Annotated in this window: 46 protein-coding genes (1 of these 46 running past the window's edge); 22 read left to right on the forward strand and 24 right to left on the reverse strand. The window is 64.3% G+C overall.

Going from position 1 to position 57,671, the window contains the following annotated elements:
* Window positions 1-151 precede the first annotated feature (151 nt).
* From FCU66_RS03190 to FCU66_RS03200, 3 genes are read right to left on the reverse strand one after another with little or no spacing between them, the layout of a single operon-like run.
* Entirely contained in the window at window positions 152-757 is a 606-nt protein-coding gene (locus FCU66_RS03190) for a 4'-phosphopantetheinyl transferase family protein (protein ID WP_136622813.1), read from the reverse strand.
* Window positions 758-804: 47 nt separating this feature from the next.
* Window positions 805-1,308, reverse strand: a complete 504-nt coding sequence (locus tag FCU66_RS03195; protein WP_136622812.1) for a GNAT family N-acetyltransferase — start codon at window positions 1,306-1,308, stop codon at window positions 805-807.
* Window positions 1,286-5,404, reverse strand: coding sequence for a Pls/PosA family non-ribosomal peptide synthetase (locus tag FCU66_RS03200; RefSeq protein ID WP_136622811.1), 4,119 nt, complete (start codon window positions 5,402-5,404; stop codon window positions 1,286-1,288). Before FCU66_RS03200 ends, FCU66_RS03195 begins: the two co-directional genes overlap by 23 nt.
* Before the next feature lie 708 nt (window positions 5,405-6,112).
* On the opposite strand from FCU66_RS03200, the gene FCU66_RS03210 reads away from it, so the two are divergent.
* Together FCU66_RS03210 and FCU66_RS03215 are read left to right on the forward strand one after the other, a co-directional pair.
* On the forward strand, window positions 6,113-6,412 hold the full coding sequence (locus FCU66_RS03210) for a DUF2934 domain-containing protein (protein ID WP_136621689.1): 300 nt from the start codon (window positions 6,113-6,115) through the stop codon (window positions 6,410-6,412).
* Window positions 6,413-6,430: 18 nt separating this feature from the next.
* Window positions 6,431-6,580, forward strand: coding sequence for a hypothetical protein (locus FCU66_RS03215; protein WP_127204769.1), 150 nt, complete (start codon window positions 6,431-6,433; stop codon window positions 6,578-6,580).
* 53 nt (window positions 6,581-6,633) lie between these two features.
* Here the strand turns inward: FCU66_RS03215 and FCU66_RS03220 are convergent, their stop codons facing one another.
* From FCU66_RS03220 to FCU66_RS03230, 3 genes are all read right to left on the reverse strand, one after another.
* On the reverse strand, window positions 6,634-8,493 hold the full coding sequence (locus tag FCU66_RS03220; RefSeq protein WP_136621690.1) for a CHASE2 domain-containing protein: 1,860 nt from the start codon (window positions 8,491-8,493) through the stop codon (window positions 6,634-6,636).
* 6 nt (window positions 8,494-8,499) lie between these two features.
* On the reverse strand, window positions 8,500-9,030 hold the full coding sequence (locus tag FCU66_RS03225) for a FecR domain-containing protein (RefSeq protein ID WP_136621691.1): 531 nt from the start codon (window positions 9,028-9,030) through the stop codon (window positions 8,500-8,502).
* 409 nt (window positions 9,031-9,439) lie between these two features.
* Window positions 9,440-10,591 carry a sulfite oxidase gene (locus FCU66_RS03230; RefSeq protein WP_136621692.1) on the reverse strand — a complete coding sequence of 384 codons (1,152 nt, stop codon included), beginning with the start codon at window positions 10,589-10,591 and terminating at the stop codon, window positions 9,440-9,442.
* 359 nt (window positions 10,592-10,950) lie between these two features.
* On the opposite strand from FCU66_RS03230, the gene FCU66_RS03235 reads away from it, so the two are divergent.
* On the forward strand, window positions 10,951-11,163 hold the full coding sequence (locus tag FCU66_RS03235) for a hypothetical protein (RefSeq protein ID WP_168992147.1): 213 nt from the start codon (window positions 10,951-10,953) through the stop codon (window positions 11,161-11,163).
* Between the two features lie 75 nt (window positions 11,164-11,238).
* Here FCU66_RS03235 and FCU66_RS03240 read toward each other — a convergent pair whose 3' ends face one another.
* The 5 genes from FCU66_RS03240 to FCU66_RS03260 are packed head-to-tail and all read right to left on the reverse strand — an operon-like array spanning window position 11,239 to window position 17,501.
* Window positions 11,239-13,176, reverse strand: coding sequence for a GAP1-N1 domain-containing protein (locus FCU66_RS03240; RefSeq protein WP_136621693.1), 1,938 nt, complete (start codon window positions 13,174-13,176; stop codon window positions 11,239-11,241).
* Window positions 13,173-14,081: a TRAFAC clade GTPase domain-containing protein gene (locus FCU66_RS03245; RefSeq protein ID WP_136621694.1), complete on the reverse strand. Its 909-nt coding sequence runs from the start codon at window positions 14,079-14,081 to the stop codon at window positions 13,173-13,175. Before FCU66_RS03245 ends, FCU66_RS03240 begins: the two co-directional genes overlap by 4 nt.
* Window positions 14,078-15,103, reverse strand: coding sequence for a TRAFAC clade GTPase domain-containing protein (locus FCU66_RS03250; protein WP_136621695.1), 1,026 nt, complete (start codon window positions 15,101-15,103; stop codon window positions 14,078-14,080). The genes FCU66_RS03245 and FCU66_RS03250 overlap by 4 nt, the downstream gene beginning before the upstream one ends.
* Window positions 15,100-16,185 (reverse strand): GTPase-associated system all-helical protein GASH, encoded by a 1,086-nt coding sequence (locus tag FCU66_RS03255; protein ID WP_136621696.1) that lies wholly within the window; start codon window positions 16,183-16,185, stop codon window positions 15,100-15,102. Before FCU66_RS03255 ends, FCU66_RS03250 begins: the two co-directional genes overlap by 4 nt.
* Entirely contained in the window at window positions 16,185-17,501 is a 1,317-nt protein-coding gene (locus tag FCU66_RS03260; protein ID WP_136621697.1) for a metallophosphoesterase, read from the reverse strand. The genes FCU66_RS03255 and FCU66_RS03260 overlap by 1 nt, the downstream gene beginning before the upstream one ends.
* Before the next feature lie 327 nt (window positions 17,502-17,828).
* On the opposite strand from FCU66_RS03260, the gene minC reads away from it, so the two are divergent.
* The 4 genes from minC (at window position 17,829) to FCU66_RS03280 (ending at window position 21,604) form a co-directional block, all read left to right on the forward strand.
* Window positions 17,829-18,635: a septum site-determining protein MinC gene (gene minC, locus FCU66_RS03265; RefSeq protein WP_136621698.1), complete on the forward strand. Its 807-nt coding sequence runs from the start codon at window positions 17,829-17,831 to the stop codon at window positions 18,633-18,635.
* A 68-nt stretch (window positions 18,636-18,703) separates the two neighbouring features.
* On the forward strand, window positions 18,704-19,519 hold the full coding sequence (gene minD, locus FCU66_RS03270) for a septum site-determining protein MinD (protein ID WP_136621761.1): 816 nt from the start codon (window positions 18,704-18,706) through the stop codon (window positions 19,517-19,519).
* A complete protein-coding gene (gene minE / locus FCU66_RS03275; RefSeq protein ID WP_024501686.1) occupies window positions 19,516-19,788 on the forward strand; it encodes a cell division topological specificity factor MinE in 273 nt (90 codons plus the stop codon). Before minD ends, minE begins: the two co-directional genes overlap by 4 nt.
* A 340-nt stretch (window positions 19,789-20,128) precedes the next feature.
* Complete coding sequence (locus FCU66_RS03280; RefSeq protein WP_136621699.1) at window positions 20,129-21,604, forward strand: coiled-coil domain-containing protein; 1,476 nt, start codon at window positions 20,129-20,131, stop codon at window positions 21,602-21,604.
* A 319-nt stretch (window positions 21,605-21,923) separates the two neighbouring features.
* Here the strand turns inward: FCU66_RS03280 and FCU66_RS03285 are convergent, their stop codons facing one another.
* The 6 genes from FCU66_RS03285 to FCU66_RS03310 all read right to left on the reverse strand — a co-directional run bounded on the left by FCU66_RS03285 (window position 21,924) and on the right by FCU66_RS03310 (window position 29,636).
* Window positions 21,924-23,708 (reverse strand): ABC transporter ATP-binding protein, encoded by a 1,785-nt coding sequence (locus tag FCU66_RS03285; protein WP_136621700.1) that lies wholly within the window; start codon window positions 23,706-23,708, stop codon window positions 21,924-21,926.
* 10 nt (window positions 23,709-23,718) lie between these two features.
* Entirely contained in the window at window positions 23,719-24,753 is a 1,035-nt protein-coding gene (locus FCU66_RS03290; protein WP_136621701.1) for a glycosyltransferase family 2 protein, read from the reverse strand.
* Between the two features lie 3 nt (window positions 24,754-24,756).
* A complete protein-coding gene (locus FCU66_RS03295) occupies window positions 24,757-25,863 on the reverse strand; it encodes a glycosyltransferase family 2 protein (protein ID WP_136621702.1) in 1,107 nt (368 codons plus the stop codon).
* Window positions 25,860-27,041, reverse strand: a complete 1,182-nt coding sequence (locus FCU66_RS03300) for an acyltransferase family protein (RefSeq protein ID WP_136621703.1) — start codon at window positions 27,039-27,041, stop codon at window positions 25,860-25,862. Before FCU66_RS03300 ends, FCU66_RS03295 begins: the two co-directional genes overlap by 4 nt.
* Window positions 27,042-27,669: 628 nt before the next feature.
* The gene (locus FCU66_RS03305; protein WP_136621704.1) at window positions 27,670-28,911 is read right to left on the reverse strand and encodes an ATP-binding protein; all 1,242 of its coding nucleotides are present in this window, start codon (window positions 28,909-28,911) and stop codon (window positions 27,670-27,672) included.
* The gene (locus tag FCU66_RS03310; protein ID WP_136621705.1) at window positions 28,908-29,636 is read right to left on the reverse strand and encodes a response regulator; all 729 of its coding nucleotides are present in this window, start codon (window positions 29,634-29,636) and stop codon (window positions 28,908-28,910) included. Before FCU66_RS03310 ends, FCU66_RS03305 begins: the two co-directional genes overlap by 4 nt.
* Before the next feature lie 209 nt (window positions 29,637-29,845).
* Here FCU66_RS03310 and FCU66_RS03315 point away from each other — a divergent pair, with 209 nt between their 5' ends.
* The 13 genes from FCU66_RS03315 to FCU66_RS03375 all read left to right on the forward strand — a co-directional run bounded on the left by FCU66_RS03315 (window position 29,846) and on the right by FCU66_RS03375 (window position 47,309).
* Complete coding sequence (locus FCU66_RS03315; RefSeq protein WP_136621706.1) at window positions 29,846-30,568, forward strand: hypothetical protein; 723 nt, start codon at window positions 29,846-29,848, stop codon at window positions 30,566-30,568.
* A 129-nt stretch (window positions 30,569-30,697) separates the two neighbouring features.
* Window positions 30,698-30,937, forward strand: a complete 240-nt coding sequence (locus FCU66_RS03320) for a hypothetical protein (protein ID WP_136621707.1) — start codon at window positions 30,698-30,700, stop codon at window positions 30,935-30,937.
* Complete coding sequence (locus tag FCU66_RS03325; protein ID WP_168992148.1) at window positions 30,918-32,069, forward strand: efflux RND transporter periplasmic adaptor subunit; 1,152 nt, start codon at window positions 30,918-30,920, stop codon at window positions 32,067-32,069. The genes FCU66_RS03320 and FCU66_RS03325 overlap by 20 nt, the downstream gene beginning before the upstream one ends.
* The gene (locus FCU66_RS03330; protein WP_206077179.1) at window positions 32,066-35,215 is read left to right on the forward strand and encodes an efflux RND transporter permease subunit; all 3,150 of its coding nucleotides are present in this window, start codon (window positions 32,066-32,068) and stop codon (window positions 35,213-35,215) included. Before FCU66_RS03325 ends, FCU66_RS03330 begins: the two co-directional genes overlap by 4 nt.
* Window positions 35,199-36,470 (forward strand): efflux RND transporter periplasmic adaptor subunit, encoded by a 1,272-nt coding sequence (locus tag FCU66_RS03335; RefSeq protein ID WP_136621709.1) that lies wholly within the window; start codon window positions 35,199-35,201, stop codon window positions 36,468-36,470. The genes FCU66_RS03330 and FCU66_RS03335 overlap by 17 nt, the downstream gene beginning before the upstream one ends.
* Window positions 36,471-36,473: 3 nt before the next feature.
* Window positions 36,474-39,641 (forward strand): efflux RND transporter permease subunit, encoded by a 3,168-nt coding sequence (locus tag FCU66_RS03340; protein WP_136621710.1) that lies wholly within the window; start codon window positions 36,474-36,476, stop codon window positions 39,639-39,641.
* 10 nt (window positions 39,642-39,651) lie between these two features.
* Complete coding sequence (locus tag FCU66_RS03345; RefSeq protein WP_136621711.1) at window positions 39,652-41,142, forward strand: efflux transporter outer membrane subunit; 1,491 nt, start codon at window positions 39,652-39,654, stop codon at window positions 41,140-41,142.
* Between the two features lie 120 nt (window positions 41,143-41,262).
* Window positions 41,263-42,144: an EamA family transporter gene (locus FCU66_RS03350; protein WP_136621712.1), complete on the forward strand. Its 882-nt coding sequence runs from the start codon at window positions 41,263-41,265 to the stop codon at window positions 42,142-42,144.
* A gap of 205 nt (window positions 42,145-42,349) precedes the next feature.
* The gene (locus FCU66_RS03355) at window positions 42,350-43,309 is read left to right on the forward strand and encodes an AraC family transcriptional regulator (RefSeq protein ID WP_136621713.1); all 960 of its coding nucleotides are present in this window, start codon (window positions 42,350-42,352) and stop codon (window positions 43,307-43,309) included.
* Window positions 43,310-43,536: 227 nt separating this feature from the next.
* The gene (locus FCU66_RS03360; RefSeq protein ID WP_136621714.1) at window positions 43,537-44,232 is read left to right on the forward strand and encodes an outer membrane protein; all 696 of its coding nucleotides are present in this window, start codon (window positions 43,537-43,539) and stop codon (window positions 44,230-44,232) included.
* Window positions 44,233-44,302: 70 nt separating this feature from the next.
* Entirely contained in the window at window positions 44,303-45,019 is a 717-nt protein-coding gene (locus FCU66_RS03365; RefSeq protein ID WP_136621715.1) for an outer membrane protein, read from the forward strand.
* A gap of 152 nt (window positions 45,020-45,171) precedes the next feature.
* Window positions 45,172-46,554 (forward strand): NfeD family protein, encoded by a 1,383-nt coding sequence (locus tag FCU66_RS03370; RefSeq protein WP_136621716.1) that lies wholly within the window; start codon window positions 45,172-45,174, stop codon window positions 46,552-46,554.
* Window positions 46,551-47,309, forward strand: coding sequence for a slipin family protein (locus FCU66_RS03375; protein ID WP_136621717.1), 759 nt, complete (start codon window positions 46,551-46,553; stop codon window positions 47,307-47,309). The genes FCU66_RS03370 and FCU66_RS03375 overlap by 4 nt, the downstream gene beginning before the upstream one ends.
* 44 nt (window positions 47,310-47,353) lie before the next feature.
* Here FCU66_RS03375 and FCU66_RS03380 read toward each other — a convergent pair whose 3' ends face one another.
* Complete coding sequence (locus tag FCU66_RS03380; RefSeq protein WP_136621718.1) at window positions 47,354-48,283, reverse strand: LysR family transcriptional regulator; 930 nt, start codon at window positions 48,281-48,283, stop codon at window positions 47,354-47,356.
* A gap of 96 nt (window positions 48,284-48,379) precedes the next feature.
* On the opposite strand from FCU66_RS03380, the gene FCU66_RS03385 reads away from it, so the two are divergent.
* Window positions 48,380-49,390, forward strand: coding sequence for a zinc-dependent alcohol dehydrogenase family protein (locus tag FCU66_RS03385; protein WP_136621719.1), 1,011 nt, complete (start codon window positions 48,380-48,382; stop codon window positions 49,388-49,390).
* A 61-nt stretch (window positions 49,391-49,451) separates the two neighbouring features.
* Here the strand turns inward: FCU66_RS03385 and FCU66_RS03390 are convergent, their stop codons facing one another.
* The 6 genes from FCU66_RS03390 to FCU66_RS03415 all read right to left on the reverse strand — a co-directional run bounded on the left by FCU66_RS03390 (window position 49,452) and on the right by FCU66_RS03415 (window position 57,231).
* On the reverse strand, window positions 49,452-51,743 hold the full coding sequence (locus FCU66_RS03390; RefSeq protein ID WP_136621720.1) for a xanthine dehydrogenase family protein molybdopterin-binding subunit: 2,292 nt from the start codon (window positions 51,741-51,743) through the stop codon (window positions 49,452-49,454).
* Window positions 51,740-52,723, reverse strand: coding sequence for an FAD binding domain-containing protein (locus FCU66_RS03395; RefSeq protein ID WP_136621721.1), 984 nt, complete (start codon window positions 52,721-52,723; stop codon window positions 51,740-51,742). The genes FCU66_RS03390 and FCU66_RS03395 overlap by 4 nt, the downstream gene beginning before the upstream one ends.
* Window positions 52,720-53,199, reverse strand: coding sequence for a (2Fe-2S)-binding protein (locus FCU66_RS03400; protein WP_136621722.1), 480 nt, complete (start codon window positions 53,197-53,199; stop codon window positions 52,720-52,722). The genes FCU66_RS03395 and FCU66_RS03400 overlap by 4 nt, the downstream gene beginning before the upstream one ends.
* A 231-nt stretch (window positions 53,200-53,430) precedes the next feature.
* The gene (locus tag FCU66_RS03405) at window positions 53,431-55,689 is read right to left on the reverse strand and encodes a xanthine dehydrogenase family protein molybdopterin-binding subunit (RefSeq protein WP_136621723.1); all 2,259 of its coding nucleotides are present in this window, start codon (window positions 55,687-55,689) and stop codon (window positions 53,431-53,433) included.
* Window positions 55,679-56,737: an FAD binding domain-containing protein gene (locus FCU66_RS03410; protein WP_136621724.1), complete on the reverse strand. Its 1,059-nt coding sequence runs from the start codon at window positions 56,735-56,737 to the stop codon at window positions 55,679-55,681. The genes FCU66_RS03405 and FCU66_RS03410 overlap by 11 nt, the downstream gene beginning before the upstream one ends.
* Complete coding sequence (locus FCU66_RS03415) at window positions 56,734-57,231, reverse strand: (2Fe-2S)-binding protein (protein ID WP_136621725.1); 498 nt, start codon at window positions 57,229-57,231, stop codon at window positions 56,734-56,736. Before FCU66_RS03415 ends, FCU66_RS03410 begins: the two co-directional genes overlap by 4 nt.
* Window positions 57,232-57,608: 377 nt before the next feature.
* On the opposite strand from FCU66_RS03415, the gene FCU66_RS03420 reads away from it, so the two are divergent.
* On the forward strand, window positions 57,609-57,671 hold the beginning of the coding sequence (locus FCU66_RS03420) for a TetR/AcrR family transcriptional regulator (protein ID WP_136621726.1). It continues 558 nt past the right edge of the window; 63 of the gene's 621 nt are visible here — the first part of the coding sequence; the start codon lies at window positions 57,609-57,611; the stop codon falls past the right edge of the window.

The following is a 57,671-nucleotide window of genomic DNA, read 5'->3' on the forward strand; positions in this document are numbered from 1 at the left end:
TATCCGGTTCGGACACCAGCCCCTCTCTCCCCGTCACTAAACGGGGAGAGATGTCCGGCAGGACAGTGAGGGGCAGCGCTAACGCCAAAGATTGCTGCGTTCGGCCGCAAACTCATGACGCCTTGGCGCAGCAGGAGCAATCGCGCCGACCCTAAACCCCATCTCCATCGACAAACGCCAGCACCACCACGCGCGGGGCAAGGCAGTAGGCGAGGCTGATCTTGCGGCCTGTCTTCGTCGTCGCCTGGCCTGCGCTGAGGTCGACGGTGATGTCCTCATAGCCCAGCACCTCGCGATCGAGCGGATAGACGGCCTTGTAGACGGCTTCCTTGGCGGCAAAGAGGATGCGGCCGGCAAGATGCCGGTCCGCCGCGTCCATCCGGTCCGCAGGGGTTGCAACGAGCGTGAAGATGTCGTCGGGGAGAGGCTGCGCGGGCTCGACGTCTATACCCAGCGAGCTGATGTGGCCAACGGGGGCAACCGCCGCCACGGCCATGTCGTCGTCATGGGCGAGTGACCCCGTTATCCCATCGGGCCAGAGCGGCGCGCCCGTTGGCGCGCGCAGGATGGCGACGTCGCTGACGCCAAGCTCCGCCAGCAGCCCGTGCGCGATCCACCGGACCGCGCCGCTGGCCCGCCGCATGGCAGGCTGGCGCGCGGGGATGGAGTGCGCTTCCTCGGGCAAGAGATGGGCCTCGTCGCCGTCGCGTATCACCCGGCATCCGATCCGGACGCCGCCGGGCGCGATGGCGATCATCGCCTGCAGCAGGGATGTCTGCGCAAGCGCGATTTCAGGCGGCTGCGTCACGGATCGTCCGTCCGTGCGGCGAGGGCGAGATCGGCGATCATTTCTCCGTCCTCGTCGAGCCCTTCTTCGACGAAACCGGCGGCGCGATAGAGGCTTCGTGCCGCTTCATTGTCCGGTTCGTAGCAGATTGAAACGTGGCTGACGTGGCCGAGCCCTTTGATTTCGTCCAGCACTTCGCGCAACGCGGCCTTGCCGTAGCCTCTGCCCTGAGAGGCGCGGTCGATCATGAAACGGTAAATGCGCGCCTCGTCGTCATCGCGTGGCGCCTCGTACATCAGGAACCCGACGACACGATCGCCTGCCATCACGACGCGCGGCCGCGCGTCTTCGTCAGTTTCGGCTTCTTCCAGGGAGTCCGCATTGCCGGCGACGAAATCCATCTGGTCTGGAGCGAGCTCCAGGGCCGCGACCAGGGCCCGGTTGGCCTCGGTCACGGCAACGAGACGGATGTCTGCGGTCTTCAAGCCGATGCCTTCTTCAAGCCGACGCCTTGGAACCATCGTCGGTGATCGGCTCGACGAAGCGATGCAGCTTGGCCGGGTTGCCGCGCCAGATCGAATTGGGCTCCAGCTCTTCGCCCTTCATGACGAAGGAGTCGACATCGACCACCGACCCTTCGCCCATCACGACGCCGTAGTGGACGAAGGCTGAGGGTCCGAGCGTGCAGCCCTTGCCGATGCGGATGAAGTCGGACTTGAACGCGCCTTCTTCCAGCGAATGGGCCTGGATGACGCAGCCCTCGTTGAGGGTGGCGTCGTCGCCGATCTCCACCAGCGAGCGTTCGGTCAGATTGCTGCCGCCGTCATAGACACGGCTGCCGACCTTGACGCCCAGCAGGCGCAGGATCATCGGCCGGAACGGTGTGCCGGCGAACAGGCGCACGATCGGCGAATCGGCGAGCTTCCAGTGGCGTTCGTGGCGCCAGAACGCGACGTCGTAGATCGTCGTCATCTGCGGCTTCAGCCTGCCAAAACCAAGGCTTGCCCGCTCGACCAGGATGTAGAACGGAATGGTGATCGCCGAGGTCAAAAGCACGGCGACGAACAGCGCGACCTCCGCCCATTCGGTGTAGTAGTTCAGCGCCCGGTCCCAGATCGCCAGCGTGGCGAACAGCATGACCCATTGCGTTGCCACGAACAGGAGGATCGTCACCATGTTGTGACGGTTCTTCAGCGGGATGCGCCGGCGCCGGTCCGCCTCGTCGATGCCGGCGATAAGCTCCTTGTCGCGGTTCACCATGCGCGGGATTTCAAAGGCAGGCGAACCCAAGAGCCCGACATTCTCGCGCAGCGGCCCGTCGATGGGGATCATCACTTTGGTGCCGAGCAGGACGTTGTCGCCCGTGCGCCCATCCGGCGGATAGTAGATGTTGTTGCCGAGATAGTTGCGCTCGCCTATGCGCGTCGGCTCGAGCCGGAAGGCGGAGGCGGATTTGTGCATGTTGATCATGAACAGTCCGTCCGACACCATGGTCTCGGTGCCGATCTCGCACAGAAGCGGGTTTTCGTGCTGCTGGTTGCTGCCGAAGTTGGAACCGGTCTGCACCACCTTGTTGAGGTTCCAGCCGATGGCCCTGATGTAATGCACGATTGCCGAGCTGTCGCCGAACAGGAGGCCGAGCACGCGGGAATTGCTGGTGAATTCGGCGACGGTCTGCAACCAGTAGCGGAAGCCGTAAAGCGTGTAGGTGCGGCCTGGCTTCAGGATCAGGTTCGTCAAGCGCGGCACCAGCGTCGCCGCCAGAAAAGCCACGGCGATGTAGCCGAACAGCGTGACCGTGGTGCCGATCGCGACAATGCCGATCGTCTCCTGATAGTCGTCGCCGACATTCTCCCAATAGCTGTGGAACAAAAGCGGCAAGGGGGTGACGATGGCAAACAGGCCAATCAACTGGACCGCTTCGAAGAGGAAGCGCCGGATGTTGGAAGGATCGACATTGCGCACCTTGCAATAATCCGCCGTGGTCGGCACGGCCGGCGATCCATGCCAGCGTTCGCCGTCCGGGATGCTTTGCCCGCGGTGCAGCGAGGACGAATGGCCGAGCTGGGCGCCGTCGCCGATCCGCGTGTCGATGTCGAGCGTGGAGCCGACGCCCACGAAGGCATCGCGGCCGATGGTCAGCGGCCCGGTGTGGATATAGCCGGACTGGGCCCTGAAGCCGAGGATCATCGATTCCTTGCGCAGGATGGTGTTGGCGCCGATGGAAATGAGATCCGTGCAGACGGGCACGGATTTCGATTCGATGACGGCGTTCTTGCCGAGCCTGGTGCCCAGGAGCTGGAGGTAGAAGCTGTAGAGCGGGCTGCCGCGGAACAGCACGACGGGTGCGGTGCGGATCAATGTCTTGACCACCCAGAAGCGGAAGTAGCGCAGGCCCCAGATGGGAAACGCCTCGGCCTTCCAGCGGCCGATGAGCACCCATTTGGCGATGACGGCAAAGCCCGACATGCCGAAGAACACGGCAGCCGAAAGCCCCACGCAGCGCAGGTAAAGCTGCAGCGGATCGTCGAGCGCGTCATACATCCAGTTGAGGCCGTCATTGATCGCCCACAGGGCGACATAGCTGTAGAGCCCGTAGAACAGCAGTTGCGCCGCGCCGCAGGTCCAGTAGGCAAAATTCGATGCCCGGCGGGTGAGGACGGGCTCGTTGGTGGCCGTCGTCATCTCGTCCACTACGCCCAGATGCCGCGCCAGGCGCGCCACGGTCGGATGGAGATAGATGTCGCGCATCGACGCCGTCGCCCATTCCTTCCTGGTGCGCACGCGCGCGCAGAAATGCGCCATCAGCAGCGAGTTGGCGCCGAGATCGTCGAAGAAATTGTCCTCGACGGACACCGCGTCGAATTTCAGCACCGTGGCCAGTGCCTCGGCCAGGAAACGCTGGTCGTCATTGCCGGGCGCCACCATGGTGCGATCGGCCGAAAGCCGGATGCTTGTCGGTTTCGGCAGCTGGCGCAGGTCCACCTTGTTGGAGACCGTCATCGGGATCGCAGGCAGTTCCTCCAGATAGGAGGGCACCATGTAATCGGGCAGCCGCCGCTTCATCGTCTGGGCGAGATCGGCGCGGGAAATCGCCGCTACGCCGGCTTTAAGCGCATAGTAGGCGACGAGTTCGACGCGGCCGGGCTCGATCTCCCAGGTGGTGACGGCAGCCTGCGCGATCTCCGGCTGGTCGAGCAGCACCGCTTCGATCTCGCCGAGCTCGATGCGGTAGCCGCGGATCTTCACCTGGGTGTCGATGCGGCCGGCGTATTCGATCTCGCCACTGTCGTTGATCCGGCCAAGGTCGCCCGTCCGGTAGATGCGCTTCGACGGGTTGTTCGGCAGGCCGACGAAATCGGCGACGAATTTCTGCTCGGTCAGGTCCGGCCTGTTGAGATAGCCGACCGCGAGCCCGATGCCGGCGATGCCGATCTCGCCCAGTTCGCCCGGCTCGGCAAGTTGCGGCAGCGAAGCGTCGAGAATGACGATCGAATAGGTCGGCAGCGGCGCGCCGATGGTGACGGGACTGTCCGGCGTCAGCGCGCCCATGGTTGCGGTGACGGTCGCCTCGGTGGGGCCATAGGTGTTGAGGATCTGGCGCCCCGGCTTCGACCAGCGCACCACCAGATTGTGCGGGCAAGCCTCGCCGCCGACCAGAAGCGTGCGCAGGCTGGGCACATCTGATGTCATCGACGACAGCAGCGTCGGGCTGCAGGCCATGCAGGTGATGTCGTGGTGGCGCAGGAAGTCGGCCAGTTCCTCGCCCACCAAAGGCATCTGGCCGGGTGCGGGCACCACCGTCGCGCCGGCGACAAACGGCACCCAGATTTCTTCGGAGGAAAAGTCGAAGGCGATGGTCATGCCCTGATAGACACGATCGCCCGGCCGGTAGCCGTAGGAGGCGGCGGCGACGCGGATGAAGTTGACGAAGCTCTGGTGCCTGATGACGACGCCCTTGGGCTTGCCTGTCGTGCCGGAGGTGTAGAGGATGTAGCAGGTGTCGTCCGAAGTCTTCGCATGCGGCTTTAGCGGCGCGTCGGACTGTTTGGAGATCTCGGCAGCCGCGCTGTCGATCAGCAGATGCGGAACCGGCAGTTGACCGGCGCGCGACGCATAGGCGGCGATGGTGACGATCAGGCTCACGCCGGCGTCTTCGATGATGAGCGTCATCCGCTCCTCGGGAAACGCCGTGGCCAGCGGCACGAAGGCGGCACCCGCCTTCATCACCGCGAGCAGCGCGACATAGGTCTCCGCCGAGCGGTCGAGAATGAGCCCGACGCGGTCGCCCGGCCGCACGCCGCGCTTGACCAGCAGGCGGGCGAACTGGTTGGCGCGGCTGTCCAGCTCCTGATAGGTCCAGACGCGCCCGTCGGAGATCACCGCCGGCAAGGCGGCGAATGTCTGTGCGAGCTGTTCGAAGACCGTATCGAGCCGCTCACCGGGCTGACCCTGCCGGGCAAAGTCGGCGCCCGTCAGGATTTGCCCGCGCGCGGCTGTTGCGGAGTCGCGAGCGATCCTTGCGATCGCATCGACGTTTGCCAGGCCGCTTTCCAGCTCACTGCCCGATCGATCCCTGTCCAGTCCGGCGATATCGAGACCGTGATCCATTTCCATACTTTCCCGTCCTGGCCGGGAATCGCCCGGCGCGGCCATTTTCCCGGCCGTTGCGGGGCGGTTATGCCATCCGATCTTTTCGCCAGTTTTTCCGAACTGTTGAATATTGTTTCTGGAGTGTGTCTGGGCGCGGTTCCCAGCTTCCGCCTGAGGGCTGCGAACTCAGGTCAACACAAGGCCTGACGCCGGCCAGTCCGGCGGTGTCGGCAGCTTTGTTCCGCCGGCTTTTCGATAGGAATTTATTCTTTACATGGTGAGGGCAACTATGCTACACATTTGTCCACGGTGCTGATTTGCGCCAGCGACCCGCCGTGCAGGCGGGTTTTTCAACCAACATGCTGGCGAAGCTCCGAAGGAACCCGCTAACCCGGATTCGTTGCGCTGCTCCCCCCTTGTTGGCCCTTGGGAGGAGGGCGAAGCCTCCGCCGTCGAGCTCCACGGCGCCCCCCTCTGCCCTGCCGGGCATCTCCCCCACAAGGAGGGAGATTGGCCGATACATCCGCTTTCGCCAATTTTTCAACGTTGCAAGAAAAACGCCGGCGCCGAAGCTGCCAATCTCCCCACAAGTGGGGGAGATGGCCGGCAGGCCAGAGGGGGGCGCCGTAGGGCGCCAACCTTCGTGCGGGCCTTCGCCCGACGATCACGCAAATTTTTTGGATCGTTCGGATCGGCGCGGCGTTCTTCCCTGACGCAACCGGAGGAATTGATATGGGCGACGAACGGCACGAAAAGATCCAGCAGCGCGCATACGAGATCTGGCAACGCGAAGGCGGCCTTCACGGCGACCCGGAGCGGCACTGGCACCAGGCCGAGGCCGACATCGACAGGGAAGCCGCGCTGCCGGAAACCGGCGAGATCGCCAGCACCGACGTGCTGGCGGTCGAGGCGCTGGCGGTGCGCACCGGCCTATCGGGCGACGAGGCGCAAGCGCTGATCGACCGCCTGGGCAAGGACCGCGCGGCGGTCGAGCAAGCCGCCCGCAGCCTCAAGGCCAAGCGGAAATCCTGATCAGCCTGGGAGAGCGAGATGATCCGGAAACTGAAAGACGGAAAATACCGGCTGTATTCACGCAAGAAGGACGAAAAGACTGGGAAACGGCGGAACCTGGGGACGTTCGACAGCCGCGAGGCGGCGGAGAAGCACGAGCGGGAGGTGCAGTATTTCAAGCGGCATTGAGGGCGCCGCTGTTCGCAGCGCAGGCAAGCCGCAGGCGTGGTGGCAACCCTCTACTACAGCGTCCGTGCACTCTGCCAAAGCCAGATTGCGAGCGAGCCGGATCGCCCACGGATCTGTGTTTCCACGGGCCCTTTCAGGGTACCGGATTGGAACAACGCGCACTCGCGGCCGGCGGCATCAAGCATTATGTCACTCACCGCGACTTCGGCGTTCTGGTCGGCCGCGATCTCCATCAAGCGACTGGCAACGTTGACTGTGTCACCTATGGCTGCGATGTGCTGACGGCCTTCGCTGCCGAGCCGAGAGGCTACGATTGTTCCGTGGTGGGCTCCAATCTTGAAGCCGAGCCGGGAAGCGGTCGATGCAGGCAACGAGGCGAGCCAATCGTTGGTGCGGCTGGAGAGCCCCACACAACAGCGGGCGGCATTGAAGGCGTCATTTGTCGCTGGTTCCGGCAGACCGAACAGGATCATGGCTCCGTCACCCATGAAATTCGTGACGACGCCACCGCAACTCGTCACTTCTTCGCCGACCAACGCATGAAAACCGTTCAGGAGCTCGCGTGTGGCGACCGGTCCCAATGTTTCACTCAGTCCGGTGAAGCCGGACAGATCAATGAACAGGATGGCGGCGTCTACCCGGACGGGGTCCGAGAGGAAGTCGCCATGCTTGGCCAGCCACTCCCCCATGCCTGGGGCTTCAACGCGTTGAAGCAATTGGCTCTGCGTTGCGAAAAATTGGGCCCGGCTCCTGCCCAGCCAAAGCTGCATGGCCCCGTACAAGATAGCCGGCGGAACGGCGGCGGTCATCGGCAACGCGGCGCTCAGCCAGATGTGGTGCGAGAAAGCGGTCATGTTGACCACGAACCAGATCAGGACCACGCCGGCGATCGCCGCGAGGCCGGCGGCGTTTCGCCGCCATGCCAACAGCCCGACAAGGATCATTGGCAGCACCACTGCAAAGCCGGCATCCGCAAGCCGAACATGCTGGTCTCGCACAATTGCGTCGCCGGCCATCAGATGGGCAATCGCCGTCGATATGACTTCGACGCCCGGCAGTATGGGATCGAACGGTGTCGGGAAAACATCGCCGGTGCCGGTTGCCGTTGCTCCGATCACAACAATTCGATCTCGGATCGTGCCGGGATCGAATTGGCCGTCCAGAACGGTCGCCGCGCTGATCGTGCGGATCGTGCCGCGGGGACCATAGAATGTCAGGGGCAGGATGTGACCAATGTCCGTCCGAATAGACCGTCCGCCCAGGGATAGATGATCGGCTGCGATTTCCGGATCCTCTCCCGCTGCCATGGCGGCAACACGCAAGGGGAAAGACGCTTCCAGCCGATCTCCGGCCCGAAACAGCAACGGCACGAACCGGGGCGTTCCCGTCTTGTCGGTGGCCACGTTCACGACGCCGACAGCCGCAACATCCGAGAACGCTTTCAGGGGCCACAGGAACCGCTCGGCATTCGGCACGCCGGCGATGGGTCCTTCGCCCACCGTCCATTGTTTGCCTCCGGGGTAGACCGCCGCGGCAGCGATTACGCTTGCCCCCCCGCTCAGCGAACGCGCGAGCGCCTCATCATTGTCTTTTGCCCCGGGATCGACCAGCAGCAGGTCGAGCGCAATGGCTTTTGGTCCAAGCCGCGCTATCGTATCGACAAGCCGGGCAAGCGTGGCGCGGCTGAGGGGATATGCGCCCTCCTGCCGCACCGCGTCGTCGTCTATCGCGACAATGGTCATCAGCGCCGGTGGCTTTGCCGTTCCTCGAACAAGCGTTCGAAGATCGGTCATCGTTGCTTCGACGCGATCGAGAAACCACAGATGACCGCGCCAGTGCGCGAAGCCCAGGCCGGCGCCCCAAAGACCCGCCAGGATGAGCGCGATCAGTGTCGGAAGCGCTCGCCTGCTCACGGCGGCTCACTGGCCGAAACGGGCCAGCAATGCGGAAACACGCTTGGCGGGCCAGCGCTTGACGGTCAGTGGTCCTGTGCCGGCCCCGACGTCGACGCCTTGGCCCGGCGCCAGCACCACGCCGGCACTGGACGCCGGCCGGTTAACGGCGACGCGACCTCTGAGGACAAGAACGGACGTCTTGCCCTGGCCAACGTCGACTGCCCATTTGGTGCCTCGCGCCGCGGCGATCGCCTGCGGGGTGACAACCGCGAAGCCACCCGGGACCGAGCCGGCCGGAGCATCGAGCAGCAGCGCCTTGCGCCGCAACCTGACCGTATCGACCTTGCCGTTTCGATCACGGTCCAACAGCGTAAAACGAGCCCCACCTTCCGCAGTGATGGTAATGCCTCCGCGACATCTGAGAATCTGTCGGGACGTGCCGGCCAACGGCTTGAACGTACACCCTGCGTCCTGCGCCAGGGCGGCATCCACCCAGAAGACACCGGCAAACAGGCCAGCCACAAGGCCACGGAAAAATCGACCTCTCGCGCTCATCAACGCCTCCTTGCTCTTGCGAAAATAGGCGGCAGGAAAATCCGCCAGCCTGGCAGCATGCTTGCGAACCGGCATTTGCAGCCGCGATGCGCTGAGGGATGCCGACCGGCGATCCTAGCACGACAAACCCGCTCCGACACCAAGCAAGGCCCCGGCCGCGATGCGAATATCGAGGAATATCAGGCGGCGATGTTTGCGGCCAATGACACGGTCGAGGCGCTGGGGACCGGCAATGGCGGAATCTGGGGACGTTCGATACGCGCGAGGCGGCGGAGAAGCATGAGCGGGAGGTGCAGTATTTCAAGCGGCATTGAACGATGCACCGTTGACCAATTGCCATGCCGCGCGGCTGCGTCGGCATGACAATTGTCGCCACTTCGCTGGCCTCCTGCGGGTTTCCCGGCTCTTCTCAAACGATCTTGACGTGCCGCGTCACCTGGCCATTGCTCTCCCAGTATGTGTGCTTCTTGGCAATCAAGGGATCGTCCATTGCTGGCTGAACCTGTCCCGTGGTGCTGACCGCGCGCGAGGTCACCGTGTGTTCTCCCGGCGAGGGGTTTGCCCAGGGCAGGGACCAGATTTTCCAGGCGTGTTCGGCCTCCTCGCTGTGGTCGATGGTCGCCGGCGCCCAGGGCGCTTGATCGATTTGCACTTCGACCCGCTCGATCGGTGCCCCCCAGGCTGCCCCGACGATAGCGTAGTCCGAGCCTTTCTTGGTGACCTTCGCGGGTGCCGACTTCAGCAGCGCCCGGCCCACCGAGGTCTCGGCCCATACGGTCTCGCCATTGTGGTCCTCCTCCCGGATGGTGACATAGTCGCGGGCCATCAGAAGGCTCATGAAGCGGGTGTCGCGAACCTCGATGCGCTTCAGCCACTTGACGTTGGCGATCCCGTACCAGCCCGGAGCAATGAGCCGCAGCGGGGAACCGTTGGCCGCCGGCAAGGCGGCGCCGTTCATTTCATAGCAGAGAAGATTGTCGGGATTCATCGCGTCGGCGAGCGACATGCTGCGCGCGAAATTCTGCTTCATCTTCACGTCGCGTATTGCGACCTCGCTTTCGTCAGTGCCGAAAAAGACGACCTCGATGCCCTCTTTCAGAACGCCGGCTTCCTCGAGGATCGGCGCCAGCGGCGTCCCTGCCCATTTGGCATTGCCGATGCCGCCGGTGAAAAAGGGAAAACCGTGGTTGCCCGAGCATTCCACCGTGAAAACGACCTCCTGGCGCGGCCGCGCCCTGATGTCGGCGAGCGTCAGCTTCAGGGGCTTCTTGACCAGGCCCTCGATCTCCATGGACCATGTCTTCTCGTCGATCGTCGGTCGATTGAAATGCGAGATGCTGAAGAACTTGTCGTTTGGCGTTATCCAGCTGTCCAGATCCTCCCAGACAAGCTGCGTCTTGATGCCTTCCGGATTGGGGTTTTCGGTCGGCTGATCCAGCCACGGAACAACTTCCTCGCCCGCCTGTGTTGGAAAAGCGTAAGCGCGACGCGAAAGAGCAGCGATTGCGACAAGAGCCGCGCTTCCTTGAACAAGAAGTTCTCTGCGTTGAATGCTGTGCATGTTGTTTACCTCCCAGTTGATCCGGAACAGGCTGCAACGTGCGTTAGGCCGTAGCCTGATCACGGATAGGCGACACAATGAAAGCTATGCCCAGCCGGAAGTATCCGGATAGGTCAGACAATCACCGACGCACCTCAAGCATGTGAAGTGTTGGGCGAAACTCTGGCATGCGTTTCGCAACCCAAGAGTGCGCCTTTGAAAAGGACGTGTCCACAACTTGGACGGGACATGACAATTTTGTGGCGTACCAAGAGCGATTTCCTGTCGTGCCATTGCTGCTCAAATCGCGACAGGTCGGCCGGCTTCGGTGGGGCGCACAAGGGCGGAGGCGCCGAGCCGGTCGAAGCCGGGATCGTCGGGTGTGGGCAGCGACCGCACTGCCACCAAGCGGAAATCCTGATCGGGGCCAAGCCAGGGAGCGAGATGATCCGGAAACTGAAAGGCGGAAATACCGCCTCTATTCACGCAAGAAGGACGAAAAAACCGGCAAGCGGCGCAACCTCGGCACGTTCGATACCCGCGAGGCGGCGGAGAAGCATGAGCGCGAGGTGCAGTATTTTAAACGGCATTGAGGGGGTGGTGTGCTGGCTAGGCAGCCGCGCTTTGCGACGGCGATTCCCAGCGGAGACTTTGCGATTTGGTCGCAATCACCACCACCAGAAACCGGGACGCTTTGAGTCGTCCTCATCGGCCGCACCATCGAAAAGGATCAGACGATCATGATCCGACAAACCGAGCTTGCCTTCAGCGTCGGGATCCGAGATTTTTCTGCGCAAATATGAGAGACAGATCAAAACGCGCCGGTTAATATCCCAGTATCCTGCTGTGTTGAACCTTGGCAGATCGGATGACAACATTCGATATACATCATCCGGGAGCGCACCCCTCAGAATTACTGGTCGCAATTCAGGAAGCACCGTCGCGCACAACTTCCAGGTACCCTCGGAGTCTTCGTCTAACGCTGTCCGTAATAGATACCCCTGGAGACGTACGCGATCATCGCCGTGGAGGTCATCGGGTAGGGAAGCGAAAATAATAGCCCATTCCTCCGCACGAGGACCAACGCGGCGAGGATACTCCATGTATGCAATACCCAACGCGACGCGAGACCATGAGCGTTCCGTTCGGGGCCATCCGGCAGCAAAGATGGCTTCCGCATGCGAAGGCCAGAGGCTTTTCCATGCGGAAGCGATTTCGCTGTGAGCGCCAGAGTTTAGTGCAGCCTTGAAGAATCGCTCCGGATCCCGCCGGACAAGCTTACTGTTCTTGGCGGCTCCCAAATCTCGGCGCACTGCTTCCGATGCCAGTGCGTCCTCCGCTGAAGTCGCCGGATAAATATCGAGTAGCTCGGTGAGTTGGTCGTTTGACAGGAGGGTTGCCGCGTCCAGATTGACCAGATCAGGTCGAGCGCGAAGGACTGGCATCAGGAACCGTTGAGGGAACGAGTGCGATAGCGTTGATGCATCGGCACCAGTCACTATAGCGTTTTCGAGATCGTTCTTCCAAGGAGCCAGCGCGTCATAGTGTAGGTCGAGAAAGTGTGCAACCGCTCCGATTGCGACGCGATCCAGATCTTGAAATCGCTGAGCCACAACGCCAGCAGGAACGATTTGGTGCGCGTTCTCGTCTGCAAGCACCTCCAGCAGACCAATCGGCGAGATTGGTGGCGAGAGCGACGGGGAGGCGGCGGGGATTCCAAGGATGTCCCTTTTGAGAATCTGGCCGTCGTCAGGATCGGCCAGAGATCGAAAAACTCGTAGAGCATGTTCGGTGGGGATATTTTGATGTCCGCGCCCGAGCAGAAACAACTCCACCAGCATCCGATAGCTGGTTCGCGCCGCTGCAATATCCCGACCATATCGCCATAAGAAGCGACGGAGATCCGTGACGTGGCACGTTGCTGCATCACGGGCGGCAATAAGCGCCCAATCAGATGAGGTGCCGCCGGGTTTTTCGGTCTCACTGGGCGAACTTAGCTGAACATCGTAATGGACCAAGTCGCTTTTCCGACGCTCTGTGCGGGCGGTGCGAAATGCGAACGCCGCGCGTAGTCTTGGCCATTGTTGGGACCACATCGCCGTCACGATCCCTTCCGCCGCCTTCTGATCCAAGGTCGCGGACAATAGTGCGGGCCGCCCCGAATAGTAGTCCTGAATTGCTTGTTGCAATTCGGCCTCGTCGATCGCGACGGGCTCAGTTGCTTTAGATCGCAGTGTTGCAGCTGAGCTATATACTTTGAAGTCGCCTTGGGGACGTCTGAAGTGTTGGAGCAAATCCTGCAGATTAGTTCGTGAACCAAGTATACGAGTGTCGAGCAACAGAACGTGACTCCACACGCAACCCGGCCTAGGCAACTCTGGCGCCAACCACGTCCTTATCAGGGCATAGCGTTTGGATTCCTCTAGAGGAACGCCGGTGATGTAGCTTTCATCCGGCCCCAGCTTCGTTCCCGTAGCAAGATCACTTGCTGCCGATAACCTATAAAGATCCGCTGCAGGAAGTCGAATGGAGGCTGCGATTTGCCTGTGTCCTTCCGAATAGCCAAAAAGGGCTTGGTCGACCCTATCGTAATCAGTGGGATTCATGATGTCGCCACCCAACCACCCAACCATAGCAGCGGGCATGTGAGATCGTGCTCGGTGACATCGGGACCAACGATTTTGATGCGGCGGCTGGGCGGCAGCACCTTTAAAAGTCGGTCTCGGTCGGGTCCGGGCCCATCCTCCTTCTTCGACAGACGACCGCCTTGAGCAGATACTCCATAGACACGTGCCGCGGTCGCGCCTTGACCACTCCGCAGATACTGATCAAGCAACGGCATCCGCTTCGCCAACCAAGCGTCGGCCGAAATTTCATCAGTTAGATCCCACGCGGAAACAATAACCGCCACGCGGGGGAGTTTGGCTTCGAACGGCGGTCTCTGCATTGCCTCCAGCAAGTCGACTATTCGAATCTGAAGTGGGGTATCTCTCGGATTCCATGGCGTATCTTCGACAGGGGCAGCACTCGCGTTCGAATTGTCTGCGGCTGACAACGATTCCTCTGCAGGTTCTTCGTCGAAATCTTGTGACCCAAGAGCATCTAGGATCGTCACGCCATCGATGTTTCGGTCGGCGCTCACGAATAGCAAAATGCCGGACGAATCCTTCACCAACGCGACAAGCTCGGGGGAACAAAGGCGACTGGCGAATGCGGTTTCGAATTGTTCTCCCGGTAGGTCGGTAAACTCTAGGGTCAGGTCCATTCCAGACGGCGGATGGTGCAAGTTGATCGAGACATCTTCCAATTGATCGCTTTTTGTCCGCTCGACTTCCCAACCTTCGGACCACGCCTGTGCGATCTCTTCGAGATATCTGAAGTCTCCGGAATGGTTTCCCTTCTCCAGCGCTACATTTAGCTCTCTGCTATCAAGCAAATGCCACAGTGCCGCCGCGAATGTGGATTTTCCGGAACGATGGAAGCCAAAGACCATATAACGGTGCGGGTTCACAGTTGCTCCAGTAGTTCAGTTTTGGCTAGAAGACGATCAATTTGCCGTGGTGTATTGGCCAGGCCATCAGGCAGAACGACTGGCAACGACAATGGGGCGGTCCACCGCCTCAACGCGTCGTCAAGCCCGACAAACCCCACGGTATGGTCTCTTTTAGGCAGTGCGCAGACCGGAAAGCACGCGACCTCTAGGTTCCTGCGCCCGAACTCCTCGACAATCTGATTTTCATATTCTGCTAAGTACTGAAGTTGGTCTTCGGCGTCGATCCGCGTCTTTGTGATGTCGAATTTCGTGGAAAGAACCTCCACAACAGGCTTATGAGCCAGCGCGCCATTATCGTTAAGAGCGTGGATCATCTGCTTGAATTTGCGTGTATAGGAGGCCCGCTGCTCGATCGACGCAATTCTTGCGCCGTCCAAGATAAAACAGATGCGCTCGGCAAGCGCGAGTTCGGACAAACTGGGAATCAGATCCGTCGCGGTACGTGCGAAGCTATAAGCTTCCCCCGATCGGTCAGACATCACAAGATCGACTACGCCGCCCGGCCTAGCCAACGCCAAATGAAAGAACGCCGTAGGGTCGTTCCGGCTTGTTCGGGGAACGGTTGGACTCGTTCTTTGCGAGTTCAAAAGGGCCAGATGATGGCGCTTTGCAAAGCCAACCAAAGTCCGGCTGCCAGCGAAGGTCATCCCTGCGAATGGGCCCTTGCAATACATCTCGTAGATGGATGCTAAAAGAGTGGTCTTGCCTGCTTTGTGCTCACCCACCAAAGCGACCGTGCGAATCTGCCGCTGGCGGGCGAATACGGCGACGTCGTCCATATGCATGACATCGCCAGAAACAATGCGGACCGGAGCGCTTCTCTCTAGTTGCGCTTCTGCTTCGTCGTCGGGAATTACGGCCTCGGTCTCATGCTGCGCGTAGTTGGGGCAGCTCTCAACCGGATCGTTGCCAAGCTTACATTTGCCAGTTGATTGAACCGGACAATCTGGGATCGAACACAGGCTAGTAACAGTGTTCATTGCCCGAGGCCGCCATATCCGATCAAGAGACGTTCGCGGAATGCCTGAACGGCCAGTTCGTAGTGGGAGACTTCGATCGTGGGAATTGTTCCGAGCAAACTACCGAGAACTTCGGTCCAATCCTTAGTCCCTCGTTCCGCTGCGAGATTGATTGCAGCCTGAACCGGAAAGAGCGGCCTTGCTCCTGCCGGTAGAGGTTTGACCAGACGCGACAGGTTTTTGGCGTCTACTCCTTCAACGGACAACTTCAAAGACGTCTTCGTGTTGCCGTTCTTACCCAATGCTCTGCGGAGCAGCCCATATGCGCCGTATGGCCCAGGGATCGAGCGGACAAGACCACCAAGTTCTGCGGCCGAAGCCAAGGCGATCGCAGGCACGCTCAAGCCAGTGCGAGGCACGTCGAGGAGTTCGCTCCAGTCGCCGATATACCACCATAGCATATCGACCTCTTCGGCGAGCCTCGTCGAATCGCCCCTTAGCGACGCGATGGCCTCGTTCGCCGCATTGGCCATTTTGGCTGACCCTTCTCGCAGGTCGGCCGATAGCGCATCCAGCGCAGTTCGAACTATAGGCCCTTGGAAGTTGTTTTGGGCGGCGTCGAGTTCCGCGTTAATGTCCTTTGCCGGCGGCATAGCGACCTTCTTGTCCATGAAAGCTATCCGGCGCTCGCCGGCGGATGCGCTTATCGCGTCGTGCGCTTCTTCCAGAAGATTGCTTCCGCCAGCGGGTTCGCGCTTGCCGCAGTAGGATGCGACCAAGCTTGCGAGCGAACATTGGATGCCGCTACGCCACACCAGATCACGGAGCAATAGCGTGGCGAGACGCGCCGCCTCCGCCTTGTCAATATCGAGGGAGAAGTGGATATCCGCTGCCTTGATAGTCTTCTCGAACCACTCTGCGGTAGCTTCCCTGTCAAAGGGTAGACCGAGCGCTATGCGGCAAAGGTCGTAGACCTTGTCCATGTTTTTTAGTAGAAGATAGAGCTTCTCGTGAGCTTTTTGCCGAGCTTCAACGACTTCGCGTGTCGATGTAGGCGACGCGATCCTGTATGCTTCCAGAAACTTGAATTCCTTCTTGCCCATCAGGCTTCCCCCTGCCCAGCCAAAATTTTGTCGACTAGATCGTTTAGCTGCCCCAGTTTCCCGTCTTCTTGACTTCGGCGGACAGCATTAATCGCCAGTTCGTAATCTTTTAGGTCCCTGTCGCCCGACCTGTCGAGTTGCAGTCTCGAAATGACGCGCCGCTGTTCATGCTCCCTGAGCTTAAAAAGCTTGATCGTCACGCTCCGGACCGTGACGGGCTGCGCGCCTTCGGTGGTCATCGGTCTCTCCAGTATTTGCACAGCCTCGGTTCCCGTCTCCGCGGGCGCTGCTGGGGGAGTCCAGGCTGGCAACTCGAAGCGGTTTTCCCAAATCTCCTTGTCATCTGGGTCGTGGATGGCTTGGAATTGCGAAACCTCATGCATCCTGACCCAAAGTCTCACCCTGAGGAGTCGCTTTTCCCCTTTTTCGATTGAGACATCGATCCAGTTATAACCAGGTTTCCACTCAGTGTCGTCACGGTCAGGCTGTAGCGCCCCGGCCCGTATCCGCAGATACCTTTTGTTCTCATCCACACGGCGCGTGTGTTCGTGTCCAAAGAGTTGGATTTTTGCGACAGCGTTTACACGATCCTCGAACGCTTGCCTGTTTTTCAACCATCCGAAAGGATGATGGCACATCACAAGATGCGTCACGCCGTCCTCAACTTGGATTTGAGACGCGGCCGGGTCGATCAGCATTCGACCCTCCTTGTCGTTCGCATCAGATATCAATACCGTGTTGAAGCCCCACAATCTAAGCTTCGAGCCATCGTCGAGCGACAGATCTCGAGTGGCGAACGGTCGGCCCGGCATATCCTCAACTTGTGACCTCTTCTTCGTCTCGATGTAAGACCTCAGTGAGCAAAGAAACCGTGCCGCGAACCGGTTGTAGTTTTCGATCGGTCCAAAGATTACACCGGCTGAAATGCGATCCCGAAACCACCTTCTGATCTCGCCGTCGGCTTCCTTGGCGCCGATCTCTCGCAGCTGTTTCCTGGCGGCGATGAAAGCCGGTCCCACCTCTACGCTTCGGTCCACATCGTGATTGCCAGGCACAATGAAGACGCTGTCCATTGTGCAGCCGGCTGCAGGGCAGAGTTCGTTTTCTAACCACCTGTACGCGAAATCGTATTCAACCGCCTTACCCGCATAGGCGATATCCCCCGACAGCAACACGCCGTCAGCAGGACGCTCTATGCGTTGCCGCATGGCTTTGACATCGCGTATCATGTCGTTCCGGAGAGCCAGATTGGGATCGTCCGGTTGACCTACTTCGACCTGTTTGAAGTGTATGTCAGAGATGTGGATAAAGAGCATTTAGCAGCCATCAATTGCGAGTAAAAAGATTCGTCAGAATTCCTATATTTGAACAAATATTGGCTCGCCAGGCTACCAGTTTTTCTTTCAGACACAGTTTTCGCATGCCGATTGATGCCGTGAGAGATTTTGCTCGGCACCTCGCCAAGCAAACTCCACAATCTCGTCCTCACCTCGCGCTAAGCAATTGATGACGGGCATGGCGCATCAAGGCTACGCAGGGTTGTCAGGAACCACCATTCCGGTGCCCCCATCCACTCACCCCTATTAACCATTCGTTAACCATTCCCTCGCTAGCGTTTACCTCTCAGTAAGGATTCGCCAGCCGTGACTTTTGCCGCTCCCCTCGAGGCCAAATCCATTCGCTTTCGCGCCCGCTCCTTCGTCGCGTTCACGCTGACGCCGGAAGCGCCCTTGGGGGCCTGGCTGGAGGGGTTGGATCACTGGATCGGCAACTCGCCGGGCTATTTTTCCGGGCGGCCGGTGCTGCTCGATCTGAACACGCTGAAGCCTGAGCCGAGCGAGATCGCGGCGCTGGTGGCGGAGCTGGGTACGCGCGGCATCCGCATCTATGCCATCGAGCTCGACGGGGCGGCGCTTGGCCCCGAATTGCCGCCGGTGCTGGTCGGCGCCAAGGAGGCGACAACCGATGGCCTGCTGCCCGGCCGCAAGGCGCGGGATTCCGGCACATCAGAGGGCAAGGCCGAGGGCAGGGCGCCTGAAGGCAGCGCGGCCAAGATGGGCGAGGGCAAGGCTGGCGCAAGCAAGGTGGACGAAAGCGAGCCGCAGGTTGCGCCCGAAGCATCCGGCACGTTGATGATCAAGGCGCCGATCCGCTCCGGCCAGGCGATCGTGCATCCGCATGGCGATGTCATCGTGCTCGGCTCGGTTGCGTCCGGTTCGGAGATCATCGCGGCGGGCTCCATCCATGTCTACGGCACGCTGCGCGGGCGCGCTTCGGCGGGTGCGCTGGGCAACAAGGGTGCGCGCATCTTCTGCCGCAAGAACGAGGCCGAGCTTTTGGCGGTCGACGGCTGGTACGTCACCGCCGAGGAGATGGAAGGTGTTTCGCGCGGCAAGCCGGTGCAGGCGTTTCTCGATGGCGAGAGCCTGCGCGTTTCGACGCTGAGCTGACATTCGATATTGGGGCGGCCGGGCCGGCCGGCCAAGAACAACAAATGAACAACAACGGAGGCTTTTCAATGGGCAAGGTAGTGGTGGTCACCTCGGGCAAGGGGGGCGTCGGCAAGACGACCTCGACGGCGGCCCTTGGGGCTGCGGTCGCCAAGACCGGCAAGAAGGTGGCGCTTGTCGATTTCGACGTCGGCCTGCGCAACCTCGACCTGATCATGGGCGCCGAGCGCCGCGTGGTGTTCGATCTCGTCAACGTCATCCAGGGCTCGGCCAAACTCTCGCAGGCGCTGATCCGCGACAAGCGGGTGGAGACGCTGTTCCTGCTGCCGGCCTCGCAGACGCGCGACAAGGATGCGCTGACCGAGGAGGGCGTCGGCGAAGTCATCGACAAGCTGCGCTCGGTGTTCGACTATGTGTTCTGCGACAGCCCGGCCGGCATCGAGCGCGGCGCGCAGCTCGCCATGCGCTTTGCCGACGAGGCGGTCATCGTCACCAATCCGGAAGTGAGCTCGGTGCGCGATTCCGATCGCATCATCGGCCTGCTCGACGCCCGCACCATGAAGGCCGAGCAGGGCGAGCATATCGCCAAGCATGTGCTGGTCACGCGCTATGACGCGGCGCGCGCTTCGCGCGGCGAAATGCTGTCCATCGACGATGTGCTGGAAATCCTGTCGGTGCCGCTGCTCGGCATCATTCCCGAGAGCCAGGATGTGCTGCGCGCCTCCAATCTCGGTTCGCCGGTGACGCTGTCGGAGCCGCTCAACGCCGCCGCGCGCGCCTATCTCGACGCCGCCAGGCGGCTGGAGGGCGAGGACCTGCCGGTCGTCGTGCCGTTCGAGCGCAAGGGTTTCCTCGATCGTCTTTTGGGAAGGAGGGCGGCATGAACCTGCTCGACATCTTCAAGCGGCGCTCCAGCGCGCCGGTGGCGCGCGAGCGGCTGCAAGTGCTGCTTGCCTATGAGCGCCGCAACCGCAGCCAGCCCGACCTCGTCTCCATCCTGCGCGAGGAGATCATGGCCGTCATCGCCAAGCATGTGCAGATCGACCAGGACTACCTCCAGGTCTCGATGGACCGCGGCGAGACCATGTCGACGCTGGAGATCGATATCCAGATCCCCAACAAGAGCGCCGTGCCGCTGGCCATGGCGGGGTGACTTAGCAAGACTTGGGTTCCTCGCCCCCGCGAAGCGGGGGAGAGGTGGCCGCGAAGCGGTCGGAGAGGGGGCCTGCCACGCTGGCGGGTTTCCTCTGAATTCATTTGAGGCCGAGCCATTCCCCCGCTCCGTCTCGGGCTTCGCCCGAGCCACCTCTCCCCCGCTTTGCGGGGGTGAGGAACCCAGGCCGTGCAGGTCGCTCGCAGCATCCAACCCCCCAAATGTCCCAAATTTACGTTCCCGCCAACGGGGGCTTCCCCTGCGTGGTCAGCGGATGTAAGGTTATGTTAGCAATTCGTTAAGTACTGAATTCGGGGGTATGCGTAAAAGGAGTTCGGGCATGAACTTCAAGGGCTTGATCAAGCGTGCTGAAGACGTAGACAAGGCATTCCAGGAACTGCAGATCGATCTGGCGGATGCGCTGGAATCGGATCTCAGCGCAGAGGACCAGGCGCCGCTAGAGAGCGACACTGTCGCGGATGCCCCGGATCAGGCGGCAGGACCGGACGACGCGCCGCCCGAGGCGAATGCGGCAAATTCGGACAGTGCGGACAATAATGATGATGCCGACGATACGGGCAGTCCCGAAACCGCGCCACGACTGACACCCCATACCCAGACCCGGCTGGCTGCGTTGAGTGCCTTCGAAGGGCTCTTCCATGACGCCAGGGATTATCTGGAGGAGATCAACGACAAGCTGTCGGAGATCGGGACCTCACACCACCTGACGCGCGAATTCCTCAACATCCTGCACAGCGACATTCTGCGCGCCAACGAGCTGGAGCTTGTAAATGCCGGCCTGGCCGCCGAACAAAGAACGCTGTCGGAAAAGCTGCACGACGCGGTGAGAAAGCTGCGCGAGCGTGAAGGCGCTTTCGAAGCGCTGCAACAGCATGAGACAAGCCTGGTTCAGGACAGGGAGGCGCTTCGTGCGGCGCTTGCCGCGGTCAGGCTGGAACTCGTGGAGACAGCCAATGCGAGCGCAAAACGCGACGCGGAGTTCGGCGACATCGCCAAGCGGCTGACCGCCAGAACGGTCGAGGCCAACAGGCGCTTGCGCGAGAGCAAGATGCTGCGGGAAAAGCGTGTCAGCCTGTCGATCGAGCTCGACAAGGCGCTGAAGCGGGAATCCCAGGCGCGCCACAGGCTCGACGAGCTGTCGACGATCCATGCCAGCGAAGCAGCGCGGCTTGCCGAACTGCTGGCCGCGCTCGGCAAGAGCGAGAAAGAGGAGATGCGGCTGCAGAAGTCGCTCGAGGCCGCACAGGCGAAGCTGTCGGAAACAACCGAAGCGGCGCGCATGATGGAAGGCGACAGGGAAGCCGAGCTGGCTCGCAGCCAGGCGGAAATGCGCGGGTTGCGTTCGGAGATCCAGAATCTGCAATCGCGACTGGAGCAAACCTCGAACGAGAACAACGACGCCGCCAGCGAGATCGCCAGGCTCAAGAGTGAATTGAACGACGCCCTGGCCGAAAAGAAAATCGCCGATGAAAGATTGTCCGCTCTCACCCAGGAGAACGACAACGACAAGATGAACCTTTCGAAAGTGAACGCCGATCTCTCACAGCTCACGCTGCAACAGGCATCGGAACAGATACAGCTCGATGTCCAGAGGCAGGAATGCGACGACCTCAGGGCCGAAATCGAGTCACTCAATGCCCGGGTCAAGGAATTGCTGCCCTACGAGCGGCTCCACAAGGCCACCAGCGGCAGATCGAGCGAGAGCGGCGTGGTCGAGATTGCCGGTGTGGTGGCGGAGAAGGCGCGGGCAACGGGCAGGCGGCGCATCCGCAGGAACCTCCGCGCGGCGACGTAGCTCACGTCGCGGGCTCTCCGCGTCGTCGCGGAGAACCCGCGAGGGAGGCCGGCACCTCACCCGGAGAGTAAGCCCAATGGAGCACCGGCCAAGGCGGATCGACAGGTCCGCCGCACAGGCAAGGTAACGAGCCTGAGCACTGCATGGCATTGGTGCGATCACGGAAGGTGCCAGCGGCAATTCCCTGGCCTCCTGATTCGAACCATGCGGCGGCCCGCCAGCCGGCAAGCCACGAACGCCTACGGGCAGCGATCGCGTGGCTCTTGTTTTTATGCATGTCGTTGACCCAAAACCGCTGCGCACTTTTGGGCGACATGAATCAGTCGAGCGGTTCGTGCTGGTAAAGCTCGTCCATGGAGAGCGAGGCCAGGGCGCCGAACGGCGCCTGCTTTTTCACGCGGCCGGCGCTCAGGATCACCACGTCGTCGCAGAACGAGACGGTGCTGTGATGGTGACTGATGACGATTGTCGTGCGGCGGCCGGCTCTCGACTTCAGGGTCTCGACGATTGCCGCTTCCGACAGCCCGTCCACCGCATTGGTGGCTTCGTCCAGGATGAGGAGATCGGGATCGCGCACCAGGGCCCTGGCCAATGCGATCCGCTGCCTCTGTCCCGCCGACAAATTGACACCCCTGTAGCCAACCAGCGTCTCGTAACCCTGAGGCAGCCGTTCGATGAATTCATGCGCTTCGGCCAGTCTTGCGGCGCCCTCGGCGTCGCCGACTGTCGCCGCGTCCTGGCCGTAGGTTATGTTTTCAAAAATGGTGCCGTCGACCAGTTCCAGCTCCTGGCTGGCCAGGGCGATGTGCCGTCGCCACTGGCTGGCATCGATCCCGTCGAGCGGTGATCCATCGACGAGAATCCTGCCGGTGTCCGGTTCCACAAAGCGGCACAGGAGATTGACGATCGTCGTCTTGCCGGCGCCCGAGCGGCCGATCAGCGCCGTCGAGCGGCCACTGCTGATGTCGAACGTCGCCGCATGCAGCACCACCTCACGCCGGTCCGTGCCGGAATAGGTGAACGTCACATCGTCGAACTTGATGCCCTGGCGCAGACCATGGAACGGCCCGTCGCCTCGCGGCGGTTGCGGCTTGCCCGTGGGATCCAGCAGCCAGGTCACCTCTTCGAGCGATCCGCTCAGGCCTTGCAGCTGGCTCCACGACCCTTGCAGGGCCCGCATATGCGGCTGTAGCCTGTAGAGCAGTATGACGAACGCGATGATCAGCGGGAAACTCACCTGCGCCAGCCAGGCGCCGATCACCACCGCCAGGAACAGCATGGCGTGGAGAACCTCCGTCAGCGGCGGCAGCGCTCCCTGGCGCACGAGCAGGACGAAAGAGGCATGGCGAACCGCGTCGGACGCCGTATCGAATATCGCCTTCTCCCGGGTCTCCTGTCCGAAGATGCGGATCAGCCGTCCGGCATGCACAAGGTGGAGCATCTGGGAGGCGAGGTGGCCGTTGCGCGAGGCGACGCTGCGGCTGGGCTCCTTCAGATTGGCCGAGAGGACGGCGTGGGCGATCTGGACGAGCGCCAGTCCGAGCGTGACCAGCAGCGTCATGCGCCACGAAAGCAGCAGCAGGAAAGCCAAGAGGATGATGGCGGCCGATGCGCTGACGATGGCCGACAGCATGATCTGGATCGCATCGGATGCCCGCCAGGATTCGTTGGAGATGATGTTGAGCAGGCGTCCCGGACTCTGCCGCAGGAAGAACGGGTAGCCGACCCGCAAGAGCTGCTCCGACAAGGCGCTGCGGATCGAATGGCTTGCCTTGCCGGAGATGAAGGTCGTCAGCAGCGTGTTGGCGAAGGCGAAGACGTTCTTCAGGACGATCGAGCCGAGGATGGCGACCGAAATGGCGACAAGCCGGTCGCGTTCGCTCAAGCCCGATCCGACATGCTGGAGGACAGCGGAGAAACCGGCCATTCCCGCCGCATCGCCGTGTCCCATGATGATGCCCAGCAACGGGATGATCAGGCCAATGCCGAACCCTTCGAGGACGGCGCTGACCAGACCGAGAACCACCACGGCCGGAAGCAGGCGCAGTTGCCGCTTTCCGAACGCCCGGAACAGCATCGGCAGGCTTGGCGGCAGCAATGGCATTATAGCGTTTTCACCTCGCCTGGGCATTGGCTTGTTGATCTTGCCGCACCGGCTCAGCCTGCGGCCGTCTCGCCAGCAGGAGAACCGCGAACTTGGCCGCGCCGCGCAAATTCATGGCCACGATCGGCCAGTGCGACAGGTTGAGTTCACGATCGAACGCGGGCCCGCGCGCCAGTTCCCGGAAAGCTCCTCGTGCGGCCCAGTAGAAATGGCGAAGCAGCCAGGGCGCATGGCGAACATGTTTCAGGCAGAGCCCGCCATTGCCCAGGCTGTAGTCGCGGTGGAGCTTTTCGATGGCTTTGCGATCCCGCCGGCCGTGATGATGGAATATCGTCATATCAGGCACATACTCGACCGGGATACCGAGCAGCATCGCCCGCACGAGGTAATCGGTATCTTCGGCCGACCGCAAGGGTCCGCCGGCGCCGAAGCGTTCGTCGAAATAGCCGATGCGAGCCGCGACATCGCGGTGCATCGTCATGTTGCAGCCCAGCACAAAACCGCCGGGATGGACATCGGGTGTCAGCCGCTCGCGCACCCGCGAGCGCTTGATGGTGAACGGCAAATCCCTGGGATCGCCAAGCTCGACACAGCCTCCCCGGATGAGCCATCGTTCCCCGGACGCATAGTGTCGCTCCAGATCGCGCAAATAGTCGCAATGGACCGCGCAATCGTCATCGACGAAGACCAGCACTTGGCCGCGCGCGCGCCTCAGCCCGGCGTTGCGGGCAGCCGCCAATCCGGGGCGCGGCTCACAAACGGGCGTGAATGGAATGTCCGACATAGCGGCGATGCTGGCCAGGCGTTCGGCCGTGCGGTCGCTCGAACCGTTGTCGACGACCACGAGTTCGGCCGCGAAGCCGGCATGTGCGCGGCACGCGGCCTGCACTGACTTGATGCAGGCATCGAGCACGGCGACGCGGTTGCGCGTGCAGATGATGAAGCTGACTTCCGGCGCCGATCGTTCCGGGCGGGGACCGGCCGGGGCAGGGCCAAGCGCCGTCGAACGATCGCGCTGCAGGGGTTGGTTGGCTTTGACGATCATCCCTCAGCCCGCCTGATAAGGTGCCAGAACCGCCGCTGCGGGCGCGGATTTGAAGAAGTATGCCATGGCGTCCGCTTGCCTGCTGGCCGACAGCGAGGCGAGGCTGAGCCAGGGCGCCCAGGCGCCGGGCCGCAGCGCATATTGCTCGCGGCGCCGGATGACGTTCCACTTCGCGGTCCGCGTCAGCAATTCATGCGTCAGCGAGGGCTGCTTTTCGTCGGCGACGAGCTGGTAGAGAAAATAGAACAGGTTCAGCGCACCGGCCTCGAAGCTCGGCCGCATCGCGGCCGGCAGCGAGCAAATCTCCTGCTCCAGCGCGACGATGAAGTTAGCCGCACGGGCAACCGTGTCGTGGCTGACCGCATCGCCAATATCGCGCAGGTCCCGCGTGGCTTGCGCCAGGCCCTCGCGCTCGAGGTTCTCGGCCACGATCCGCAAATGCGTCCTGCGCATCTCCTTGACGTGCCGGCTGGTCACGCTTGCCTGATGGACGCGGTAGACGACCAGGTTTTCGGGCATCATGGCTGCCGGGTAACGGCTGGCCAGCCGCCTGAAAAGATCGAAATCCTCGGCGTGCCTGTAGGTCTGGTCGTAGTGGAGAACGCCGTCGTTGATCACCTTCCTGTTGTAGACGACCGTCGGGTGCATGAAGATCGTGAAGAACATCGCCAATATAGGGATGCGGCCGAACTGGAACACCGGATCGGGCTTGCCCCTGGCGATGCGGCCGCGGATCAGCATGTCGACGCCGGCGCCGCAGAAGCCGAGCTCGGGCCGCCGCTCAAACAGCGCCACCTGGCGCGACAAGCGCCAGGGATAGGCGACGTCGTCGGCGTCCATCCGCGCGACCAACTCGCCCCGGGCGACCGCCAGCCCTTCGTTGAGCGTCGCGACGAGGCCACGGTTTTCGCGCGAGATGATCGAGATGCGGCTGTCGGCCTCCCGGTGTCGCTCGAGGATCTCGAGCGAATTGTCGGTCGACCCGTCATCGATCGCGATGATCTCCAGGCGGCCGTAATCCTGCCGCAGGATGCTTCCCAGTGCGGCGGCGAGATAGGGCCCGGCATTGTAGACCGGCAGCAGGACGGAGACGAGCGGTGCGGCGGTCATCGTCTTGCATCCGTTCGCTGGAGGTCGAGCGATGGCGTGCGGCCATCGGCCGATCCGCCGGGATAGGCGTCCGCTGGCCTCGCGAGCCAGCCGCCATGGCCGGCCTGCGCGGCACGGGCGCGCGCGACATAGGGGAAGTGACGCTTCAGGCTGCTGAGCGGCCTTTCGAAAACCACCCAGGAAATCGAGGCCACGACAATCGTGGCGGCGCCCGCAACCAGGAACCGCCCCGGCCCTTGCTCCGAGACATTGAGCGGAATCCAGGGCTGCGACTTGACGGCGAGCGACAGCAATATCGGATGATAGAGATAGACGCCGTAGCTGATGCGGCCGAGACCAAGCAGCGGCGGCAGGTCAAGAAGCTTGCCGAGGGCGCCGCCAAGGCCGCGCGAACAGGCGGCGACGATGACCATCAGCGGCACCAGGGGCAGGACTTGCCGCACCAGCCAATGGGCCCATTCCAGCATCGGATCGGCAGGTGCCGGGACAAACCACTCGATGACAAGGAATGCGGCCGCGAAGGCAGGCCAGCTGAGCCGCATCCAGTGCGGCAGGGCCGCGCCCCTGGACCGCCAGCAGGCAAGCAGCGCGCCCGACGCCAGCGCATCCATGGATGCCGGTGGCAGCAGGTCGCGCGCCAGCGCCGGGGTGGCGGTGAGCGGCCAGTAAAAGCGATAGGCCAGCGACAGCGCGATGACGCCTATGCAGATCTGTTCGAAGCGGCGGCGAGGGGCCAAAAGGACGACCAGCGGCCAGGCAAGATAGAACTGCTCTTCGATGCTCAGGCTCCAGAAATGGCATAGCACCCAAGGGTTCCAGTCATTGCGCAGCGCATACCAAAAATTCGACAGATAAAGCGCATGCCAGAGCAGCGATCCCCTGGACTGCTCCAGGTCGACCAGCCAGACGAAACCCAGGACGGCAAAATAGGGCGGGAATATCCGCAGCGCCCGCCTGATGTAGAAGGATCGCAGCGCGGGGCCGGTTTCAAATTCGGCGGCCGAACGCGCTTCCAGCAGCAGGCGCGTGATCAGGAAGCCGCTCAGCACGAAGAACAGCCGCACGCCGATATGACCCCAGAATGAAGATCCTCCCGCCGCGAAGAAATGGGAGTACATCACCATCGTCACGGCGATGGCCCTCAGTGCATCCAGCTGGATGTCGCGGGCGTTTCCCATCAGCGGCTTCCGCCGGCGTTACGCCAGCCGGCCGTTTCGGGCGGCGGGCCAAGGCGGACGAGACCCGCCAGGGCGCCGGCGTCGTCAAACCCGCGCTTCGCGCGTCCGATCGGGGCGAGTCCGATCGGGCCGGGCTCGAAATCGACGGACGGACAGCTCAAGTTGGTCAACCTGACGGAATCCTCCACGGCGTATGTCCAGTCGCAAACGAGTCCCCCAGGAGATCGTTCGGCTACGGCATTGTGCAGCGCAACACAAAAAATCTACCCGACTGAAATACTTGTGTGAGCAAGCGCTGAAAATTGACAAAGCCGGTCGGTTCTCGCCATTTTTGGCGATTTTTCGCAGAATTTAAACCCTATGGTTTAAGTTTTATCGATATTCCCGCTTCGGTTGATTGGGAAGAGATCTTGAATCGAGGGGCCAAGAGCGGCCTAGTTCTTTGTTAAATCACCTGAAATTTCGGAATCTATATTTTGGCTATATGGATTCGACCCTGGTTCAGCGGAGAAATGAGTTGGAATCATTGGCTTTGCGCGGTGCAGCATCGTCGCCGGTTTTTCGTCGGTTGCCGCGCGCAACGCCCGTCACTCGGCCGAGCGGGCCTCTGCTGTGGGCCGCCAACCCATCACACCGCCTCGAACACCACCGTCTGTTCAAGCCCGCCGCCCCGGCGGTTTTCCAGCGTCACGGTGCCGCCGTAGCGCTCGATGATTTCCTTGGCGATGGCGAGGCCGAGGCCAGCGCCCGGGATGGATTGCAGGCGGCCGGGGTCGACGCGGAAGAAGGGCTCGAACGCCTTGTTCAGCAGCTCCGTCGGAATGCCCGGCCCATGGTCTGATATGGTCAGCACGGCGCGGTTGTCGGCCAGGGCAAGGTCGATGGTGCACGCCTTGCCATGGGTGGCGGCGTTGACGATCAGGTTGCGCAAGGCGCGGCGCAGGCCGAGCGCGCCGGCGCGCACGCAAACCTTGTCCAGATGCCCGATGGAGATGGGATGGCCGAGCAACACCATCTCGGCTTCGATATCGCGCACCGTCTTTTCCAGGTCGACCGGTTCGACGGCGTCCTGGTTCACCTCTTCGCGCACCAGGCGGATGGCGCTGTCGGCGATGCGGTCGAGCTCGTCGAGGTCGTGAAGCCATTTGTCGCGCTCGTCATCGAGGAATTCCGCGCGCAGCCGCATGCGCGTCATCGGCGTGCGCAGATCGTGGCCGGCGGCGGCGACCAGCCGCATGCGGCTTTCCATGGCGGTTCTCAGCCGCGACGAGAGCTGGTTCAGTGCGTGCGCGGTGGCCTTGACCTCGGCCGACCCCACTTCCGGCACCGCCGCCAGCACGCCATCCGATCCGATCTTGGAGACGGCGGCCTCCAGCATCTCGAGCGGCCGGATCAGCACCGAGGTGAAATAGACCGACACCGCCGTGGCGCCGGCGACGATCAGCGAGATCCAGCCGGCCAGAACCAGCCACTCGCGTCGTGGCGGCTTGACATGCGGCACCTCCATGATCGCCCAGCGACTGTCGGGCAGTTGCACCGATGCGATCTGGCCGGGTTCGTCCGCCTTCTCGCTGACGACAGCCAGCAAGTCGAGGTCCCGGCGGTGCAGGATGTCGTTGAGCATCGTCGTTTCCGCACGAGCCACCTTGCCGCCCGCCGGGTGGTCGGCGAATTGCACCCGCAGGACGTCCGGGATCGGCCCCGGCAACAGCCGCACCACCAGTTCCATCTGCTGGGCAATCCAGGGCACGGTCAGTTCCGGCGGCGGCCCGCCGCCGCGCACGCTGATGACGGCGGCCGTCGCCAGGCCAACGACGCCGACGATCGAGGCGACCAGCAAGAGGATGAGGCGGCGGCGCAGCGAGTTCACGCGTGGCTCTCCACTGTCTCGACGCGCGCGGTGAGCTGGTAGCCGCCATTGCGCACCGTCTTGAACAGCGGGCCGTCGCCGGTGTCGCTGAATTTGCGGCGCAGCCGGCTCACGAGCACATCGACCGAACGTTCGAGCGGGTCGCGCTCGCGGCCTTGCGTCAGGTCGAGAAGCTGGTCGCGCGACAAAAGCCTGCCGGGACGGTCGAGAAACACCTGCAAAAGATCGAACTCGGCGCCGGTGAGGTCGACGGCGACGCCTTGCGCGTCCGTCACTTTGCGGGTGTCCGGTTCCAGCCTGTAGCTGGCGAAGCGGTAGATGCGGGCGTGCGGCGGCGCAGGCGCCTCCTCGGGCGTCGAGCGCCTGAGCACGGCGCGGATGCGGGCGATGAGCTCGCGCGGGTTGAACGGCTTGCCGAGATAGTCGTCGGCGCCGAGTTCGAGGCCGATGATGCGGTCGACATCCTCCTTCAGCGCCGTCAGCAGGATGACCGGGATGTGCGGCTTGCGGTCACGCAAGGCCCGGCAGATATCGAGGCCCGAGCCGTCCGGCAGCATGACGTCGAGCACGATCAGGTCGAACTGGCCCGCGCCCAGCCGCTGCTCGCAATCGCGCCGGTCCGCCGCCGCCGTGACGCGAAAGCCCTGGCTGTCGAGATAGCGCTGGAGAAGCGTCCTGATCTCGCGGTCGTCGTCGACGACGAGGATATGAGGTTGTGACTGCATGACCGAGCCCTTGCCTGGCCGCGATTATAGGGAGAGCCGCGCCCAAGCGGCATGGAAAATTGCAACTGAATGTTTCCGGTGGCCTGAGGGAAACATTCGGAAACAAATTGCCCTTTTGCAGAAACCTTCGGCAACACGCCGACGCGAAGCGGACAAACACGCTTCCTATCCTCTCATTTGTCCGAAGCATGAGAGAAAGGAACACCGTCATGCGAAGCAGACTTCTTGCGCTCGGCCTGTTTTCCGTCGCCGCAATTCACCCCGTGCTTGCGGCACAGCCCGATCCGGGTGCTGCCCCCGGCGAGCCCCCGGTCATGGCAATGCAGGATGGACCAGACCATGGCCCGATGGCTGGACCCGGCCTGCATGGACCGATGCGGCATGGTCCGCAGGGTTTTGGCCCACAGGGTTTTGGCCCGCAGGGTTTTGGACCCGAAGGCTTTGGCCCACGCCGCTTGGGTCCGCCGCCGGAGTTCATGCTGGCAGCCCGGCTGGCCGCGCTCGAGACCCGCGTCGGCATCCGCACAGAACAGCTCGATGCCTGGCGCGACTACACAAGCGCGCTGCAGGCCGTGCTTTCGCCGCCGCGGCGTGATCACGGCCCTGGCGGGACCGGCGAGGGCGGTCGCGGTCCCGATGCCGGCGCTCCCGAGGGTCCTGGCGCCAAGCCAGATCCCTTCGCCTTCCAGGAAAAGCTGGCCGACGACGTCACGGCCCGCGCGGTATCAGCCGGCAGACTGAAGGACGCGATCGCTGAACTGCGCGCCAAGCTGACGCCCGAACAACTCGAACTCCTCGCTTCGGCGGAACGCCCCCATGGACCACCCCCCGGTCCATGGGGCGGTCCGCCGAACGATGCAGCCGGCCCCAGGGGCTTGCCCAACGATGGCAGGCAGCTCCCACCCCAGCCCGGGAACGACGAGCAACTCTGACCGACTGCGCCGGCCGGCCCGGTACCCAACCCGTTCTCGGGCCGGCCGGTTTAGGGATGGCGGGCGTATCTCCGCCATCCCTGATTTTCAAATCATGCCCAGTTCAAATCAGGCAATGAAAGCAAGACAATGTGGGAAGCCATGATCATGCTGCGGCTGTTCGCATCCGCCAGCCCGAGATTGTCGCTCGGCCATGCCGGACGCGGTCTTCCGCTGTCCGGACGCGGCCTGCCGCTGGCCTTGCCGGCCGACACGCTGAAGGGCGCGATCCGCCTGAGCTTCGCCGCCTGGCGGCTGTCGCTTCCGCTCTCGCCAAGTCGTCATGCAGATCATGGCAACCACGCAGATCATGACCGCCAGATCGCGTAAGACCTATCTTGTCCTGGCGGGCGTGCTGATCGTCTTGGTCGCCATGGCGGCGCTGAGCGCCTATGGCCGCGCGACCGTCGAGCCCGCCGCGCAGGCCGTGGCGCCGTCGCCTGCCGCCAGCTTGACGGTTTCGGTCGAAAAGGTGCGCTCCGAGCCAATCGCTTCGTCGATCAGCGCCACCGGCACCGTTGCCGCCTGGCAGGAAGCGACCGTCGGCGCCGAGGCATCGGGCCTGAAATTGACCGAGGTGCTGGTTGCCGAAGGCGACCATGTGCGAGCCGGCGACGTCGTCGCGCGGCTCGACGCCTCGGTGCTCAAGGCGCAACTGGCGGAGCAGAAAGCCGCGGTCGACCAGGCCCAGGCGACGCTGGACACGGCCGTTTCCGCTGCCGCCCGCGCCGACAGGCTGCTGGCAAGCAAGGCGATCAGCGCGGAGGCCGCCGAGGAAAAGGCGACCGCCGTCAAGACCGGCCGGGCACAGGTCGAGCAGGCCGAGGCCGCCGCCGACAGGTTGCAGGCCGAACTCGACCAGGCGACCATCCGTGCGCCCTTCGACGGCATCGTCTCCAGCCGGCCGGCGGTGGCCGGCTCGATCGTCCAGGCCGGCACCGAGCTGATGAAGATCATCCGTGACGGCAGGCTGGAAGTCGGCGTCCTCGTGCCCGAAAAGCAGCTTCCGTCGGTTTCGGTCGGGCAGGCGGCAAGCGTCGTCGACGCTTCGGGCCGGACCTTTTCCGGCAGCGTGTCCTCGATCGCGCAGACGGTGAGTTCGACGACGCGGCTTGCCACCGTCTATGTCGCGCTCGGCGAGGGGTCGGGGCTGCGGCCCGGCATGTTCGCCCGCGTCTCGATCGCGTCCCCCGCCGCGCAACGGTTGAGCGTCGCTGAGACCGCTCTTGTCTGGCAGGACGGCAAGCCCATGGTCTTCGTGGTCGACGCCGCCGGCAAGGCCGGCGCGCGCCTGGTCACCGTCGGGGCGCGCCAGAACGGCCGGGTCGCAATCGAAAGCGGGCTGTCGGAAGGTGACAGCGTCGTCATTGCCGGCGCCGGCTTCCTCGGCGACGGCAATCTGGTGCGCGTTGCCGAGGCGGGCGTCGGTACCGAAGCGGGCGCGACGGAGGCGGCGCGATGAACGCCATCTCCTCCTGGTCGATCCGCAACCCGGTGCCGACCATCGTGCTGTTCCTGTCGCTGACGATCGCCGGCCTCTACGGCTTCACCCAGCTGCGCACCAACAACATGCCCGACATCGACCTGCCGACGGTCACCGTCACCGTCTCGCAGCCGGGTGCGGCACCGAGCGAGATGGAGGTGCAGGTCGCGCGGGTTGTGGAGAACGCGGTGGCGACGCTCGAAGGGGTCGACGACGTCTCGACCTCGATCAGCGAGGGATCCTCCGTCACCATGGTCGAGTTCACGCTGGGCACCGATCCCGAGACTGCCACCAACGACGTCCGCAACGCCGTGTCCGAGGTGCAGTCCAGCCTGCCGGCCGCGGCCCAGACACCTGTTGTGGCCAAGGTCAGCGCGACCGGCAATTCGGTGCTGACCTACGTCGTCGAGGCGCCCGCAATGTCGCCGGACGCGCTGAGCTGGTACATCGACAATGATGTCGCCAAGGCGCTGCTCGGCGTCGACGGGGTCTCCAAGATCACCCGTTCCGGCGGTGTCGACCGGGTCATCCGCGTCGAGCTCGACCCGGACCGTCTCGCCGCACTCGGCATCAGCGCCGGCGACGTCAGCCAGACGCTCGCCTCCAACAACGTCAACCAGCCGGGCGGCCGGGCGACCGTCGGCGGCCAGGAGCAGTCGGTGCGCACGCTGGCCAGCGCGTCAAGCGTCGAGGCGCTGGCCGATACGCGCATCGCGCTGTCGGGCGCCGGCGACGTCAAGCTCGCCGATCTCGGCACGGTGGTCGACAGCTGGGAAAAGCCGCGCCAGGCCGCCTATCTCGACGGCCGGCAGGTCGTTGCCTTCAACGTCTACCGGTCGGTCGGATCGAGCGAGATCGACGTGGTCAAGGCTGCGCGCGCCGCAATCGCCGGGATTGCGTCGAAGACCGACGCGGCAAAGTTCACCGAGGTCACTTCGTCCTCCGGTTTCGTGCAGGAAAGCTACGATGCCGCGTTCGAAGCGCTCTGGCTCGGCGCGCTGCTCGCCATCGGCGTCGTCTGGCTGTTCCTGCGCGACATCAGGGCGACGCTGGTGTCGGCAGTCGCCATGCCGCTGTCGTTGATCCCGACCTTCGCGGTGATGGCGGCGTTCGACATCTCGCTCAACAACATCACCTTGCTGGCGCTGTCGCTGGTGGTCGGCATCCTCGTCGACGACGCCATCGTCGAGATCGAGAACATCGTGCGCCATATGCGCCAGACCGGCGCCAGCGCCTATCAGGCGGCGATCGAGGCCGCCGACGAGATCGGGCTTGCCGTGGTGGCAACCACCGCGACCATTGTCGCCGTCTTCCTGCCGGTCGCCTTCATGCCCGGCATTCCGGGAAAATTCTTCTTCTCCTTCGCCGTCGCGGTCTGCGTGTCGGTGCTGTTCTCGCTGCTGGTGGCGCGCATGCTCACGCCGCTGATGGGCGCCTATCTGGTGCGCGCCGGCGGCCATAGCGAGGACGACATGCCGGCCTGGGTGCCGACCTATCTGTGGCTGCTGCGCAAGGCGCTCCATCACCGCTGGATCACGCTTTTCGCCGGTATCGCCTTCTTCGCCGGCTCGCTGGTGCTGGCGACCAAACTGCCGACCGAATTCATGGCGGCGACCGATCGCGGCCGCTCGATGATCTCCGTCGAGCTGCAGCCGGGATCGACGATCGAGCAGACGACCGCAGTCGTGCAGCAGATCACCGGCCGCCTGAAGGGCGAGCCGGCGGTCGACAGCATCTTCGCCACCATCGGCACCGCCGCGGCCTCGGGCGGCGGACCGAACCGGGGTTCGACGTCAGCCGAGGTGCGCAGCGCCAACGTCACAGTCAATCTGAAGCCGCGCGGCGAGCGGACTGTCAGCCAGCAGCAGTTCGAGGCCGAGGCTTCGCCGAAGCTCAACGACATTCCCGGCGCGCGCATCCAGTTCGGCGCCGACGGCTTTGCCGGCGCCAAGGTGGCGATCACGCTGGTCGGCGACGATGGCGAGGCGCTGCGGAAGGCGAGCGATGCGCTGATCGACGGGATGAAGTCGGTGCCGGGGCTTATCAATCCGACCTCGACGGCGGCGACGACCAAGCCCGAACTGATCGTACGCCCAGACAGTGCCAGGGCGGCCGAGCTCGGCGTCACGCCGACCGAGATCGCGGCGACTGTGAAGATCGCCACCATAGGCGATACCGACACCAGCCTGGCCAAGTTCAATCTCGGCGACCGCCAAGTGGCCATCGTCGTGACCTTGCCTGACGGCGCCATCGACGATCCGTCGAGACTGGCCCTGTTGCCGCTGACCGGCAGCAAGGGCACCGTGCCGCTCGGCGCCGTCGCCGATATCGGCTTCAATGCCGGGCCGAACAGCATCACACGGGTGGAGCGCAGCCGCAGCGCCACCGTCGAGGCGGATCTTTCCGGGCTGACGCTCGGCGAGGCGACAACAGCCATACGCGCCTTGCCGGCGATGCGGAACCTGCCGGCGGGCATCCGCGAACTGGCGCGCGGCGACGCCGCCCGCATGCAGGAACTGTTCTCGGGCTTCGCCACGGCGATCGCGGCCGGCATCCTCCTGATGTACCTGACGCTGGTTCTGCTTTTCCGCAGTTTCGTGCAGCCTGTCACCATTCTGGTTGCGCTGCCGCTTTCGGTCGGCGGCGCGCTCGGCTTCATGCTGGTCACGGGCAAGGCGCTTGGCATATCGCCGCTGATCGGGATACTGATGCTGATGGGCATCGCGGCCAAGAACTCGATCCTGCTTGTCGAGTACGCTCTGGTCGCAGAGAAGGAGCGCGACATGAGCCGCTTCGAAGCATTGCTCGACGCCGCCCGCAAGCGGGCACGGCCGATCGTCATGACATCGATCGCCATGGGCGCGGGCATGCTGCCGATCGCGCTCGGCATCGGCGCCGATGCCGAGACCCGCGCGCCGATGGCGATCGCCGTGATCGGCGGCCTCATTTCCTCGACAGTGCTCAGCCTCGTCTATGTTCCGGTCGTCTACACCTTCATGGACGACATCCAGCGCTTCCTCGGCCGGCATCTCGGCCGGCTCCTGGTCGAACGATCCGATCCCGACAGCCAGACGGCGACCGCAACTCCAGCGAAAGATCCTCCAGGCCATGCCTATCCAGTCTAGCCCATCAACCCTGCCGGCACGCCGTCTCGCACCCTGGGCGGGGCTGCTCGCCGCCACCGTTCTGCTGGCCGCCTGCTCGCAGGAGAGCAGCGCTCCCGCCGGCATGGGCGCGGCCGGCAAACCGGAAGTCGGCATCGTCACCGTGCATCCGCAGTCGGTCGCGATCACAGCCGAATTGTCGGGGCGCACGGCGGCCTCGCTGATTGCCGAGGTGCGCCCGCAGGTGAACGGTATCATCCAGCAGCGCCTGTTCAAGGAGGGCAGCGAGGTGGCGGCGGGACAGCCGCTCTACCTCATCGATCCGGCAAGCTACAAGGCGTCCTATGACAGCGCGGTCGCGGCCCAGCAGAAGGCTGAAGCGGCGGTGCCTACGGCGCAGGCCAAGTTCGACCGTTATGCCGGCCTGTTGAAGCAGAACGTTGTTTCCAAACAGGATTATGACGATGCCGCCGCTACGCTGGCGCAGGCCCAGGCGGATGTCGCCTCGGCCAAGGCCAGCGTCGAGACCGCGCGCATCAGTCTCGACCGCACCTCGATCACCGCCCCGATCGCCGGCCGCATCGACAAGTCCACGCTGACGCCCGGCGCGCTGGTGACCGCCAACCAGGACACGGTGCTGACCACCATCCGTGCGCTCGATCCGATCAATGTCGATGTCACGCAGTCGAGCACCAATCTGCTCAATCTGCGCCAGGCGATCTCGGAAGGGCGGCTGAAGTTCAGCGGCCCCAATGTCAGCGTCAAGCTGAAGCTCGAGAACGGCAGCATCTATGCGCAGACCGGCAAGATGGAGTTCGCCGGCGCCAATGTCGACCAGACGACCGGCACCTTCGCGCTGCGGGCCGAGTTCCCCAATCCCGACCGCCTGCTTTTGCCCGGCATGTATGTGCGGGCGCTGGTCGAGGAGGGCGTCGCCCAGAACAGCTTCCTGGTGCCGCAGCGCGCCGTCAGCCGCAACACCAAGGGTGAGGCGACCGCCATGGTCATCAATGCGCAGGGCAAGGTCGAGACGCGCGTGCTCGCCGTGCGCAACAGCGTTGGCAACAACTGGCTGGTGGATTCGGGTGTCGGCGACGGCGACCGCGTCATCGTCGAGGGCATGCAGCTGGTGCGCCCCGGCGGCGATGCGACGGGCGTCGAGGTGACGATCGACGAGACGACCGGCGAGGTCAAGGACCGCGGGCAGGGCGCGTCGGCCGCACCGGCCGCGTCCAACGCCGCCAAACCGGCGCCTGCCGCCGCGACCGGGAACTGAGCGATGTCCGTATTCTTCATCAACCGGCCGATCTTCGCCTGGGTGATCGCCATCGTGATCATGCTGGGCGGCCTGCTCGCGCTCACCTCGCTGCCGATCTCGCAATATCCGCAGATCGCGCCGACCACGGTCAACATCAGCGCCACCTATCCGGGCGCCGATGCGCAGACGGTCGAGAATTCGGTGACCAAGGTCATCGAGCAAGGCATGACCGGCATCGACAATCTCGACTACATGACGGCGACGTCGACCTCGACCGGTTCGGCCTCGATCACGCTGACCTTCACCACATCAGCCGATCCCGACACCGCCCAGGTGCAGACGCAAAACAAGCTGCAACTGGTGCAGTCGCAGCTGCCGCAGGTGGTGCAGAGCAACGGCATCACCGTCTCCAAATCCTCGACCGGCTTCCTGATGGTCATCGGTTTCGTCTCGACCGACGGCAAGATGAACTCGACCGATCTCGCCGACTATGTCGACGCCGCCGTCAACGACACGCTGAAACGCGTCGAGGGTGTCGGCTCGACGCAGCTGTTCGGTTCCGGCTATGCCATGCGCATCTGGCTCGACCCCGACAAGCTCGCCAAATATGCCTTGATGCCGAGCGACGTGGCCACCGCGATCGAGGCGCAGAACACGCAGGTTTCGGCCGGCCAGCTCGGCGGCCTGCCGGCGCGCAAGGGCCAGCAGCTCAACGCGACAGTGACGGCCAAGAGCCGGCTGCAGACCGCCGAACAGTTCCGCAACATCATCCTGAAGAGCCAGACGGATGGCTCGCTGGTACGCCTCAACGATGTCGCCACCGTCGACCTCGGCGCCGAAAGCTATACGACGCAAGCCAACTACAACGGCAAGCCGGCGGCCGGCGTCGCCGTCAATCTGGCGACCGGCGCCAACGCCATCAACACCGCCGAGGCGGTGCGCTCGACGATCGCCCGCCTGAGCTCGACCTTCCCGCAAGGCGTCGAGGTCGTCTATCCCTACGACACCTCGCCCTTTGTGCGGCTGTCGATCGAGGAGGTGGTCAAGACGCTGGCCGAGGCGATCGTGCTGGTGTTCCTGGTGATGTTCATCTTCCTGCAGAATTTGCGCGCCACCATCATCCCGACGATCGCCGTGCCGGTGGTGCTGCTCGGCACGTTCGGCGTGCTGTCGCTGTTCGGTTATTCCGTCAACACGCTGACCATGTTCGCCATGGTGCTGGCCATCGGCCTTTTGGTCGACGACGCCATCGTCGTCGTCGAGAATGTCGAGCGCGTGATGCAGGAGGAGGGCCTGTCGCCGAAGGAGGCGACGCGCAAGTCGATGCACGAAATCACCGGCGCGCTGATCGGCATCGCCACCGTGCTTTCGGCCGTGTTCGTGCCGATGGCTTTCTTCGGCGGCTCGACCGGCATCATCTACCGGCAATTCTCGGTGACGATCGTCTCGGCGATGGTGCTGTCCGTGCTGGTCGCACTTGTGCTGACGCCCGCACTTTGCGCCACCATCCTGCGGCCGCCCAAGGACCATGCGACGCAGACCGGTCCGTTCGGCTGGTTCAACCGGGTCTTCGATCGCGGTACGCTTGCCTATCGCGACGGCTCGCACGGCATCATCAACCGGTCCTGGCGCTTCCTCGTCGTGTTCCTCGCCATCGTCGTTGCCGTGGGCTGGATGTTTGCCCGGCTGCCGAGTTCGTTCCTGCCGGAAGAGGACCAGGGCATCCTGATCACCAGCGTGCAGCTGCCGGTCGGCGCGACGCAGGACCGCACCGAGCGCGTGCTGGCCCAGGTGACCGACCACTATCTCAAAGAGGAAAAGGACGCCGTCGACGGAGTGTTCACCGCTTCCGGCTTCGGCTTCGGCGGCGCCGGGCAGAATGTCGGCATCGCTTTCGTGCGGCTGAAGGATTTCGACCTGCGCAAATCGCCAGCCATGGCCGCACAGGCGATCGCCGGCCGCGCCATGGGAGCGTTTTCAAAGATCAGGGATGCGCAGGTCTTCGCGCTTGCGCCGCCCGCCATCCAGGGCTTCGGCAACACCAACGGCTTCGACTTCTACCTGCAGGACGTCAATGGCGCCGGGCATGGCGCGCTGATCCAGACGCGCAACCAGCTTCTGGCCCTGGCCGGGCAGAGCAAGGTGCTCGCCAACACAAGGCCTAACGGCCAGGAGGACCAGCCGCAATTCTCGGTCGACATCGACCAGGAAAAAGCCAGCGCGCTCGGCGTCAGCCTGGCCGACATCAACAACACGCTCTCGACCGCCTGGGGCAGCGACTACGTCAATGACTTCATCGACCGCGGGCGGGTGAAGCCGGTCTATCTGCAGTCGGACCCGAACTTCCGCATGCAGCCGGAAGACCTGGACAAATGGCAAGTCCGCAATGCCAGCGGCGCCATGGTGCCGTTCTCGGCCTTCGCCTCCAGCCACTGGACATTCGGTTCGCCCAGGCTCGAACGCTACAATGGTTCGGCGGCGGTCGAGATCCAGGGCGCGGCGGCCACGGGCGTCAGTTCGGGTGCCGCCATGGACGAGATCGACAAGCTTGTCGCGCAACTGCCCGCCGGTTATTCCCACGAATGGACCGGCCTGTCGCACCAGGAGAAGCTTTCCGGCAACCAGGCGCTGTCGCTCTATGCGATCTCGGCACTTGTCGTGTTCCTGTGCCTGGCCGCGCTCTATGAGAGCTGGTCGATCCCGTTCGCGGTCATGCTCTCGGTGCCGATCGGCATCTTCGGCGCGCTGCTGGCGGCGAGCCTGTTCGGCCAATCCAACGACGTCTATTTCAAGGTCGGCCTGCTGACCACGATCGGTCTCGCCGCCAAGAACGCCATTCTCATCGTCGAGTTCGCCATCGAGCGGCAGACCGCCGGGATGGGGCTCGTCGAGGCCACGCTGGAGGCGGCGCGACAAAGGCTGCGACCGATCCTGATGACGTCGCTGGCCTTCATCCTCGGCGTGTTGCCGCTTGCGATTGCCAGCGGTGCGGGCTCCGGCGCGCAGAATTCCGTCGGCATCGGCGTCATGGGCGGCATGATCGCGGCGACCGTGATCGGTGTGTTCCTGGTGCCGCTGCTGTTCGTCACGGTGCGCCGCATCTTCAAGGGCAGGGTGGTGAAGCAGGATACCGGGCCGAATACCGGGCAGGATACGGGCGAGACGCCAGCAACAGCCAACCAGCAATAAGGGTTCTTCCATGACAGGTTTCGAACGTGGCTCGGTGGCCGCGAGGCGGCTCATTGTGCCTATGCTTACCGCTGTCCTGCTTGCAGGATGCGTCGTCGGTCCGGACTATCAGACACCCATCCTGCCGATGCCGGCAAGCTGGAGCGGCCAGAAGCAGGCGAAGCCGGCCCAGCCGGCGCAATTGTCGAGATGGTGGCAGCGGCTGCGCGATCCCGCGCTGAACACGCTTGTCGACGAAGCGGTCGCCGGCAATCTCGACGTCGCCACCGCCAAGGCCAGGATCCGCGAGGCGCGCGCCAGCTATCGCCAGAGTGCGGGCACCTTGCTGCCGTCGGCCGACGGATCCGGCTCTGCCACCCGCAACAAGTCGTCCGTAACCACGTCGGGCTCCGATGCCACCTACAGCGAATACCAGGCCGGCTTCGACGCCAGTTGGGAGCTCGATCTGTTCGGCGCCAACCGCAGGGGCGTCGAGGCTGCGCGTTACGGGCTGGCCGCCTCGCAGGAGGAGCTGCGCTCGACGCTTCTGACCCTGGTCGGCGATGTCGCATCCTACTACACCCAGGCGCGCGGCTATCAGGCCCGCATCGCGCTCGCCCGGCGCTCGGCCGTATCGCAAAGGCAGACCGACGAACTCACCCGCACCATGGCGCAGGCGGGCACGGCAACCGCCGCCGACGTCGCCAAGGCGATGGGCCAGGCGGCGAGCACCGAAGCCGCGGTGCCGACACTGGAAGCAAGCTATGCGCAAGCCGTGCATCGTCTCTCGGTGCTGACCGGCCGTCCGCCGGCTGCGCTCAGCGAGCGGCTGAAGCGCGGCGCGCCGATCCCGACGCCGCGCCTGCCGATCCCGACCGGCATTCCCGCCGACATCCTTTTGGCGCGCCCCGATGTGCGCATGGCGGAACGGCAATACGCGCAATACACCGCCAAGATCGGCCAGGCCGAGGCGGCCCGCTATCCCTCGGTCAGCCTGACGGGAGACATCAGCACGGCGGCGCTGAAGCTCGGCGACCTCGGCAAGAATTCGTCGATCGGCTGGTCGTTCGGGCCGACGCTCAGCGTGCCGCTGTTCAATGCCGGGCAATTGCAGGCGGCCGTCGAGGTCGCCAAGGCGCAGCGCGATCAATATTTCATTGCCTACCGGTCGTCGGTGCTGACGGCGCTGGAGGATGTGGAGAATGCGCTCGTGCTGTTGTCGCAGGAGCGCATCAGGATCGGCAAGCTCGCCTCTTCAGCGAAATCCTATGGCGATGCGGCACGTCTCGAAGGCACGCTCTACAAGGCGGGCGAGACCAGCCTTCTCGATGTGCTCGACGCCCAGCGCTCGCTCTACTCGGCCGAGGACTCGCTGCTGCAAAGCCGCGTCCTGCTGGCGACGAATTACATTGCCCTCAACAAGGCGCTCGGCGGCGGCTGGGACGGCGCGGTCAACAGCGCGAAGCCGGAAATCGTCGATGTCAAGACCGGTCCAAGGCTGGCGTCGAAGCCGGCCTTCTGAGGCAGCGGCGCCGTGCCCCATCAAGCCGCCGCCGCTGCCTCACGACAGGCCCGCCGGTTCGCCCTATCTCCATGCCGCCGGGCGGGTTTTGGCCCTGCAGCAGGGAAGGACAAAACCAAAGTGACATCGATGCCCGTTGCCACGCGCGAAGCGGCGCCCTTGCCCGTCGCGGCGCTGATGGGCGCCATGGTGTCGATCCAGATCGGCGCCACCTTCGCCAAGGGTCTGTTCCCGCTGATCGGCGCGCAAGGCACGACGACGCTGCGGCTGGTCATCGGCGCGCTGATGCTGATCGCGGTGCTGCGGCCCTGGCAGATGCGGCCCTCGCGCGCCACTCTGCCGTGGCTGGTCGCCTATGGGGTGACGCTTTGCGCGCTCAACCTTCTGTTCTACGCAGCGCTCGCCAGAATTCCGCTGGGCATCGCGGTGGCGCTGGAGTTTTCCGGCCCGCTTCTGGTGGCGACGCTGACCTCGCGGCGCGCCAGCGACTTTGCCTGGATCGCGCTGGCGGTGGCCGGCATCCTGCTGTTGTCGCCCTTCGTCCATTCCCTCGCGCCGCTTGACCCGATCGGGGTGATGCTGGCGCTGGCGGCCGGCGGCTTCTGGGCGCTCTATATCGTGCTGGCCCAGAAGGCCGGCGCGGAGCTTGGCACCCGCACCACTGCCTACGGCATGGCCATCGCCGCCGTGCTGGTGCTGCCCTTCGGCGTGGCGCAGGCGGGAACCGCGCTACTCGCGCCCTCGATCCTGGTCAGCGCGCTGCTCGTCGGCCTGTTCTCCAGCGCGTTGCCGTTCTTTCTGGAGATGGTGGCGCTGACCCGGATGCCGGCCCGCATCTACGGCACGCTGACCTGCCTGGAGCCGGGGCTGGGCGCACTGGCCGGCTTCCTGTTCCTGCACGAGAGCCTGACCGCCACGCAATGCGTCGGGATCGCCGCCGTTATTGCCGCGGCTTTCGGTACTGCGGTCACCTCGAAGCCACCGGTGCCGTCGCCGGAGTAGGGGCGGGCGGGCGGCTCCTGGATATTTCCGAGTATTTCTGGAATTTTGCCGGCCAAACGACGAAGCTTGGGCGCATTCTTGTCCAAAACAGCATTGAAATTGTCGCCTTCGGCATCAGTATTTCTGGCTCTGGACAGACCGTGATCTGGTCCAATACGGTGCGCGTCGAAGTGAAGACGTGTGTTTGGAAAAGGCCGGTAGCTGCTTGCAAAAGAATGTCTTCTCATCGGTCGATTTGCCTTCGCATCTGGACCACCGCGCGCGGTTCGCGCTCTGGCAGGACATCCATGTCGCTGAGATATGGTCGGTCGAATATACGATTTCCGAGAAGCTGTCGTTCCAGGCCGCGATCGAAGCGACAGCCGTCGGGTCGCTGGTGCTTGGGCAGATGGCCGGGACGATCCGGCATGCCAGCCGCAAGGCGAGCAACATCGCCGCCGATGGCCGGGACGGCTATCTGCTGCTGGTCAACAATGGCGATACGGTGCTCAGCGGCACCCAGATTGGCCGCGACTATCGCGTCGGCAAAGGTGAGGCAGCACTCGTCTCGGCTTCGGAAGCGTTGCAGATGACCGGCGGCGACAACAATGTCTGGGCCAATGTGGTGCTGCCGCGCATCGTTCTGGAGAATGCCTTCACGCATGTCGAGGACCGGTTGGCGTTGACCATCGGCGCCGACAACGAGGCGCTCGACATGCTCAAGCGCTATTGCAGCTTCCTGGAAGCGGGTCCCGCCTTGCTGTCGCCCGATCTCATCGGCCATGCCACCGAAACGATCGTCGATCTGATCGGCCTGGCGACCGGCGCCAAGGGCGAGGCGGCCGAACTGGCGGGCCTACGCGGCCTGCGCGCGGCAAGGCTGCAGGCCATCCTGCAAAAGATGCGCGACAATTTCGCCGATCCCGCCATTTCGGCTCAGAGCGTTGCCGGGCAATTGCGGCTGTCCGTGCGCTATGTCCATGACCTGCTCCAGGAAACCGGGGTGAGCTTCGCCGAGCGCATTCTCGAACTGCGCTTGCAGAGGGCGCATCGCATACTCCGCGACAGGCACAACGACCGCATGCGGATCAGCGAGATCGCGCTGCTCAGTGGCTTCTCCGACGTCTCCTATTTCAACCGTTGCTTCCGCCGTCGCTTCGGTTCGACGCCGGGCAGTGCCAGGTAGTCTCGCCGACAGCGAAACCTGCCGAATGCACGGCGCATCAATCGACTGAGGCCGAATGGCCACACCGACCGGGAAAGTGCTGCGGTGCTTTCCCGGACAATTCGGGTGCAGCCCAGCCCAAGACGCGGCCGGCGGACAATGCAACACCGGATTTCTCGACAACAGCTGGATCTCCGCGGGCATCCGCGCGGCGGCGACCACGACAATTTTGGGGCGGCAGACAAACCATGAAAACTCTTCTTCTCGCGACAGCCATCATTCTCGCGCCGGCCGGCATGGCATGCGCGGCTGACATCAGCGAGGCTTCGCCCGTCGCCTCCTCCTACGACTGGTCCGGCCTCTATGCCGGCGTTCACTTCGGCTATGCATCCGGAAAGTCCAATCTGTTCATCGGCGGCGCTGGCCTCGGCGGCACCGACATCAACGCTCCCCTCGATCCGAGCGGTTTTGTTGGCGGCGTGCATATCGGCCTCAACCAGGAATTGGCGAACAGCTTCGTGCTCGGTGCCGAGGCTGACATTGCGTACAGCAATGTAGATGCGGTGGGCACCTTCGCCGGTGCCGGCGCGCTGTTCAAGAGCGAAGTCAAGTGGTCGGGTTCGGCGCGGCTGCGGGCTGGTTATGCTTTCGATCGCACTTTGCCTTACATCACAGCAGGCGTGGCCGCTGCCAAGTATGAAGTGAGCGTGATGACCACCGGCCCCGGCGGTACAATACCGGTCCATGACGAAACCCATCTTGGCTGGACGGCTGGGGCTGGCGTTGAGCACGCCTTCACCGACAGGTGGATCGCGCGGGTCGAATATCGCTACTCCGACTTCGGCAAAAAGGACGTTTCGGTACCGCTTTTTGGTCCTGGAACGGTTGCGAACTTCGATCTCAAGACTCACGATGTCAGGGTCGGGCTCAGCTACAAGTTCTGACCTGGCGTCGCTGAACAAACCCCCGCGCTTTTTTTGCGCGGGGGAGGCAATAGTTTCGGGATAGCAAACGATGAAAACCATTCTTCTCGCCACGGCCTTCATCCTCACGCCTTTCGGTATGGCGTCCGCGGCGGACACCGGCGAGGTCTTGCCGGTTGCCGCCACCTACGGCTGGTCCGGCGTCTATGTCGGCGCGCAGGCCGGGTATGCCTGGGGGGACGCGAGGGTCGGGCAAACCTTTGCCCCGGACAGCTTCGACAATTACGGCTGGGGCTATAGTCCGTCCGGTGGTTTCGGCGGTCTTTATGCCGGCTACAACAAGCAGTTCGACGGCGGGCTGGTTCTTGGTATCGAGGGCGACTACAGCTTCGCCAGCGTGAAGGGCACGACGCTATACCGGGCGCTCGGCGTCGATGACCCTGCCTTTGGCGGCGAGCTTGAGCTGGAGTCGGTTGGCACCGTGCGCCTGAGAGCCGGCTATGCGATGGATCGCTGGCTTCCCTTTGTCACCGGCGGCCTGGCTGTGGCAAGCTATAAGCACACTACCACCGACATTCCGGGCGGTCCCTATGCCGACGCCAAAGACACCATCACCGGCTACACGCTGGGCGCCGGTGCGGAATACGCCGTCACCGACAATTGGGTGGTCCGCGGCGAGTACCGGTTCGCCGATTTCGGCCGCCACACGTCACGGCGGCACTTCATCTCCGATGGAGCCCCGCTCGGCCCCGACGAGATCGAGTTGACGACGCACGATGTCCGGATCGGTGTTGCCTACAAGTTCTGATCGGCATTCCCGGATCGAACAAAATCGCTGAAGCTGCCAAATCTCCCCCAGGTGGGGGAGAAAGCGCTCAGCCGCGTTCGCCGATGACCGCCATCACTCCCCCATGGACTTCGCCAAAATACAACCCATATTGAATCCATGGAGCTTTGAGCGTGACCTTCGCGCGGGTGGCCCTTCTTGCCGTGGCCTTCGTTGTCGCGGCTGTCTTTTCTCCCCTCTCTTCGGCCGGGAGCGAGAAGGTCGCGCTGAGCGTCGCGATCGACGGCGCCATCGGGCCGGCAAGCACAAGGCAGCTCGAGGAAGCGCTCGATATCGCCGCCAAGCGGGACGCCGAAGTCCTCATCCTTCAACTCGATACGCCCGGCGGGCTGGTCACCTCGATGCGCGAGATGATTGCCGATATCCTCGCTTCGCCGGTGCCTGTCATCGGCTATGTCGCGCCGGCCGGCGGCCATGCGGCGAGTGCCGGCACCTACATCCTCTACGCTACCCATGTCGCAGCGATGGCGCCGGGAACCAATCTGGGCGCCGCGACGCCGGTCGAGATAGGCGGGCTGCCGTCGCTTCCGGGCGGCGACAAGGACAACGGCCCGGCCAAGGACGAGAAGGACGCCACCGGGCGGCCGGCGGGCGACGCGATGATGGCCAAGGTGACCAACGACGCGGTTGCCTTGATCCGCTCGCTTGCCGAACTGCGCGGTCGCAATGGCGACTGGGGCGAGAAGGCCGTGCGCGAGGCGGCGAGCCTGTCGGCCAATGCGGCGCTGCAGGAACATGTCATCGACTTCGTCGCCCACGACACCACCGAGCTCCTGCAACTGGCCGATGGGCGCACGGTGGATGTGGCCGGCAGGAAAGTGGTTCTGGCGACGAAAGGGCTGCCGGTCGAGACGCTGGAGCCCGGCTGGTTCATCCGGCTTCTGGCCGTCATCACCGATCCGAACATCGCCATCATCCTGATGCTGGTCGGCGTCTATGCCATCATCTTCGAGTTCACCAGCCCCGGCGCGGTGGCGCCCGGCGTCATCGGCACGATTTGCCTCGTGCTTGGGCTCTATGCACTCAATCTCCTGCCGATCAATTATACCGGCCTCGCCCTGATGCTGCTCGGCGTCGGCTTCCTCGTCGTCGAGGCCTTCAACCCCACCGTGGTGCTTGGACTCGGCGGCGTGGCCGCCTTTCTGCTCGGCGCCGCCATGCTGCTCAAGACCCAAGGACCGGGCTTCGCCGTGTCATGGGCCGTCATCGGTCCCGCCGCAGCGCTGACGATGGGGCTCGCGCTCCTCACCGGCACGTATGTCTGGGCGGCGCGCAAGAACCTGCCGCGCGTTGGCGGCGAGGCGATGCGCGGATTGCCGGCCGAGATCCTCGACTGGCAGGGCGGCGAGGGCCATGTGCTGGCCCAGGGCGAGCGCTGGCGGGCGAAGGCCGACGAACCCATCGCACCTGGCGACAGCGTCGAGGTGACCGATATCAGAGACCTCGTGCTGACCGTGCGGCGCCGCGATGCGGCAAAGAATGGAGCAAGACAATGAGCATCGGTTACGTGGCCTATCTGTTGCTTGCGCTGGTCGTGGTCATGTTCCTGTCCGCGGCCATTCGCATCCTGAGGGAATATCAGCGCGGCGTGGTCTTCACGCTCGGCCGCTTCACCGGGGTCAAGGGTCCCGGTCTCATCATCCTCGTCCCCTTCGTCCAGCAGATGGTGAAGGTCGATCTGCGAGTGGTGGTGCAGGACGTGCCGCCGCAGGACGTCATTTCGCGCGACAACGTCTCGGTGAAGGTCAACGCGGTGCTCTATTTCCGCATCGTCGACGCCGAGCGGGCGATCATCCAGGTCGAGGACTTCATGGCCGCGACCAACCAACTGGCGCAGACCACGCTGCGCTCGGTGCTCGGCAAGCACGAGCTCGACGAGATGCTGGCCGAGCGCGACAAGCTCAACAGCGATATCCAGGAGATCCTCGACCAGCGCACCGACGCCTGGGGCATCAAGGTGTCCAATGTCGAGATCAAGCACGTCGACCTGAACGAAAGCATGATCCGCGCCATCGCCAAGCAGGCCGAAGCCGAGCGGCTGCGGCGCGCCAAGGTGATCAATGCCGATGGCGAGCAGCAGGCGGCGGCGAAACTGGTCGAGGCGGGCCGGATGCTGGCAGCCGAGCCGCAGGCCATGCAGCTGCGCTATTTCGAGGCGCTGCACGACATCGCCGGCGAGCGCTCGTCCACGGTGGTGTTCCCGCTGCCGGTGGATCTGCTCAGCCAGTTCATGAAGGGGCAGGGGAAGTAAGAAGGGAGGAGTGCGTACTCTCCCCTACGCGGACATCAGCGGCTTCACCGCCGCCAGGGCGGCTCCGGCGCGAAGCGCTTGCCGATCCAGTCGGCGAAGGCGCGGGTCTTGGCGGCTTGGCCCCTGGCTGAGGGCGTGACGACATAGACCGCGCCTTCGTCGGCCAGCGTCCAGTCCTCCAGGACCGGCACCAGCCGTCCGTCGGCGAGTTCGCGGCCGACCAGCCAGTCGGTGCTCATCATCAGGCCGACGCCTTGCACGGCGGCTTCGACCAGCACCTCGGCATCGTCGGTGACCAACGGCCCGGAAACCTCGACGCGCGCGCGCCGGCCCTCGCCGTCGGTCATCTCCCAGGCCGGAAAGGTCTGGAAGCCGCTGAAGCCCAGGCAGGAATGTTCGAGCAGCGCCTGCGGCGTCTCCGGCCTGCCCCTTTGGGCGAGATAGGAGGGGGCGGCGCAGAGCAGCCGGCGCCGCGTTGCCACCTTGCGTGCTACCAGGCGCGAATCCTCCAGCGCGCCGAGCCGCACGGCGACGTCGAAATTCTCGGCGACCAGATCGGTGAAGCGGTTGGAGAACTCGGCCTCGATGCGGACATCGGGAAATTCGGCAAGGAATTGAGGCAGCAGCGGCCCGATCCACATGCGTCCGAACGTGCCGGGCAGCGCCAGTCTGAGCAGGCCGCGCGGGCCGCCGCCGGCATGCGCCGACGCCGCGGCCTCGGCCTCGTCGACGGAGGCGAGGATGGCGCGCACGCGCACCAGGAATTCGGCACCCGCTTCGGTCAGCGACACGCTGCGCGTCGTGCGATGGAGCAGCCTGACGCCCAGCCGCTCCTCCAGCGATTGCAGGCGCCGCGACAGGATGGTCGCGTCGCGCCCGACACGCGCCGCCGCCCTGGTGAAGGAGCGCGCCTCGGCGATGGCCGCGAAGGCCGCCATTTCGGCAAGGGCCACTGGTTCGTGGGATTGCTGCATTATTCGCAGTACTCAAATGCAATTGGCAAGGATTATCCAGGAATAGCGCAGCAGATAGGTTCACTCAACCATCAATCGTCCCACCGGAGTGAAACCATGAAAGCCATCGAACTGAGCCAACCCAGGCTGGACGCCTTCCGCGCCGCCACCGTTGCCACCCCCGAACCGCAGCGCGGCGAGGTGCTGATCCGTCAGCGTGCGGCAAGCCTCAATTTCGTCGATGTCGCGGTGGCGAGCGGCAATTATCCCGGACCGAGCTTTCCGCTCATCCCCGTCGCCGACGGCGCTGGCGAGATCGTCGCGCTGGGCGAGGGCGTTACGAGATTCGCGGTCGGTGATCGCGTCGTCGCCCATGCCAAGCCGCGCTGGATCGGTGGCCGGCCGCGGCCTTACGAGATGACGCAGATGCGCGGCATCTCGCTGCCGGGGTCGTTGGCCGAATATGTCGCGCTGCCGGCCAATTCGATCGTGCCGGTCCCGGCGCATCTCTCCTTCGAGGCGGCGTCGACGTTGCCGATCGCCGGCACCACCGCCTGGAACGCCATCCGCGCCGCCGATGTCGGGCCGGGCTCGGTCGTCGTGCTGCTCGGCACCGGCGGCGTCTCGATCTTCACCCTGCAGCTTGCGAAGGCCGCCGGCGCCACCGTCATCATCACTTCGTCGTCGGACGAGAAGCTGGAGCGGGCGAAGGCACTGGGCGCCGATCATCTCATCAACTACCGCGCGACGCCCGACTGGGACGGCAAGGTGCTGGAGCTGACCGGCGGCCTCGGCGCCGACCTCGTCGTCGAGACCGGCGGCACCGCCACCTTCGCCCGCGCCATCAACGCCACCGCGCCCGGCGGCACGCTGTTCACCATCGGCTTCGTCACCGGCACCGAGGCCACGGTCAATCTGCTGCCGATCATCATCAAGGCGCTGAAGGTGGTCGGCAACAACACCGGATCGGTGTCCGACCTTCGCGACGCCGCCCGCGCGATCGGTGCCGCCAGGATCGAGCCGGTCGTCGACAAGGTGTTTTCACCTGATGAAGCGGCCGAAGCCTACGCCCACATGGCCGCCGGCGGCCTGCACTTCGGCAAGCTGGTGTTCGGGTTGGAGTGGTGATCAGCGAAGGCGGTGGAGTTGCCAATCTCCCCCTCAAGGGGGGAGATTACTCGCTTCACCCTCAGATCAACTTCTCCAAGGTAATCGGCAAGTCCCGCACCCTCTTCCCCGTGGCGTGAAACACCGCATTGGCAATGGCGGGCGCCACGCCGACGATGGCGAGCTCGCCGACACCCTTGCCGCCGAGCACCGAGGAATGCAGGTCGGGGATGCCGACCGAGATCACCTCGATGTCGGGAATGTCGGCATTGGTCGGCACCAGATAATCGGCGAGGTTGTTGTTGACGATGCGGCCGTGGCGGCGGTCGACGATGCCTTCTTCGAGCAGCGCCTGGCCGATGCCCATTATGATGCCGCCCTTCCACTGGCTTTCGGCGAGTTTCGGATTGTAGAGTCGGCCGGAATCCAGCGCCGACACGACGCGTGATACGCGCACCGTGCCGAAATCCTCGTCGACGTGCACTTCGATGAAATGGGCGCACCAGGAATGGCGGGAATAGTCGCCCTCGGTGTGCGGCAGCGCCATGGCGATGGTGGTGTAGTTCTTGTAGCGGTCCTCTGGCGTCGAATTGGCCGGCATGGTGTCGCCGGTGGCCTCGATGTGGTCGCGGCCGACGCTTTTGAGCAGTTCGGCGATCGAGACATCGGGGCCGTCGCCGCGCGGCGAGCCGATACGGCCATTGGCGACGACCAGCGTGTTGGCCTGCAGCGCATGGAAGGGCGAGCGCGGATCGCTGATCGCCAGCCCCACCAACTGGTCGAGCGCCGAGGTCGCCGCCTTGTAGACCGCACCCGTCATGACGCCGGCCAGCCGCGAGCCGCCGGTGACGCCGGCGCGGGGGAAGCGGGAGTCGCCGAGCTTCACCACCACGTCGTCAGCTCGCACGCCGACCGTTTCGGCGGCGGTCTGCGCCAGGATGGTGTAGGTGCCCTGGCCCATGTCGATCGAGGAGCTTTCGACCTCGACCGAGCCGTCGGCCAGGATGCGCACGATCGCCTCGCCATAGGCGCGCCGCACCGGATAGGTGCCGGCGGCGACGCCCCAGCCGATCAGCTGGTTGCCATCGCGCATCGAGCGCGGTTCTGGCGAGCGCTTCGACCAGCCGAAGCGCTCCGCGCCTGCGGCAAAAGCCTCGCGCAACTGTCTGGTCGACCAGGCTTTTTTGGCATACGGATCCTGCTCGGCATAGTTTCTCAGCCGGATCTCCAGCGGATCGATGCCGACCTCGTAGGCGAGTTCGTCGATGGCGCTTTCGATGCCGAAAGCCGAGGGGTTTTCGCCCGGCGCGCGCATGGCGCCCGGCACCACCGAATTGACCCGCACGACATTCTGCTTCGAGGAGAAATTCGGCGTCGCGTACATGATCGAGGTGACCGATCCGAGCGGCTCGACCCACATGCCGTCGATCGATGTCTCGTTGACGCCGCGATGCACGATCGACTGGATTTTTCCTTGCGCGTCGGCGCCGATCGTCACCGTCTGGCGCGTCGCCGCGCGGCCACCGTAACCGGTGAAGGTCTGCGGCCGCGTCATCACCAGCCGCACCGGCCGGCCGAGCATTTTGGCCGCACATGCTGCCACCGCACCATGGCTGAGCGCCAGCGCCTTGGAGCCGAAGCCACCGCCAATATAGGGCGAGACCAGCCGCACATTCTCGAACGGCACGCCGAACCATTCGGCATAGGTGCGCGCCATGCCGTCCAGCCACTGGCTCGGCTCCCACACAGTGAGTTGATCGCCCTCCCAGCGGGCGATCAGGCCATGCGGTTCCATCGGCGCCTGGTATTCGCGCGGCGTGTTGTAGGCGGCGCAGATCCGCACCGGGGCCGAGGCGAAAGCAGCTTGCGCATCGCCCCATTCCTTGGTCATGGCGTCGATCGGAATGCCGTCGCCGGCCTTGGCATCGCTGAGGTCGACGATCGAAGGGGCCTCATCATAGCTGAGCTTGACCAGCGCTGCCGCCGCGACTGCCTGCTCGAAGGTTTCCGCCACGATCGCCGCGACATGCTGGCCAGAAAAAGTGATGTCGCGCGCCAGCGGGCAATAGGGCTTGTCGGGCGGCGGCGTGCCGAACCAGTCCGAGGCGGTCCTGAGGCTGATGATGGTGTCCGGCGTCAGCACTTGCAGCACGCCGGGCGCTGCCTCGGCCGCCTTGGTGTCGATCGCGCGCACCTTGCCGGATGCAATCGTGCTTTCGACCAGCACGGCGTAAGCGAGCCCTTCGAGCTGCTGCTCGACGGCGTATTTCGCAGCGCCGGTGATCTTGGCCGGGCCGTCGACGCGCGACAGCCGGCCGCCGACAGCTTCCGCACCGTCGGATGCGTCACCATGTCTGATGTTGTGAACCGTCATGCCGTTTCTCCCATCTTGAGAATAGCCCGCGCCACGACGCGCGGCGCGAGCTCGATCTTGTAGTGGTTGGCGCCATGGTCGACGGCGCCCTCGACAGCGAGCAGGCTGGCGGCGCGGACGGCATCCGGCTCCAGCACCTTGCCCTTCAGCGCGTCTTCCACGGCCCGCGCACGCCAGGGCTTTGTCGCGACGCCGCCGAGCGCCACGCGCAAATCACGGATGGTGCGCCCATCGGCCTCGAATTCGATGCCGACGGCGGCACTTGCGGCGGCAAACTCATAGGATTGCCGGTCGCGGATCTTGAGGTAGGTCGAACGCCGGGCAGAGGCCAAGCTGGGAATCTCGATCGCGGTGATCATCTCGCCCGGTTCGATCGCGTGTTCCTTGTCCGGCGTAGCGCCGGGCAGCAGGAAAAAGTCGTCGACCGGGATCTGGCGCTGGCCCAGATGCACGATGGCATCGAAGGCGACCAGGGCCACCGCGAGGTCACCGGGATACATGGCGATGCAGGCGTCGCTGGTGCCGAGCACGGCATGTCCCCTCGTGACACCGCCGATGGCCGAACAGCCGCTGCCAGGTTCCCGTTTGTTGCAGGCCGGGAAATTCGAGGGATCGCGGAAATAGGGGCAGCGCGTGCGCTGCATCAGATTGCCGCCGATGGTCGCCATGTTGCGGATCTGCGCCGAGGCCGCCTGCCACAGGGCTTCGGAGACGGCGGGGAAGCGGCTCTTGATGTCGGCATGGTCGGCGACATGGCCCATCTTGGCGAGCGTGCCGATGGTGGCGCCGCGCTCGCTCACCTCGATGCTGTCCAACCCCTTGAGATGGGTGATGTCGACCAGCGTCTCGGGCTCGGCGACGCCGCATTTGGCGAGATCGATCAGCGTGGTGCCGCCGGCGAGCAGCATGGCGCCGGGCAGGGCGGCCGCCTGTCGTGCGGCATCGATCGAGCCGGCGCGCAGATAGGAAAAATCCCTCATGACTGGACCTCCAGGGCTGCCTGGCGGACAGCGGCGACGATGTGCGGATAGGCGCCGCAGCGGCAGAGATTGCCGGCCATGTATTCGCGGATTTCCTCGTCCGAGCCGGCATGGCCTTCGCGGATACAAGCGACCGCCGACATGATCTGGCCGGGCGTGCAATAGCCGCACTGGAAGGCGTCCTGTTCGAGGAAGGCAGCCTGCACGGGATGCATTTCGCCCTCCCGTGCAAGCCCCTCTATGGTGGTGACGGTGCGGCCCTCGACTTGTGCGGCCAGCGTCAGGCAGGCCAGCACGCGCTCGCCGTCGACATGCACCGTGCAGGCGCCGCACTGGCCGTGGTCGCAGCCCTTCTTGGTGCCGGTCAGGCCGAGGCGGTCGCGCAAGGCATCGAGCAGCGTGACGCGCGGCTCAAGTTGCAGTTCGTGATGGTCGCCGTTGATATCGAGATGGACGGGGACTGTTGTTCTAGTCATGGGCGTCTGGCTCCAGTTGCTTGACGCGAAGTCGGTTGATCTCATGTTGGGCAGGCGGTGGACCTAGTGCCAACTGTCCGGCCCTTCGCTGTCGCTGCCTGCCCTTCGGGCGTTCAGCCCCTTAAAAAGGTCCACTGGACCTTTTGATCCGCCCGAAGGCGGACCGGGCCTTCACCGTTCGTTGTGCGGGAAGCCAAGCAGTTGGCTTCCCGCCCACGTCGCGACCACTCGTCACCCCAGCAGGTCCTCGATGCGGATGGGAAAGCGCCGGGGCCGCACGCCGGTTGCATGCCAGACCGCATTGGCGACAGCGCCGGCCGTGCCGGTAATGCCGATTTCGCCAACGCCCTTGATGCCGAGCGCGTTGACGTAGGGGTCGTCCTCGTGGACCAGCAGCGCCTCGACCGACGGCACGTCGGCATTCACCGGAACATGATATTCGGCGAGGTTGGCATTCTGGATCCGGCCCGAGCGCCGGTCGGTGATGGCTTCCTCATGCAGCGCGAAGGAAATGCCCCAGATCATGCCGCCATAATACTGGCTGCGCACCAGCCGCGGATTGATAACCCGTCCGGCGGCGAACGCGCCGACCAGCCTTGTGACACGGATCTGGCCGAAATCGGGGTCAACCTTCACCTCGGCGAACACGGCGCCGTGCGCGTGCTTGGCATAGGTTTCCTGGGACGCCGGGTCTGGCGCGCCCTTGCCGTGGCCTTCGATCTCGGTGAGGCCCGCGCGTGTGAGTATCTCGGCATAGCTTTCACCGCGGCTTTCATCGTCGCGCCGGTAAAGGCGGCCGCCGCGCGCCAGCACGCCTTCATTGCCGGCGCCGAACAGCGGCGAGGCCTCGTTGCCGGTGGCGAGATCGGCGAGCCTGGCGATGACGGCGGCGCCCGCATTGTGGATCGCCATGCCGGCCGTCGCCGTGTGGCCGGAGCCGCCGGCAATGCCTGCATTGGGCAGGTCGGAACTGCCGGCCCTGAACTCGACCCGGTCGATGTCCAGTCCCAGCCCGTCGGCGGCGATCTGGGCAAACGCTGTCCAGGCGCCTTGTCCCATATCCTGCGCGCCGGTCTCCATCAGGCCGCTGCCATCGGCCCTCAGCACCGCATGCGCCTCGGCCTGGAACATGATGGCCGGAAACGTCGCCGTGCCCATGCCCCAGCCGGTCAGGAAACCGTCCGCGTCGCGCATCAGCCGCGGCTGAAGCGGGCGGCTCGCCCAGCCGAACGTCTCAGCCGCTTGTCTGTAGCATTCGCGCAGCGCCTTGGAGGAAAACGGCTTGCCGGTCATCGGCTCGACCTCGGCATAGTTCCGCAGCCGAAATTCCAGCGGGTCCATGCCGCAGGCGTGAGCCGCCTCATCGATAGCGCTCTCCAGCGCGATCGAGCCGGTGGCTTCGCCGGGCGCCCGCATGAACAGCGGCGTACCAGTGTCGAGCCGCACGGCATCGTGCGAGGTGGCGATGGCCGGGCTGGCATAGAGCGTGTGCGAGGCGTCCGCGGCCGGTTCGAAGAAATCGTCGAACGTGCTCGATGCGGTCCTGGCGTGATGGTCGATCGCCGTCAGCCGCCCTTCGCCATCCATGCCCATGCGCAGCGTCTGGCGCGTCGGCGCGCGATGGCCGACCGGGCCGTACATCTGCTCGCGCCGCAGCACCAGCTTGACCGGACGGCCAACAAGACGCGCCGCCAGGATGCCCAGCACCTGCGGACCGGAGATCATGCCTTTCGAACCGAAGCCGCCGCCAAGGAACGGGCTGCGGATGTGGATGTTTTCCGGCGCGATGCCGAACAGGCCGGCGATGCGGCCCTGCGCCATGGCAAGGCCCTGGCTCGGCGTGTCGATCGACAGCCTGTCGCCATCCCAGGCGACGACGATCGCATGCGGCTCCATGGCGTTGTGGTACTGGGCCGGGGTCTCGTAGGTGGCTTCGATCCGCGTCTTTGCCGATTTGAGGCCTACCTCGACATCGCCCTTGTGGTGCACGGCCGGACTGCCGATGCCGACACCACGCGGCACGAAGCTTTCGGCGCCGTCGAGGCCAACGCGCGCCGGCAGGGATTCATAGCGCGGCGACAGCAGGGCTGCCCCTTCGGTCGCGGCCTCCAGCGTCTCGGCGATCACCACGGCGATGCTTTGGTTGGGGTAGCGGACCTGATCGTTCTGTAGCAAGTCGAGCCGGAACATGAAGGGATGGTCCTTGGCGTCCGGATCGGCGGCGAGCGCCGGCCGGTTCTTGGGCGTCATCACCTCGACCACGCCGTGGTGCGCCTTGGCCGCCTCGACATCCAGCGCGGCAACGCGGCCGCGCGCGATGCTAGAGACAGCGAGCACGGCGTAGAGCATGCCGGGCGGATGGTTGTCGGCGGCATAGCGCGCGGCACCGGTGACTTTCAGAAAGCCGTCGCGGCGGGTCAGCGGCTGGCCGATGCTGGAGCCCTGCCGGGCATGGGCGGGTTGCTGGTTGAGGCTCAGTTCAAGCGTCATGGCGCACTCCGGGAATGTTTGAGAACGGGGAGGCAGGAAGGGCTGGCAGACGCTCGGGCGTTCCCGAAAGGGCGGACATCAGCACCCTGACCACGATGCGGCGGGCAAGCTCGATCTTGAAGGCATTGTCGCCGGAGGGGCTCGCGTCGGCCAAGGCGGCGTCGGCCGCGCTGGCGAAGCTCGCCTCGTTGGCATCCGCACCAAGCAGGACGGCTTCCGCCGAGCGCGCCCGCCACGGCTTGGCCGCGACGCCGCCCAGCGCCAGCCTTGCGGCGCGGATCTTGCCGCCGTCGACGACGAGCGCAGCCGCGGCCGAGACCACGGCAAAGGCATAGGAGGTGCGTTCGCGCACCTTCAGGTAACGGGCATTGGCGGAGAAGGAGGCAGCCTCCGCCGGCAGGCGCACCGCCACGATCAGGTCGCCGGGTTCCAGCGCATTCTCCCGCTGCGGCGTTTCGCCGGGAAGCCGGTGGAATTCCTCCAGCGTCACATGGCGCCGGCCCTTCTTGCCTTCGATTTCGACCACGGCGTCGAGCGCCACCAGCGGCACACAGAAATCCGACGGATGGGTGGCGATGCAGGCGTCGCTCCAGCCGAGCACGGCGTGCAGGCGGTTCTCGCCGCCCAGCGCATCGCAGCCGGCGCCGGGCTCGCGCCTGTTGCAGGCGCTGGCGGTGTCGTAGAAATAGCTGCAGCGCGTGCGCTGCAAGAGATTGCCGCCGACGGTGGCGGCGTTGCGAAGCTGCGCCGAAGCGCCCGACAGCAGCGCCTCGGCCACCGCAGGATAGGTGCTGGCGAACGCCGAGTCATGGGCGAGGTCGGCATTGCGGACCAGCGCGCCGATGCGCAGGCCGCCATAGTCCAGTCGCTCGATGCGGTTGAGCTCCGGCAGCCGCGAGATATCGACGATGCGCTCGGGACTGGTGATGCCGCCTTTCATCAGGTCGAGCAGATTGGTGCCGCCGGCGAGATAGGCCGAACCCGGCTCGGCCGCCGCGGCTATGGCGTCGGGGATGGTGGCGGGCCTGATGTAATCGAAGTCTCTCATGCCGCGGTCCTCCGGTCGGCTTTGGCAAGCTGTTGCTGGGCTTCCAGGACGGCCTCGACGATGCCGCCATAGGCCGCGCAGCGGCATATGTTGCCGCTTAGCCCCTCACGGATGCGTTCGGGATCGTCGCCGGCCTGTCCCTCGGCGATCAGGCCGAGTGTGCTCATGATCTGGCCGGGCGTGCAGAACCCGCACTGGAAGCCGTCATGGGCGATGAAGGCGGCCTGCACCGGATGCAGCTCCTCGCCGTGGGCGACGCCCTCAATGGTCAAGACATTGGCGCCGTCATGGCTGACCGCCAGCGCCAGGCAGGAGTTGATGCGCTTGCCTTCGACCAGCACCGTGCAGGCGCCGCACTGGCCGCGATCGCAGCCTTTCTTGGTGCCGGTAAGATCAAGCCGCTCGCGCAGCAGGTCGAGCAGGGTTACGCGTGGATCGACCTCCAGTTCGTGTCGGTGTCCGTTGATGGTGAGCGTGATGGGAAGGCTGGTCATGGGCGTCTGGCTCCAGTTGCTTGACGCGGATGGGAAGGACTTGGTGTCGGGGAGAAGGAGGGCAAGGCGGCGGAGAGCGAAATCTCCCCCCTCGAGGGGGGAGATGGCCGGCAGGCCAGAGGGGGCCGGTCCGACCGGGCTCGGCCTTCTGCGGCGGACTGAGGTTGGCGCTTTACGCGCGGGGACCCCCTCTGTCGCCTCCGGCGACATCTCCCCCTCGAGGGGGAAGATTACACGCTCGGCTGTTTGCAGACGTGACATACCGGTTCCCCTTCTTATATGATAAAGGTACTCCACTAAAGCGGAGGCGCCTCCGTTTATTACGTGGGGGTTGACCCGGCCGGGTTCAAGCCCCCTGACACGATGTGGAGAAAAAATTGGCCACCGAGCCGTCCGCCATTGCTGAACAGAAAGCTGACGCCGCAGAGACAAAACCCCTG

It is taken from the genome of Mesorhizobium norvegicum (genome assembly GCF_004919685.1).
GTDB lineage: Bacteria > Pseudomonadota > Alphaproteobacteria > Rhizobiales > Rhizobiaceae > Mesorhizobium > Mesorhizobium norvegicum.

Coding starts and splice junctions, on each gene's coding strand:
- FCU66_RS03190 (WP_136622813.1), bottom strand. CDS start 757: ATGATCGCCATCGCGCCCGGCGGCGTCCGGATCGGATGCCGGGTGATA.
- FCU66_RS03195 (WP_136622812.1), bottom strand. CDS start 1,308: ATGGTTCCAAGGCGTCGGCTTGAAGAAGGCATCGGCTTGAAGACCGCA.
- FCU66_RS03200 (WP_136622811.1), bottom strand. CDS start 5,404: ATGGAAATGGATCACGGTCTCGATATCGCCGGACTGGACAGGGATCGA.
- FCU66_RS03210 (WP_136621689.1), top strand. CDS start 6,113: ATGGGCGACGAACGGCACGAAAAGATCCAGCAGCGCGCATACGAGATC.
- FCU66_RS03215 (WP_127204769.1), top strand. CDS start 6,431: ATGATCCGGAAACTGAAAGACGGAAAATACCGGCTGTATTCACGCAAG.
- FCU66_RS03225 (WP_136621691.1), bottom strand. CDS start 9,030: ATGAGCGCGAGAGGTCGATTTTTCCGTGGCCTTGTGGCTGGCCTGTTT.
- FCU66_RS03230 (WP_136621692.1), bottom strand. CDS start 10,591: ATGCACAGCATTCAACGCAGAGAACTTCTTGTTCAAGGAAGCGCGGCT.
- FCU66_RS03240 (WP_136621693.1), bottom strand. CDS start 13,176: ATGAATCCCACTGATTACGATAGGGTCGACCAAGCCCTTTTTGGCTAT.
- FCU66_RS03250 (WP_136621695.1), bottom strand. CDS start 15,103: ATGAACACTGTTACTAGCCTGTGTTCGATCCCAGATTGTCCGGTTCAA.
- FCU66_RS03255 (WP_136621696.1), bottom strand. CDS start 16,185: ATGGGCAAGAAGGAATTCAAGTTTCTGGAAGCATACAGGATCGCGTCG.
- FCU66_RS03260 (WP_136621697.1), bottom strand. CDS start 17,501: ATGCTCTTTATCCACATCTCTGACATACACTTCAAACAGGTCGAAGTA.
- minD (WP_136621761.1), top strand. CDS start 18,704: ATGGGCAAGGTAGTGGTGGTCACCTCGGGCAAGGGGGGCGTCGGCAAG.
- minE (WP_024501686.1), top strand. CDS start 19,516: ATGAACCTGCTCGACATCTTCAAGCGGCGCTCCAGCGCGCCGGTGGCG.
- FCU66_RS03280 (WP_136621699.1), top strand. CDS start 20,129: ATGAACTTCAAGGGCTTGATCAAGCGTGCTGAAGACGTAGACAAGGCA.
- FCU66_RS03285 (WP_136621700.1), bottom strand. CDS start 23,708: ATGCCATTGCTGCCGCCAAGCCTGCCGATGCTGTTCCGGGCGTTCGGA.
- FCU66_RS03290 (WP_136621701.1), bottom strand. CDS start 24,753: ATGATCGTCAAAGCCAACCAACCCCTGCAGCGCGATCGTTCGACGGCG.
- FCU66_RS03295 (WP_136621702.1), bottom strand. CDS start 25,863: ATGACCGCCGCACCGCTCGTCTCCGTCCTGCTGCCGGTCTACAATGCC.
- FCU66_RS03300 (WP_136621703.1), bottom strand. CDS start 27,041: ATGGGAAACGCCCGCGACATCCAGCTGGATGCACTGAGGGCCATCGCC.
- FCU66_RS03310 (WP_136621705.1), bottom strand. CDS start 29,636: ATGCAGTCACAACCTCATATCCTCGTCGTCGACGACGACCGCGAGATC.
- FCU66_RS03315 (WP_136621706.1), top strand. CDS start 29,846: ATGCGAAGCAGACTTCTTGCGCTCGGCCTGTTTTCCGTCGCCGCAATT.
- FCU66_RS03320 (WP_136621707.1), top strand. CDS start 30,698: ATGTGGGAAGCCATGATCATGCTGCGGCTGTTCGCATCCGCCAGCCCG.
- FCU66_RS03325 (WP_168992148.1), top strand. CDS start 30,918: ATGACCGCCAGATCGCGTAAGACCTATCTTGTCCTGGCGGGCGTGCTG.
- FCU66_RS03330 (WP_206077179.1), top strand. CDS start 32,066: ATGAACGCCATCTCCTCCTGGTCGATCCGCAACCCGGTGCCGACCATC.
- FCU66_RS03335 (WP_136621709.1), top strand. CDS start 35,199: ATGCCTATCCAGTCTAGCCCATCAACCCTGCCGGCACGCCGTCTCGCA.
- FCU66_RS03340 (WP_136621710.1), top strand. CDS start 36,474: ATGTCCGTATTCTTCATCAACCGGCCGATCTTCGCCTGGGTGATCGCC.
- FCU66_RS03345 (WP_136621711.1), top strand. CDS start 39,652: ATGACAGGTTTCGAACGTGGCTCGGTGGCCGCGAGGCGGCTCATTGTG.
- FCU66_RS03360 (WP_136621714.1), top strand. CDS start 43,537: ATGAAAACTCTTCTTCTCGCGACAGCCATCATTCTCGCGCCGGCCGGC.
- FCU66_RS03365 (WP_136621715.1), top strand. CDS start 44,303: ATGAAAACCATTCTTCTCGCCACGGCCTTCATCCTCACGCCTTTCGGT.
- FCU66_RS03375 (WP_136621717.1), top strand. CDS start 46,551: ATGAGCATCGGTTACGTGGCCTATCTGTTGCTTGCGCTGGTCGTGGTC.
- FCU66_RS03380 (WP_136621718.1), bottom strand. CDS start 48,283: ATGCAGCAATCCCACGAACCAGTGGCCCTTGCCGAAATGGCGGCCTTC.
- FCU66_RS03385 (WP_136621719.1), top strand. CDS start 48,380: ATGAAAGCCATCGAACTGAGCCAACCCAGGCTGGACGCCTTCCGCGCC.
- FCU66_RS03390 (WP_136621720.1), bottom strand. CDS start 51,743: ATGACGGTTCACAACATCAGACATGGTGACGCATCCGACGGTGCGGAA.
- FCU66_RS03395 (WP_136621721.1), bottom strand. CDS start 52,723: ATGAGGGATTTTTCCTATCTGCGCGCCGGCTCGATCGATGCCGCACGA.
- FCU66_RS03400 (WP_136621722.1), bottom strand. CDS start 53,199: ATGACTAGAACAACAGTCCCCGTCCATCTCGATATCAACGGCGACCAT.
- FCU66_RS03405 (WP_136621723.1), bottom strand. CDS start 55,689: ATGACGCTTGAACTGAGCCTCAACCAGCAACCCGCCCATGCCCGGCAG.
- FCU66_RS03410 (WP_136621724.1), bottom strand. CDS start 56,737: ATGAGAGACTTCGATTACATCAGGCCCGCCACCATCCCCGACGCCATA.
- FCU66_RS03415 (WP_136621725.1), bottom strand. CDS start 57,231: ATGACCAGCCTTCCCATCACGCTCACCATCAACGGACACCGACACGAA.